The 56569-nt window shown below is 70.7% G+C and carries 53 protein-coding genes and 3 tRNA genes (1 of these 56 running past the window's edge); 33 read left to right on the top strand and 23 right to left on the bottom strand.

Translation table 11 applies throughout. From position 1 onward, the window contains the following. Positions 1–104: 104 nt before the first annotated feature. Positions 105–434, top strand: a complete 330-nt coding sequence (locus tag AB0D18_RS00815; RefSeq protein WP_362410558.1) for an I78 family peptidase inhibitor — start codon at positions 105–107, stop codon at positions 432–434. A gap of 53 nt (positions 435–487) precedes the next feature. Here the strand turns inward: AB0D18_RS00815 and AB0D18_RS00810 are convergent, their stop codons facing one another. After that, positions 488–1201 (bottom strand): ElyC/SanA/YdcF family protein, encoded by a 714-nt coding sequence (locus AB0D18_RS00810; protein ID WP_362410555.1) that lies wholly within the window; start codon positions 1199–1201, stop codon positions 488–490. Between the two features lie 175 nt (positions 1202–1376). Here AB0D18_RS00810 and AB0D18_RS00805 point away from each other — a divergent pair, with 175 nt between their 5' ends. From AB0D18_RS00805 to AB0D18_RS00770, 8 genes are all read left to right on the top strand, one after another. Next, positions 1377–1547: a hydrophobic protein gene (locus AB0D18_RS00805; protein WP_362410552.1), complete on the top strand. Its 171-nt coding sequence runs from the start codon at positions 1377–1379 to the stop codon at positions 1545–1547. Positions 1548–1797: 250 nt separating this feature from the next. Next, complete coding sequence (locus AB0D18_RS00800) at positions 1798–2151, top strand: PRC-barrel domain-containing protein (protein WP_362410549.1); 354 nt, start codon at positions 1798–1800, stop codon at positions 2149–2151. Positions 2152–2293: 142 nt separating this feature from the next. Continuing rightward, a complete protein-coding gene (locus tag AB0D18_RS00795) occupies positions 2294–2755 on the top strand; it encodes a GNAT family N-acetyltransferase (protein WP_362410546.1) in 462 nt (153 codons plus the stop codon). A 145-nt stretch (positions 2756–2900) separates the two neighbouring features. Continuing rightward, a complete protein-coding gene (locus AB0D18_RS00790; protein WP_362410543.1) occupies positions 2901–3092 on the top strand; it encodes a hypothetical protein in 192 nt (63 codons plus the stop codon). Positions 3093–3146: 54 nt separating this feature from the next. Continuing rightward, a complete protein-coding gene (locus AB0D18_RS00785; protein ID WP_362410540.1) occupies positions 3147–4430 on the top strand; it encodes a deoxyguanosinetriphosphate triphosphohydrolase in 1284 nt (427 codons plus the stop codon). A 97-nt stretch (positions 4431–4527) separates the two neighbouring features. Further along, entirely contained in the window at positions 4528–5808 is a 1281-nt protein-coding gene (locus tag AB0D18_RS00780; protein ID WP_362410537.1) for an FAD-dependent oxidoreductase, read from the top strand. Between the two features lie 51 nt (positions 5809–5859). Then, the gene (gene dnaG / locus AB0D18_RS00775) at positions 5860–7755 is read left to right on the top strand and encodes a DNA primase (RefSeq protein ID WP_362410534.1); all 1896 of its coding nucleotides are present in this window, start codon (positions 5860–5862) and stop codon (positions 7753–7755) included. Positions 7756–7903: 148 nt separating this feature from the next. Continuing rightward, on the top strand, positions 7904–9028 hold the full coding sequence (locus tag AB0D18_RS00770) for an RNA polymerase sigma factor (protein WP_362412070.1): 1125 nt from the start codon (positions 7904–7906) through the stop codon (positions 9026–9028). A 187-nt stretch (positions 9029–9215) separates the two neighbouring features. Here AB0D18_RS00770 and AB0D18_RS00765 read toward each other — a convergent pair whose 3' ends face one another. The 4 genes from AB0D18_RS00765 to AB0D18_RS00750 all read right to left on the bottom strand — a co-directional run bounded on the left by AB0D18_RS00765 (position 9216) and on the right by AB0D18_RS00750 (position 14892). After that, entirely contained in the window at positions 9216–11153 is a 1938-nt protein-coding gene (locus AB0D18_RS00765) for an ABC transporter ATP-binding protein (protein ID WP_362410531.1), read from the bottom strand. After that, positions 11150–12883 carry an ABC transporter ATP-binding protein gene (locus AB0D18_RS00760; protein WP_362410528.1) on the bottom strand — a complete coding sequence of 578 codons (1734 nt, stop codon included), beginning with the start codon at positions 12881–12883 and terminating at the stop codon, positions 11150–11152. The genes AB0D18_RS00765 and AB0D18_RS00760 overlap by 4 nt, the downstream gene beginning before the upstream one ends. A 175-nt stretch (positions 12884–13058) precedes the next feature. Beyond that, positions 13059–14507, bottom strand: a complete 1449-nt coding sequence (locus AB0D18_RS00755) for an FGGY family carbohydrate kinase (RefSeq protein ID WP_362410525.1) — start codon at positions 14505–14507, stop codon at positions 13059–13061. Positions 14508–14580: 73 nt separating this feature from the next. Then, on the bottom strand, positions 14581–14892 hold the full coding sequence (locus tag AB0D18_RS00750; RefSeq protein ID WP_362412067.1) for a YtxH domain-containing protein: 312 nt from the start codon (positions 14890–14892) through the stop codon (positions 14581–14583). A gap of 181 nt (positions 14893–15073) precedes the next feature. On the opposite strand from AB0D18_RS00750, the gene AB0D18_RS00745 reads away from it, so the two are divergent. From AB0D18_RS00745 to AB0D18_RS00735, 3 genes are all read left to right on the top strand, one after another. Further along, positions 15074–15146, top strand: a tRNA-Asn gene (locus AB0D18_RS00745). Between the two features lie 5 nt (positions 15147–15151). Continuing rightward, positions 15152–15224 (top strand) — tRNA-Asn (locus tag AB0D18_RS00740). A 203-nt stretch (positions 15225–15427) separates the two neighbouring features. Then, positions 15428–15501: transfer RNA gene (locus tag AB0D18_RS00735), tRNA-Ile, on the top strand. 40 nt (positions 15502–15541) lie between these two features. Here the strand turns inward: AB0D18_RS00735 and AB0D18_RS00730 are convergent. Next, a complete protein-coding gene (locus AB0D18_RS00730; RefSeq protein WP_362410522.1) occupies positions 15542–15982 on the bottom strand; it encodes a VOC family protein in 441 nt (146 codons plus the stop codon). Between the two features lie 266 nt (positions 15983–16248). Between AB0D18_RS00730 and AB0D18_RS00725 the strand changes: the two genes are divergently transcribed. From AB0D18_RS00725 to AB0D18_RS00715, 3 genes are all read left to right on the top strand, one after another. Next, complete coding sequence (locus AB0D18_RS00725; RefSeq protein ID WP_362410519.1) at positions 16249–16632, top strand: STAS domain-containing protein; 384 nt, start codon at positions 16249–16251, stop codon at positions 16630–16632. Between the two features lie 10 nt (positions 16633–16642). Further along, positions 16643–16897, top strand: a complete 255-nt coding sequence (locus AB0D18_RS00720; protein WP_362410517.1) for a hypothetical protein — start codon at positions 16643–16645, stop codon at positions 16895–16897. Positions 16898–17103: 206 nt separating this feature from the next. Next, positions 17104–18036, top strand: a complete 933-nt coding sequence (locus AB0D18_RS00715; protein WP_362410514.1) for a YceI family protein — start codon at positions 17104–17106, stop codon at positions 18034–18036. Positions 18037–18166: 130 nt separating this feature from the next. Here the strand turns inward: AB0D18_RS00715 and AB0D18_RS00710 are convergent, their stop codons facing one another. Next, positions 18167–18919: a FadR/GntR family transcriptional regulator gene (locus AB0D18_RS00710; protein ID WP_362410511.1), complete on the bottom strand. Its 753-nt coding sequence runs from the start codon at positions 18917–18919 to the stop codon at positions 18167–18169. Between the two features lie 262 nt (positions 18920–19181). Here AB0D18_RS00710 and AB0D18_RS00705 point away from each other — a divergent pair, with 262 nt between their 5' ends. The 8 genes from AB0D18_RS00705 (at position 19182) to AB0D18_RS00670 (ending at position 27771) form a co-directional block, all read left to right on the top strand. Further along, on the top strand, positions 19182–20261 hold the full coding sequence (locus AB0D18_RS00705; protein WP_362410508.1) for a sugar ABC transporter substrate-binding protein: 1080 nt from the start codon (positions 19182–19184) through the stop codon (positions 20259–20261). Between the two features lie 86 nt (positions 20262–20347). Next, positions 20348–21781 carry a sugar ABC transporter ATP-binding protein gene (locus AB0D18_RS00700; RefSeq protein WP_362412064.1) on the top strand — a complete coding sequence of 478 codons (1434 nt, stop codon included), beginning with the start codon at positions 20348–20350 and terminating at the stop codon, positions 21779–21781. Positions 21782–21812: 31 nt separating this feature from the next. Next, positions 21813–22814: an ABC transporter permease gene (locus AB0D18_RS00695; protein WP_362412061.1), complete on the top strand. Its 1002-nt coding sequence runs from the start codon at positions 21813–21815 to the stop codon at positions 22812–22814. Between the two features lie 120 nt (positions 22815–22934). Beyond that, positions 22935–23789, top strand: coding sequence for a fumarylacetoacetate hydrolase family protein (locus AB0D18_RS00690; protein WP_362410505.1), 855 nt, complete (start codon positions 22935–22937; stop codon positions 23787–23789). Positions 23790–23802: 13 nt separating this feature from the next. Further along, the gene (locus AB0D18_RS00685) at positions 23803–25158 is read left to right on the top strand and encodes an enolase C-terminal domain-like protein (RefSeq protein WP_362410502.1); all 1356 of its coding nucleotides are present in this window, start codon (positions 23803–23805) and stop codon (positions 25156–25158) included. Next, positions 25155–25913 carry an SDR family oxidoreductase gene (locus tag AB0D18_RS00680; RefSeq protein WP_362410499.1) on the top strand — a complete coding sequence of 253 codons (759 nt, stop codon included), beginning with the start codon at positions 25155–25157 and terminating at the stop codon, positions 25911–25913. The genes AB0D18_RS00685 and AB0D18_RS00680 overlap by 4 nt, the downstream gene beginning before the upstream one ends. Continuing rightward, complete coding sequence (locus tag AB0D18_RS00675) at positions 25910–26896, top strand: aldo/keto reductase (protein ID WP_362410496.1); 987 nt, start codon at positions 25910–25912, stop codon at positions 26894–26896. The genes AB0D18_RS00680 and AB0D18_RS00675 overlap by 4 nt, the downstream gene beginning before the upstream one ends. Then, entirely contained in the window at positions 26893–27771 is an 879-nt protein-coding gene (locus AB0D18_RS00670; RefSeq protein WP_362410493.1) for an amidohydrolase family protein, read from the top strand. The genes AB0D18_RS00675 and AB0D18_RS00670 overlap by 4 nt, the downstream gene beginning before the upstream one ends. A 154-nt stretch (positions 27772–27925) precedes the next feature. Here the strand turns inward: AB0D18_RS00670 and AB0D18_RS00665 are convergent, their stop codons facing one another. The 3 genes from AB0D18_RS00665 to AB0D18_RS00655 form a co-directional block, all read right to left on the bottom strand. Continuing rightward, positions 27926–29536 (bottom strand): GAF domain-containing protein, encoded by a 1611-nt coding sequence (locus AB0D18_RS00665; RefSeq protein WP_362410490.1) that lies wholly within the window; start codon positions 29534–29536, stop codon positions 27926–27928. 83 nt (positions 29537–29619) lie between these two features. Further along, complete coding sequence (locus AB0D18_RS00660) at positions 29620–30657, bottom strand: rod shape-determining protein (RefSeq protein ID WP_362410487.1); 1038 nt, start codon at positions 30655–30657, stop codon at positions 29620–29622. 179 nt (positions 30658–30836) lie between these two features. Continuing rightward, a complete protein-coding gene (locus AB0D18_RS00655; RefSeq protein WP_362410484.1) occupies positions 30837–31418 on the bottom strand; it encodes a hypothetical protein in 582 nt (193 codons plus the stop codon). Between the two features lie 93 nt (positions 31419–31511). Between AB0D18_RS00655 and AB0D18_RS00650 the strand changes: the two genes are divergently transcribed. Together AB0D18_RS00650 and AB0D18_RS00645 are read left to right on the top strand one after the other, a co-directional pair. Continuing rightward, positions 31512–32534 carry an NADP-dependent oxidoreductase gene (locus AB0D18_RS00650; protein ID WP_362410482.1) on the top strand — a complete coding sequence of 341 codons (1023 nt, stop codon included), beginning with the start codon at positions 31512–31514 and terminating at the stop codon, positions 32532–32534. A 149-nt stretch (positions 32535–32683) separates the two neighbouring features. After that, on the top strand, positions 32684–33112 hold the full coding sequence (locus AB0D18_RS00645) for an organic hydroperoxide resistance protein (RefSeq protein ID WP_362410479.1): 429 nt from the start codon (positions 32684–32686) through the stop codon (positions 33110–33112). Between the two features lie 71 nt (positions 33113–33183). Here the strand turns inward: AB0D18_RS00645 and AB0D18_RS00640 are convergent, their stop codons facing one another. Together AB0D18_RS00640 and AB0D18_RS00635 are read right to left on the bottom strand one after the other, a co-directional pair. Then, positions 33184–34341, bottom strand: a complete 1158-nt coding sequence (locus tag AB0D18_RS00640; protein ID WP_362410476.1) for a serine hydrolase domain-containing protein — start codon at positions 34339–34341, stop codon at positions 33184–33186. Positions 34342–34480: 139 nt separating this feature from the next. Then, positions 34481–37081 (bottom strand): M14 family zinc carboxypeptidase, encoded by a 2601-nt coding sequence (locus AB0D18_RS00635; RefSeq protein ID WP_362410473.1) that lies wholly within the window; start codon positions 37079–37081, stop codon positions 34481–34483. A gap of 484 nt (positions 37082–37565) precedes the next feature. Here AB0D18_RS00635 and AB0D18_RS00630 point away from each other — a divergent pair, with 484 nt between their 5' ends. Both AB0D18_RS00630 and AB0D18_RS00625 read left to right on the top strand, forming a co-directional pair. Beyond that, positions 37566–37946, top strand: coding sequence for a DUF6301 family protein (locus AB0D18_RS00630; protein WP_362410470.1), 381 nt, complete (start codon positions 37566–37568; stop codon positions 37944–37946). Continuing rightward, the gene (locus tag AB0D18_RS00625; protein ID WP_362410467.1) at positions 37943–38377 is read left to right on the top strand and encodes a hypothetical protein; all 435 of its coding nucleotides are present in this window, start codon (positions 37943–37945) and stop codon (positions 38375–38377) included. Before AB0D18_RS00630 ends, AB0D18_RS00625 begins: the two co-directional genes overlap by 4 nt. 70 nt (positions 38378–38447) lie before the next feature. Here AB0D18_RS00625 and AB0D18_RS00620 read toward each other — a convergent pair whose 3' ends face one another. Next, positions 38448–38873 carry an SsgA family sporulation/cell division regulator gene (locus tag AB0D18_RS00620; protein ID WP_362410465.1) on the bottom strand — a complete coding sequence of 142 codons (426 nt, stop codon included), beginning with the start codon at positions 38871–38873 and terminating at the stop codon, positions 38448–38450. A 179-nt stretch (positions 38874–39052) separates the two neighbouring features. Here AB0D18_RS00620 and AB0D18_RS00615 point away from each other — a divergent pair, with 179 nt between their 5' ends. Continuing rightward, a complete protein-coding gene (locus tag AB0D18_RS00615; protein WP_362410462.1) occupies positions 39053–40888 on the top strand; it encodes a sigma factor in 1836 nt (611 codons plus the stop codon). 204 nt (positions 40889–41092) lie between these two features. Then, positions 41093–41887 carry an EI24 domain-containing protein gene (locus AB0D18_RS00610; protein WP_362410459.1) on the top strand — a complete coding sequence of 265 codons (795 nt, stop codon included), beginning with the start codon at positions 41093–41095 and terminating at the stop codon, positions 41885–41887. On the opposite strand, the gene AB0D18_RS00605 is transcribed toward AB0D18_RS00610, so the two are convergent. Next, entirely contained in the window at positions 41871–42662 is a 792-nt protein-coding gene (locus tag AB0D18_RS00605; protein ID WP_362410456.1) for a carbon-nitrogen hydrolase family protein, read from the bottom strand. The two genes, AB0D18_RS00610 and AB0D18_RS00605, sit on opposite strands and share 17 nt — an antisense overlap. A gap of 68 nt (positions 42663–42730) precedes the next feature. On the opposite strand from AB0D18_RS00605, the gene AB0D18_RS00600 reads away from it, so the two are divergent. Further along, complete coding sequence (locus AB0D18_RS00600) at positions 42731–43339, top strand: LysE family transporter (RefSeq protein WP_362410453.1); 609 nt, start codon at positions 42731–42733, stop codon at positions 43337–43339. A gap of 93 nt (positions 43340–43432) precedes the next feature. On the opposite strand, the gene AB0D18_RS00595 is transcribed toward AB0D18_RS00600, so the two are convergent. Both AB0D18_RS00595 and AB0D18_RS00590 read right to left on the bottom strand, forming a co-directional pair. Next, on the bottom strand, positions 43433–44878 hold the full coding sequence (locus AB0D18_RS00595; protein ID WP_362410450.1) for a pyroglutamyl peptidase: 1446 nt from the start codon (positions 44876–44878) through the stop codon (positions 43433–43435). 28 nt (positions 44879–44906) lie between these two features. Then, positions 44907–45482 (bottom strand): TetR/AcrR family transcriptional regulator, encoded by a 576-nt coding sequence (locus tag AB0D18_RS00590; protein ID WP_362410447.1) that lies wholly within the window; start codon positions 45480–45482, stop codon positions 44907–44909. Between the two features lie 234 nt (positions 45483–45716). Here AB0D18_RS00590 and AB0D18_RS00585 point away from each other — a divergent pair, with 234 nt between their 5' ends. Continuing rightward, a complete protein-coding gene (locus tag AB0D18_RS00585; RefSeq protein ID WP_362412058.1) occupies positions 45717–48143 on the top strand; it encodes a glycoside hydrolase family 3 C-terminal domain-containing protein in 2427 nt (808 codons plus the stop codon). Positions 48144–48366: 223 nt separating this feature from the next. On the opposite strand, the gene AB0D18_RS00580 is transcribed toward AB0D18_RS00585, so the two are convergent. Next, on the bottom strand, positions 48367–49290 hold the full coding sequence (locus tag AB0D18_RS00580; RefSeq protein WP_362410444.1) for an SGNH/GDSL hydrolase family protein: 924 nt from the start codon (positions 49288–49290) through the stop codon (positions 48367–48369). Between the two features lie 366 nt (positions 49291–49656). Here AB0D18_RS00580 and AB0D18_RS00575 point away from each other — a divergent pair, with 366 nt between their 5' ends. Then, positions 49657–50151, top strand: coding sequence for a DUF3145 domain-containing protein (locus AB0D18_RS00575; RefSeq protein WP_362410441.1), 495 nt, complete (start codon positions 49657–49659; stop codon positions 50149–50151). Between the two features lie 132 nt (positions 50152–50283). On the opposite strand, the gene fabF is transcribed toward AB0D18_RS00575, so the two are convergent. The 5 genes from fabF to AB0D18_RS00550 form a co-directional block, all read right to left on the bottom strand. Beyond that, positions 50284–51552 carry a beta-ketoacyl-ACP synthase II gene (gene fabF / locus AB0D18_RS00570; protein ID WP_362410438.1) on the bottom strand — a complete coding sequence of 423 codons (1269 nt, stop codon included), beginning with the start codon at positions 51550–51552 and terminating at the stop codon, positions 50284–50286. A 79-nt stretch (positions 51553–51631) separates the two neighbouring features. Continuing rightward, entirely contained in the window at positions 51632–51880 is a 249-nt protein-coding gene (locus AB0D18_RS00565) for an acyl carrier protein (protein ID WP_362410435.1), read from the bottom strand. Between the two features lie 76 nt (positions 51881–51956). Further along, on the bottom strand, positions 51957–52988 hold the full coding sequence (locus tag AB0D18_RS00560) for a ketoacyl-ACP synthase III (protein ID WP_362410432.1): 1032 nt from the start codon (positions 52986–52988) through the stop codon (positions 51957–51959). Positions 52989–53000: 12 nt separating this feature from the next. After that, a complete protein-coding gene (locus AB0D18_RS00555) occupies positions 53001–53921 on the bottom strand; it encodes an ACP S-malonyltransferase (RefSeq protein ID WP_362410429.1) in 921 nt (306 codons plus the stop codon). Between the two features lie 89 nt (positions 53922–54010). After that, positions 54011–55195, bottom strand: coding sequence for a helix-turn-helix domain-containing protein (locus tag AB0D18_RS00550; protein ID WP_362412055.1), 1185 nt, complete (start codon positions 55193–55195; stop codon positions 54011–54013). A gap of 110 nt (positions 55196–55305) precedes the next feature. On the opposite strand from AB0D18_RS00550, the gene AB0D18_RS00545 reads away from it, so the two are divergent. Next, positions 55306–55962 carry a pirin family protein gene (locus AB0D18_RS00545; RefSeq protein ID WP_362410426.1) on the top strand — a complete coding sequence of 219 codons (657 nt, stop codon included), beginning with the start codon at positions 55306–55308 and terminating at the stop codon, positions 55960–55962. Positions 55963–56015: 53 nt separating this feature from the next. Here the strand turns inward: AB0D18_RS00545 and AB0D18_RS00540 are convergent, their stop codons facing one another. After that, on the bottom strand, positions 56016–56569 hold the 3' end of the coding sequence (locus AB0D18_RS00540; RefSeq protein ID WP_362412052.1) for a protein kinase. Its footprint extends 1324 nt past the window's final position; the window shows 554 of its 1878 coding nt (coding positions 1325–1878); the start codon falls outside the window, past its right edge; its stop codon occupies positions 56016–56018.

Raw genomic sequence — 56569 nt, 5'->3', positions numbered from 1 at the left:
CCGACTCGGTCCGGCTTTTTTCGCCGGTGGGGCAGACACGCGATACACCCGAACGGGTGGTGCGGGTTTGGAAGTTGGGCGTGGCCAGGAGCAATGTGCCGTGCATGCACAGCTCTCACCTCAAGACCCTGTTCACGGCAGCGGCCCTGGCGGCGACGTTCTTCGCTCCCACCGGTGAGTCCCACGCGGCCGAGTCCCAGCCGGCGGTGGCCGTCGCACCCGACTACGACCAGTGGATCGGCAAGACCCTCGTACGGAACGGTGCGGCCGACCCCTCCGACGTGCCCGCCGACCGTCTCGTCCACGAGCGGGACATCCCGAAGCCGTACCGGATCGTCAGGCCCGGTTCCTTCCTCACGCAGGAGTACATGCCGGACCGGCTCAACGTCCACGTGGACGACGAGAACCGGATCACGCGCATCAACTTCGGCTGATCCCGAGTCTGATCCCGAGTCTGATCTACGTCATCCGGTCGGCGGCCAGTGCGTCAGCGGGCAGGTCCCCCTGCCAACGCCTCGGTCACCCCGGTTTCCCGCTCACCGAGAAAGTGCGGATCGGGCTGGAACGCGGCGTCCAGTGCGGCCTTCCCGGCGGCGAACACCTCGCGGACCCCGCCGTAGTACCAGGTCGTGTCGTGCACGTCGTCGACCCCGACGCCGAAGCCCTCGACTCCCGCCGCGTCGCACAGCGCGACGGCCCGCCGTATGTGGAAGGCCTGGCTGATCAGTACGGCCCGGTCGACGCCGAAGATCTTCTTGGCCCGCACGCAGGAGTCCCAGGTGTCGAACCCGGCGTAGTCGCTCACGACGTGCTGGTCCGGCACGCCGTGCCGCACCAGATAGCTCCGCATGGCGTCCGGTTCGTCGTACTCCTCGCGTCCGTTGTCCCCCGTGACGAGCACGACCCGGACCTTCCCCGCCCGGTACAGCTCGGCGGCCGCGTCCAGCCTGCGTGCCAGATACGGCGTGGGCTCGCCCTTCCACAGCCCGGCCCCGAAAACCATCGCCACGTCCCGGTCCGGCGCCTGACCGGTCTCCCCTACCCGCCCGCCGGTGGCCGCGTACGTCCACGTCGACGGCAGCAGTGCGAGCACGCACCCGGCCATGACGGCCTGCACCAGCCGCCGCTTCGCCCGCCGACTCCTCGGCAGTCGCATCTTCGGCAGCCGGGGCCACTTCACACTCGGTCGCCCGAACCGCATGACATTCCCCCTGGTGGTACCCGTTGGCTCTCCGTCCGTTGGACGCTCGGGCGCAGCGGATAGTTCCCCGGTCCGTGCGGCGGACGGCCTCCGGGGCGGCCGGCGGAATTCTTTCGAATGTGGTGTGCATGGCAGGGAATTGCCGGGGCACACGTCTGCCTGGAGGTTGATAACCATGGTTCCCCTGCTACTCGTACTCCTGCTGATCCTGATCCTTTTCGGTGCGGGATTCGCAGTCAAGATTCTGTGGTGGATCGCCATCGCGGTGCTGGTCCTCTGGCTTCTGGGATTCGTTGCCCGTTCCGGAGGTACAGGTGGTCGAAGGGGCCGCTGGTACCGCTGGTAGGAAAGGTGTGACGCCGGAGCTGTAGGGCGGTGGCGAAATTCGGGTGGCCCGGAAGATTCCCTTCCGGGCCATCCGTACGCCGTCCGCGGCGAATTCCGGCCGGAGCGAGACCGTCCGGGAAACCCCGTGTAGAGAAGAGAAGTCCGGGCACCCGTCCGGCAGAGGGAAAGCCGCACGCCATTGAGCGGCTGCTTTCCCGGTAAGAAATGCATGCAGAATGCGCCAACTGCCTACGATGAAGGAGCCATTCATGAGCGAGAACATCTGGGGCTACCAGCCGACCGTCGGCCACCGGGCGGGCACCAGCCTGACCGGGTTCAAGGTCGAGGCGACCGACGGCAGCATCGGCAAGGTCGACAAGCACTCCGACGAGGTGGGCTCGGCCTACCTCGTCGTGGACACCGGCGTCTGGATCTTCGGCAAGCACGTGCTGCTGCCGGCCGGCACGGTCAAGACGGTCGACGCGGCCGAGAAGAAGATCTACGTGGACCTGACCAAGGACCAGATCAAGGACGCGCCCGAGTTCGACAAGGACAAGCACCTCGGCGACGCGGGCTACCACGAGCAGATCGGCGGCTACTACGGCAAGCACCGCCGCATCTGAGCGGTGGGCGTGCGGTCGTGAACGCCGCGTGCGGGGCCGGCCGGGAGAGCGTCCCGGCCGGCCCTCGCGCGTGGGCCGCGTCACCGCACGGAGCGGCGGTATTTCCCTGGATCCGCACGCAGGGAAACCGAATACTCGCCCCATGACGACGGACGACAAGAACAACGCCAAGAACGACAAGAGCAACGACAAGAACACCCTGCGGGTCGGCGAGGACGACAAGGAGCTCGCCGACCGGCTCGACAAGGAACTCACCGCCTTCAACAGCGACGCCACCGGTGCGTACGACGAGCAGGAGCTGTCCGTGCGCGTCACCGACGAGGACGGCGAACTCGTCGGCGGCCTCACCGGCTTCACCTGGGGCGGCCTCGGCTCCATCCACATGCTCTGGGTGCGCGAGGACGCCCGCCGCGACGGCTGGGGCAGCAGACTGATGCGGGCCGCCGAGGAGGAGATGCGCCGGCGCGGCTGCGACCGGGCGATGGTGTCGTCGTTCACCTTCCAGGCGCCGGACTTCTACCAGCGACTGGGGTACGAGGAGACCGCACGGCTGCCGGGGATTCCCGGCGGGAACCAGGACGTCTTCTTCTTCAAGAAGCTGTAGCCCGTCGGAAGCCGCGGCCCTTCAAGGAGCCGAGGGCCGGGTTCCCTCAAGAGGCCGCAGCGGCAACGGAGTTGGCGCCGAGTGACGGTCGCAGCCGTCACTCCCGCGCAACGCCGCCGCAATCTCCGAACGGGAGGATCGGGACATGACGACAGAGTCGGCATCACCGCGAGAAGCACACGGGGACCCCGCGCGCACACCCGGCGAACCCCTTTCCCTGCCCCTCGACAGCACCGCCGAACTCCTCACCCGTATCACCGCCCAGCTCTCCGCCCAGCTCGGCCGGGTGTCCCTCGACGGGACCCGGACACCACCGGGGTCGCCCGCACCTGCCTGACCTGCACGCGGCGGGTGGGGGCGACTGTCGGTGCCTGCGGTTACGGTCGTCGTTATGGAAAGCACCGGATACGACTCGGCCGCGACGCAGCGCTGGGACGCCGAGCCCGACAAACGGCCAGGCAGGACCGCGTTCCAGCGCGACCGCGCCCGTGTGCTGCACTCCGCCGCGCTGCGCCGCCTGGCGGGCAAGACCCAGGTGGTCACACCCGGTTCGCGGAGCCAGGTGTGGGACTCCAGCCCCCGCACCCGGCTCACCCACTCCCTGGAGTGCGCCCAGGTCGGCCGCGAACTGGGCGCCGCCCTCGGCTGCGACCCCGACCTGGTCGAAGCGGCCTGCCTCTCCCACGACATGGGCCACCCGCCCTTCGGACACAACGGCGAGCAGGCCCTCAACGACTTCGCCAAGGACTGCGGCGGCTTCGAGGGGAACGCCCAGTCGCTGCGCCTCCTCACCCGCCTCGAACCCAAACGCTTCGTGCCCAGCGAGGAGACCGGCGAGCTCGTCAGCGTCGGCCTCAACCTCACCCGGGCCGCCCTGGACGCCGCCACCAAGTACCCGTGGCCGCGCGGCGGCCACCCCGCCGACCCCGGCTCGGTGAAGTTCGGGGTGTACGAGGACGACCTCCCCGTCTTCCGGTGGGTGCGCGAAGGCGCCCCCGAGTTCGGCAAGTGCTTCGAGGCCCAGGTCATGGACTGGTCCGACGACGTCGCGTACTCGGTGCACGACTTCGAGGACGGCCTGCACGCCGGCCACCTCGACCCCAACCTCCTGTACGCCGAGCCGGAGCGGCGCGAGATCTACGAGGTGGCACGCGGCCGTTACGTCCCCGAGGACACCGACCCCGCCGAGCTGGCCGCAGCCCTGGACCGGCTCATGGAACAGGAGTGGTGGCCGCACGGCTACGACGGATCGGCGCTCGCCCAGGCCCGCCTCAAGGACGCGACGAGCCAGCTCATCGGCCGTTTCTGCACGGCGGCGGAGTCCGCGACGAGGGCCGCCTTCGGAGGCGGCCGGCTCACTCGATACGCGGCGGAACTGGTCGTCCCGCGCGAGACGCGCAACGAGTGCGCGGTGCTGAAGGCGGTCGCCGACCGGTATGTGATGCAGCGTGAGGAGCAGGAACGGCTCCGCGCCGACCAGCGCATCGTCATCGCGGAATTGGCCGAGGCGCTGACGATGCGGGCGCCGGGGGAGGGCCTGGACCCGCAGTTCCGCGCGCTGTTCGACACGGCACCGGACGACCGGGCCCGCAAACGCGTCCTGGTCGACCAGATCGCCGCACTCACGGACTCCTCGGCGAGATCGCTGCACGGGCGGCTGACGGCGCGGCGCTGATTCAGCGGCCCGCACTCCGCCCCCACCCCACCCCCTCTTCCCCCGTAACCGTCCGTGCGGGACGCTCGAAACCCCACGCGCACAATGGAGGCATCAAGTGGTCGACGCAGATCAGACCTACCTCATCGTCGGCGGCGGACTCGCCGGCGCGAAAGCGGCCGAAACCCTGCGCACCGAGGGCTTCACCGGCCGGGTGATCCTGATCGGTGACGAACGCGACCACCCCTACGAACGCCCGCCCCTCTCCAAGGGCTTCCTCGCGGGCAAGTCCGACCGCGACTCCGTCTTCGTCCACGAGACCGGCTGGTACGCGGCCAACGACGTCGAACTGCACCTCGGCCAGCCCGTCGTGCACCTCGACCGCGAAGCGAAGACCGTCCGCCTCGGCGACAGCACCCTCATCCACTACGACAAGCTCCTCCTCGCCACCGGCTCCGAGCCCCGCCGCCTCGACATCCCCGGCACCGGCCTCGCCGGCGTGCACCACCTGCGCCGCCTCTCCCACGCGGAGCGCCTGCGCGGCGTCCTCGCCACCCTCGGCCGCGACAACGGGCACCTCGTCGTCGCCGGAGCCGGCTGGATCGGCCTGGAGATCGCCGCCGCCGCCCGCGGTTACGGGGCCGAGGTCACGGTCGTCGAGCCCGAGCCGACCCCCCTGCACTCCGTCCTCGGCCCCGAGCTCGGCCAGCTCTTCACCGATCTGCACGCCGAGCACGGCGTCCGCTTCCACTTCGGGGCCCGCCTCACCGAGATCGTCGGCCAGGACGGACTGGTCCTCGCCGCCCTCACCGACGACGGCGAGGAACACCCCGCGCACGACGTGCTCGCCGCCATCGGCGCCGCCCCCCGCACCGCCCTCGCCGAGGCCTCGGGACTGGCCCTCGTCGACCGCGCCCACGGCGGCGGCATCGCCGTCGACAGCCACCTGCGCACCAGCGACCCCGACATCTACGCCACCGGCGACGTCGCCGCCGTACCCCTCCACCTCCCCGGCACCCTGCTGCACGGGCAGCGGCTGCGCGTCGAGCACTGGGCGAACGCCCTCAACGGCGGTCCCGCAGCCGCCCGCGCCATGCTCGGGCGCGGTTCGGCGTACGACCGCATCCCGTACTTCTTCTCCGACCAGTACGACCTCGGCCTGGAGTACTCGGGCTGGGCGCCGCCGGGGACGTACGACCAGGTCGTGGTGCGCGGCGACGCGGGCAAGCGGCAGTTCATCGCCTTCTGGCTCAAGGACCACAGGGTCCTCGCGGGCATGAACGTCAATGTGTGGGACGTCACCGACCGGATCCAGGGCCTCATCCGCAGCGGCGCCGAGGTCGACCAGCACGCCCTCGCAGACCCCTCCGTACCCCTGGAGTCGCTGATCACGTCGTGACCGGCCGACCACGCACGCCACAGTGTCCGACCCTCCCCGTACACTTCACGCGTGGCAGGCAGGATCAATGACGACGACGTGAAGGCGGTCCGGGAGGCGCTCCCGATCGACGCCGTCGTGTCCGAATACCTTCAGCTCCGCAATGCGGGCGGCGGCAACCTCAAGGGCCTCTGCCCCTTCCACGACGAGAAGTCCCCGTCCTTCCAGGTCAGTCCGAGCAAGGGTCTCTTCCACTGCTTCGGCTGCCAGGAAGGCGGCGACACGATCGCCTTCGTGATGAAGATCGACCACCTCACCTTCGCGGAGACGGTCGAGCGCCTCGCCGCGCAGGCGGGCATCACCCTGCGGTACGAGGAGGGCGGCTACAACCCCTCCAACCAGCGCGGCGAACGCACCCGGCTCGTCGAGGCGCACAAGGCCGCCGCGGACTTCTACAGCCAGCAGCTGGAGAGCCCCGAGGCGGAGATCGGCCGCGCCTTTCTCGCCGAGCGCGGCTTCGACCAGGCGGCCGCCGCCCACTTCGGCGTCGGCTACAGCCCGGCGGGCTGGGACCACCTCACCCGGTTCCTGCGCGGCAAGGGCTTCAGCGACAAGGAGCTCATCACCTCCGGGCTCTCCCAGGACGGCCGCCGCGGCCCCATCGACCGCTTCCGCGGCCGGCTGATGTGGCCGATCCGCGACATCGGCGGCGAGGTCGTCGGCTTCGGCGCGCGCAAGCTCCGCGACGACGACAACGGGCCGAAGTACCTCAACACCCCCGAGACCCCGATCTACAAGAAGTCCCAGGTCCTGTACGGAATCGACCTGGCCAAGAAGGACATCGCGAAGTCCAGCCGGGCCGTCGTCGTCGAGGGCTACACCGACGTCATGGCCTGCCACCTGGCCGGCGTCACCACCGCCATCGCGACCTGCGGCACCGCCTTCGGCGGCGACCACATCAAGATCCTCCGCCGCCTCCTGATGGACAACGGCAGCGCCCGCGTGATCTTCACCTTCGACGGCGACGCGGCCGGCCAGAAGGCGGCGCTGCGGGCCTTCGAGGACGACCAGAAGTTCGCCGCCGAGACGTACATCGCGATCGCCCCGGACAACATGGACCCCTGCGACCTGCGCCTCGTCAAGGGTGACGCCGCCGTGGTCGACCTGACCCAGCCCCGCACCCCGCTCTTCGAGTTCGCGCTGCGCCAGATCACCGGGCGGTACGACCTGGAAACCCCGGCGGGCCGTGCCTCCGCCCTCGACGAGGCGGGCCCGGTCGTCGCCAGGATCAAGAACAGCGCGATGCAGCACGGCGTCGCGGTGCAGCTCGCGGGGATGCTCGGCATCCTCGACACCCAGTTCGTGGTCAAGCGCATCGCCCAGCAGGCGCGCTGGGCGAAGGACCGGGGCGGGCGGGGCCCGCAGCAGCAGACCCGCCGGCAGTACGACACGGAGCCCGCCGCTCCAGTGATCACGGGCCCGGCGCTGAACCTGCGCAGCCCGGTCCACCGCACCGAGCGCGAGCTGCTCAAACTCGCCCTCCAGCGCCCCGACCTGGTGTCACCCGCCTTCGACGGATACGGCGCGGACGAGTTCACCGCACCCCCCTACGCCGTCGTGCGGCAGACCATCGAGGAGGCGGGCGGCGTCGAGCTGGGCGCCCAGGCCGCCGCCGACTACCTCGCCCGGGTCCGCGAGACGGCGATCAACGACCAGGTCAGGGCCATGGTCACCGAGCTCGCCGTCGAAGCGATCCACGTCAAGACCGTCGACGAGATCTACGCGGGCGTCCAGCTCGTCCAGGTCCGCCTGCGCGCCGTCGACCGCCGCATCCTTGAGGTCCAGGGCTCCCTGGCCCGCGTCGGCAGCCAGGGCGACCCCGCCCACCTGGCCGCCGTGCAGAACGAACTCTGGGTCCTCCAGCAGTACGCCCGCTCGCTGCGCAACCACGGCGCGGCAGCTCTCTAACGCTCCTCCGCGCGCTCGTCGACTCCCTCCGGGTAACCACCCGGTCACGGACCGGACTCAAAAAGTCACCGCACGCCCCTCGCGGCGGTCGTGTGTCGCACCCCACACTGGGTGCGGTGCCTGAGGCTCCGACCCGGCAGCGTTCAACCTGGAGGTCGCCCCCGTGCAGACCCAGACCTTGACCGATCTGGTCGCGGCCGTACCCACGCAGAGCCGCGCCGAGCGCCATCCGGAAGCGACGGCGGAGGCGACGGAGCCCGCCGAGGACGCAGTGGAGGGACGAGAACCGGAGCGGGAACGGGAGCAGGAGGAAGAACGCCCCGATCCTCCCGAACGACCGCACCGGGCCGGCGAGTCCGCCACCCCGTCCTCCGACCTCTTCCGCCAGTACTTACGGGAGATCGGCCGCATACCGCTCCTCACCGCGGCCGACGAGGTCGAACTCGCCCGCAGTGTGGAAGCGGGCCTCTTCGCCGAGGAGAAACTCGCGGGAGCGACCGATCTCGACTCCCGACTCGCCCTGGACCTCGACAAGTTGGTGGTACGGGGCCGCATGGCGAAACGCCGTCTCATCGAGGCCAACCTGCGGCTGGTCGTCTCCGTGGCGAAACGGTACGTCGGCCGGGGCCTGACCATGCTGGACCTGGTCCAGGAGGGCAACCTGGGCCTGATCCGGGCCGTCGAGAAGTTCGACTACGCCCGCGGCTTCAAGTTCTCCACGTACGCGACGTGGTGGATCCGCCAGGCCATGTCCCGGGCCCTCGCCGACCAGGCCCGTACGATCCGGGTCCCCGTCCACGTGGTCGAACTCATCAACCGTGTCGTACGGGTACAGCGCCGCATGCTCCAGGAGCGGGGCTGCGAACCCACCCCGGAAGAGGTCGCCGCCCAGCTCGACCTCACCCCGGAACGGGTCGGCGAGGTCCTGCGCCTCGCCCAGGAACCGGTCTCCCTGCACGCCCCGGTGGGCGAGGAGGACGACGTGGCGCTCGGCGACCTCATCGAGGACGGCGACGCGACGTCCCCGGTCGAATCCGCCGCCTTCATCCTCCTGCGCGAACACCTGGAAGCGGTCCTCTCCACCCTCGGCGAACGCGAACGCAAGGTGGTCCAGCTCCGCTACGGCCTGGCGGACGGCCGCCCCCGCACGCTTGAGGAGATCGGCCGCATCTTCGGCGTCACACGAGAACGCATCCGCCAGATCGAGTCCAAGACCCTCAACAAACTGAGGGACCACACTTTCGCGGACCAGCTGAGGGGCTACCTGGACTGAGGGGCGCTCGGCGCGGGCGGTCGCGAGGGGCAGGCATTTAGGGGCGCGGGGCTGTGTTGATGTGCGGCTCCGCCGCGTGGGCGCGACCAGCCACGACGCACCCGCACGATGCCCACCGCCCCACGCCACCCGCACGTACGGGTGCCGGCACAGCAAGCAGCCCCCACGCCCCCGGCCGGAGGCCCGTCTACTCCACCTCCACCACCGCCTGCGCGAACTGCGCCGCGTACAGCCGCGCATAAGCCCCCTGCGCCGCCAGCAGCTCCCCGTGCGTCCCCTGTTCCACGATCGCGCCGTTCTCCATCACCAGGATCACGTCCGCGTCCCGGATGGTCGACAGCCGGTGCGCGATCACGAACGAGGTCCGCCCGTGCGCCAACCGCGCCATCGCCTTCTGGATCAGCACCTCGGTCCGCGTGTCGACCGAGCTCGTCGCCTCGTCCAGCACCAGGATCACCGGGTCCGACAGGAACGCCCGAGCGATCGTGATCAGCTGCTTCTCGCCCGCGCTGACCCCCGCCCCCTCGTCGTCGATGACGGTGTCGTACCCGTCCGGCAGCGTCCGCACGAACCGGTCGGCGTGCGCGGCCCGAGCCGCCTCCTCGATCTGTTCCGGCGTGACCGAACCCGCCGCCCCGTACGCGATGTTGTCCGCGATCGTCCCCCCGAACAGCCAGGTGTCCTGGAGCACCATCCCCACCCCGGAGCGCAGTTCCTCCCGCGACATCTTCGCGATGTCGACGCCGTCCAGGGTGATCCGACCCCCGGTCACCTCGTAGAACCGCATCAGCAGGTTCACCAGGGTCGTCTTGCCCGCACCCGTCGGTCCGACGATCGCGACCGTCTGCCCGGGGGAGACCCGCAGCGACAGGTCCTCGATCAGCGGCTTGTCCGCCTCGTACCGGAAGGAGACGTTCTCCAGCTCCACGGCGCCCCGCAGCTCGTCGGCGCCCGTCACCGGCAGCCCCGGCGCGTCCACCGCGTCCGGTGTCTGCTCCTCGGCGTCGAGCAGCTCGAAGACCCGCTCCGCCGAAGCCACCGCGGACTGCACCAGGTTGGCCATGGAAGCAACCTGCGTCAGGGGCATCGAAAACTGCCGCGAGTACTGGATGAAAGCCTGTACGTCGCCGATGGACAGGGTCCCCGAAGCGACCCGCAGACCACCCACCACGGCCACCAGCACATAGTTCAGGTTCGACACGAACATCATCAGCGGCTGCATGATCCCGCTGTTGAACTGCGCCTTGAAGCCCGCCTCGTACAGCTTGTCGTTCTGTTCCCTGAACGCCTCCGCCGACTCGTCCTGGCGCCCGAAGACCTTGACCAGCGAGTGCCCGGTGTACATCTCCTCGATGTGCGCGTTCAGGGCGCCGGTCGTCTTCCACTGCGCCACGAACTGCGGCTGCGAGCGCTTGCCGACCTTCGCCGCCACGACCACCGACAGCGGCACCGTCACCAGCGCCACCACCGCCAGCAGCGGCGAGATCCAGAACATGATGATCAGCACGCCGACCACGGTCAGCACCGAGTTGATGAGCTGACCCATGGTCTGCTGCATGGTCTGGCCGATGTTGTCGATGTCGTTCGTCGTCCGTGACAGGACCTCGCCGCGCTTGGCCCGGTCGAAGTACGCCAGCGGCAGCCGCGACAGCTTCGCCTGTACGTCCTCGCGCATCCGGTACACGGTCCGGTTGACCGCCAGGTTCACCATCCGCGTCGACACCAGCATCAGCAGGCCGGCCCCTACGTACACCGCGAGGACCACCAGCAGCACGCCGCCCACCGCGCCGAAGTCGATCCCCTGCCCGGGGACGAAGTCCACGCCGGACAGCATGTCCGCGAGGGTGCCGTCACCGCTCTTGCGCAGCCCCTCGATCGCCTGTTCCTTGGTGCCGCCGGGCTCCATGGTCCGGCCCACGATCCCCGCGAAGAGCAGGTCGGTCGCCGCGCCGAGGATCTTCGGCCCGATCACCGACAGCGCGACGCTGAAGACCAGCGCCACGAACAGCACCCACAGCACTGCCTTCTCCGGCGCGAGGCGGCGCACCAGCCGCTTCGCCGACCCGCGGAAGTCCATCGACTTCTCGGCCGGAGGTCCCATCATGCGTCCACCAGGCCCGCTCATGCCGCCTCAGCCTCCGTCAGCTGGGAGAGCACGATCTCCCGGTAGGTCTCATTGCTCTCCATCAGTTCGTGGTGGCGCCCCGTCCCCACCACCCGGCCCTCGTCCAGCACGACGATCCGGTCCGCGTCACGGATGGTCGACACCCGCTGCGCCACGATGACGACGGTCGCCTCCGCGGTCTCCCGCCCGAGCGCGGCCCGCAGGGCCGCGTCCGTCGCGTAGTCCAGCGCGGAGAACGAGTCGTCGAACAGATAGATCTCGGGCCGCTGCACCAGCGTCCGCGCGATCGAGAGCCGCTGCCGCTGGCCACCCGAAACGTTCGTACCGCCCTGCGAGATCGGAGCGTCGAGCCCGCCGTCCAGCAGCTCCACGAAATCCCGCGCCTGCGCCGTCTCCAGCGCCCGCCACAGCTCCTCGTCCGTCGCGTCCGGCTTTCCGTACCGCAAATTGCTCGCGACCGTCCCCGAGAACAGATACGGCTTCTGCGGAACCAGCGACACCGTCTTCGCGAGCAGCACCGGATCCAGCGTCGTGACGTCCACCCCGTCGACCAGCACCTCTCCGCCGGTCGCGTCGAACAGCCGCGGGACGAGCCCGAGCAGCGTCGACTTCCCACTGCCGGTCGACCCGATGATCGCGGTCGTCTCGCCCGGATACGCGTCGATCCGGATGTCCTTCAGTACGGACTCCTCGGCGCCCGGGTAGCTGAACTCGACTCCCCGCAGCTCCAGTTGACCGTGGCGCCGCAGTTCGAAGACCGGCGCCACCGGCGGCACCACACTGCTTTCGGTGCCCAGGACCTCCTCGATCCGCTCGGCACACACCTCCGCGCGCGGCACCATCATGAACATGAAGGTGGCCATCATCACGGACATCACGATCTGCATCAGATAGGCGAGGAACGCGGTCAGCGCACCGATCTGCATGCCCCCGCTGTCGATCCGCTGCGCACCGAACCAGACCACCGCGACGCTCGACACGTTCACCACGGTCATCACGATCGGGAACATCAGGGCCATCAGCCGGCCGGTCGCCATCGACACGTCCGTCAGGTCCTGGTTCGCCTTGCGGAACCGGTCCTGCTCGTACTCGTCCTTCACGAACGCCCGGATGACCCGGTTGCCGGTGATCTGCTCGCGCAGCACCCGGTTCACGGTGTCGAGCCGGGTCTGCATGGACCGGAAGAGGGGCCGCATCTTCCGGATGATCAGCGAGACACAGATGCCGAGCACCGGCACCACCGCGAGCAGCACGCCCGACAGCGGCACGTCCTGGCCGAGCGCCATGATGATGCCGCCCACGCACATGATCGGCGCGGACGCCACCAGCGTGAAGCTCATCAGGACCAGCATCTGCACCTGCTGGACGTCATTGGTCGTACGGGTGATCAGCGACGGTGCGCCGAACTGGCCGACCTCCCGCGCCGAGAAGCTCTGCACCCGGGCGAAGACCGCGGCCCGGACGTCGCGCCCGAGCGCCGAAGCGGTCCGCGCCCCGTAGAAGACGGCTCCGACGTTGCAGACGACCTGGAAGACGCTCACCGCGATCATGAGCGCGCCGAACTCCAGGATGTAACCCGTGTCCCCCTTCACGACACCGTTGTCGATGATGTCCGCGTTGAGGGTGGGCAGATAGAGGGAGGCGCTGGTCTGCAACAGCTGCAGCACCACCAGCAGGGCTATGGGTTTCTTGTACGGGCCGAGATGGGCCCGCAGAAGCTTGAGAAGCACGCGCAGTCTTTCGTCGGGCGGCGGGGGCAGGGGGTGCGACCCCCCATCCTCCGGCAACCACGCCCGCTGTGCCCAAGGGTTTACACCAAACCCGGGTCAAGTCCTTCCCCCGCGGGGCGGGGCGGCGGGGCCCCGCGGGGGTGCGTCGTGGCCGGCCGCGCAGTTCCCCGCGCCCCTAAAGGGCCGCCTCGAATGCCCCAGGATGGATCTGCTCCCGCGTCGCCGCGTACTGCTGCCGCACCGCCCCGCCCGCCGCCAGCTCCTCGCCCGGCTCCAGCACCTGCGCCACCGCCCCCTGCCAGGCCGGCGGAGCCTGCGGCGACAGCGTCCCCTGCGCCACCCCGAGCGCCCACGCCGCCTGCCGGGCCGCCCCCAGGGCCGCGTACTGCGCGGGCTGCGGCACGACCACCTGCGTACCGAGGATCATCGGCGCCATCGCCTGCACGGCCGGCAGCTCGGCGGCGGCCCCCAGCAGGAACACCCGCCGCACCTGCACCCCGCGCGAGCGCAGCACGTCCATCGCGTCGGCCAGCGAGCACAGCATCCCCTCGAAGGCCGCCCGCGCCAGGTGCTCCGGCTTCATCGACTCCCGCCGCAGCCCGAACAGCGTGCCCGCCGCCTGCGGCAGCCACGGCGTCCGCTCCCCCTCCAGATACGGCAGCAGTACGAGCCCGGAGGCCCCCGGCGTCGACTTCAGCGCCAACGCCGACAGCTCCTCCAACCCGCCCTCCATGCTCAGCAGTTCGGCCGTCCCCCGCAGCGCGCGTACCGCGTTCGACGTATGCACCACCGGCAGGTGCATCCCCGTGGCATCGGCGAACGACGTGATCATCCCGCTCGAATCGGCCAGCGCCTCGTGGTGCACCGCCATCACCGAGCCCGAAGCCCCCAGCGACACGACGGCGTCCCCGATCCCGACCCCGAGCCCGAAAGCGGCGGCCATCGTCTCGCCCGTACCCGCCGAGATCAGCAGCCCCTCCGGCGTGGTCCCCGCGGCGTCCGAAGGGCCGAGCACCTCCGGCAGCGCGGCCTGGTGCCCGAGCGCCAGCTCCACCAGGTCCGGCCGGTAGGCACCCGTGGCCGCCGACCAGTAACCGGTGCCGGAAGCCGCGCCCCGGTCGGTGGTCCGGCGGGCGGGCCTGCCCAGCAGCTGCCACACCAGCCAGTCGTGCGGCTGCATCACGGTCGCGACCCGCGCCGCGTTCTGCGGCTCGTGCCGCGCCATCCAGGCCAGCTTGGCCAGCGGCTGCGGCGACGTCGGAACCGTACCCACGGCCTCCGCCCACGCCTGCCTGCTGCCCAGCGCCTCCACCAGATCGGCCGCGGCGACCTGAGCCCGCTTGTCGTTGCCCAGCAGCGCGGCCCGCACCGGCGTCCCGTGCGCGTCAAGAGGTACGAGCCCGTGCTGCTGCGCGGACACCCCGATCGCCTGTACGTCGTCGAGCAGCCCGTCCGCGGCGGCCTCGCCCAGTGACAGCAGCCACGCCTGCGGATCGGCCTCGGTGGCCTTCTCCTCGACCGGATGGGGGGCGTACCCCTCACGCAGTACGGCACCGGTGTCGGTGTCGCAGACGACGACGTGTGTGAATCCGGCCGAACTGTCCAACCCCGCGACTATGCCCATGCGCACGATTCTGCCGCACCCCACCGGGGCGGGATGCGGCAGCCGTGCCTCAGATGGTGCTGGCGCCCGTGCCTCAGGTGTTGCTGGTGCCCCAGTCGTCCTCGCCGCTCTGCCTGCGCCCCTTCAGCGACCGCACCCGCTGGGCGACGGACTCGGGGACCCGGTTGCCCATCTTGTCGCCGACCTTGTCGGTGACGGTGTGCATGGCCTTGCCCGCGAACTCCCGGCCGCTCTGGGCGGCCGACTCGGCGGTGTTCCGCACGGCCGGGTTCTGGGAGATCCGCAGGGCGGACTTCCTGATCTGCTCGTACCGCTCGCGCCCGGCCCGGGTGCCGAGCACGTATCCGAGGGCCAGACCGGCGACGAACGTGAGCCGGTAGCGCATGGCTGCCACCCTTCTCCTGCAACGGTGTCGGTGTGCTGGCCGCCTACCCGTGCTGCCCGCTGATCATCCCGGGGCATACCGATTGGCGGAGCACCCCCCTGCTTGCGCTAATGTATGTCTCGCAGCGAGCGCACGCCCCCGGGACGACTGGGAGTGGGTGCATTCGATGCAACCGCAGCAATCCCCTGTAGCTCAATTGGCAGAGCAGCCGACTGTTAATCGGCAGGTTACTGGTTCGAGTCCAGTCGGGGGAGCGCGGTCCCCTGTAGCTCAATTGGCAGAGCATTCGGCTGTTAACCGGAGGGTTACTGGTTCGAGTCCAGTCGGGGGAGCAGTAAGGGAAGAGGGCCTCCACGGAGGCCCTCTTTTCGTGTGTGCGTGCGCCCCTGGGTGTGGTGTGCGGCACGTTCGGGAACCGTCCGGGCGACGCGTAAGTCCTCATGGTCATGCGTTGCCGACCATCCGAGGCAGGAGATCGTATGACCGGCTATGCTGCGGCAGACGGCGCGTACATGTGTACGCGCCACGCCGTGTGGGGGCAGTAGCTCAGCCGGTTAGAGCAGCGGACTCATAATCCGTCGGCCGTGGGTTCGAGTCCCACCTGCCCCACCGCAGCGAGTTCACGCAGGAACGTTCTGACCTGCTGTGATCAGCTCAGTTGCTCGGCCAGTCCGACGATGATGCCCTCCGGGCCGCGGACGTAGCAGAGCTGATAGCTGTCCTCGAACCTGGCGATCTCGCCGACGAGTTCGGCGCCGTGCGGACGCAGGCGGGCGACGGTGTCCTTGAGGTCGTCGACGGCGAACATGACGCGGTGCGTGCCCAGGATGTTGTGCGGCGGGTTGCGCGGCCCGGAGCTGATCGCCGCGGGGCTGCGGTACCGCGACAGTTCGAGCCGGCTGTGACCGTCCGGGGTCCGGAGCATCGCGATGTCGCAGTGGACGCCGTCGAGGCCGGTGCACTGGTCGGCGACGAGGCCCTCGACCTCCGTCCTGCCCTCCAGCTCCATACCGAGTTCCACGAAGAACGCGAGGGCGGCATCCATGTCCTCGACGACGATGCCGACGTTGTCCATCCGCTGAATCGCCATGCTGGTTTCTCCCTGCTTCCTTGCTTCCTCGTGCGGCCGGTGGTGGCCGCTGCTGCAGGAGCGCCGGTCAGGATCAGGAACGGCGGGAACGCACCCATGGGCGCCACCCTACTGAGCCGTGTGCCCACTGCCTTACTGCAGAAGCGTTCGCGGCGTGAGGTCTTCCGCTCGCACGCGCAGGGCCCTGTTCGCCCGCCCCCGGCAGGTCTAGGCTGGGGCGCGAGGCCCCGGACCCCGGCATGTGAGATCTGTCGAGGCGGCGTGTGATGCATCTGGGTCCAGCTCCTGAGCGTGGGTCTTCTCCTGAGGTCGTTCCTCTTTACGCACCCGTACCCGTACCCGTGGCGCTGCGGGTCGTTCCCGGGTTGTTGCCGGTCGTCGTCGTGGCCGGGCGCAGGCTCGGGCGGGCGAAGCTCGCGGAGTTCGGGTGCCGGGCCGGTGTGCCGTGGGTGCTCGATGTGTCGGGCGTACGGGAGTGCGGCCTGCTGGGGGCCGGCATGCTGACCGCGGTGTGGCGGCGGGCCCGGTCGTACGGCAGCGAATTGCGCCTGGTCGCGCCCTCGCAAGCGGTCGAGGACGCGCTGACGGTCAGCGGGCTGCGACGGCTGCTGACCGTGTTCCCGGATGTGGCGAGTGCGGTCGAGGCTTAGGGAGCCTGTCATGGTCGTTCTGCTGGTGGTGGGTGTGGCGGTGCTGTTCGTCATGGGCTTCTCGTCGCCCGTGTGGTGGCTGGTCGGGGCCGTGGTGGTCTACGGGGCTGTGAAGTTCGGGAGCGGTATCGGCGGGGGCGGCGCCTCCGGAAGCGGGTACGAGGAGTACCGCGAGCGACGGGAACAGCGGGACAAGTGGGACCGGCGCTACCGGCGGCAGCACCGGGGGAAGCGGATCACGCCCGACCGGCCGGTGGAGCGGTAGCCCCTGCGAGGGAGCGGTAACCCCCGCGGTGGTGCCGTAGCCCCCCCCGCGGTGACGCCGTAGCCCCTGCGGTGGTGCCGTAGCCCCTGCGGGGGCCCTGAGGTGACGTGGTTTCGGATCTTCGTTCCCTTTGTGAGACAACTGAACGAGCCATTCCGGTCTGGCGGCCGGGCAGTGGCGGTTGTCTTCGGCGAAAGGTGAACTCCATGGTCCTCTCCCTCCTCCGGCGTGCGCGGGCGAAGACAGGTGCGGTGGGCGGCAGGGGGCGGGGCCGGGGCACCGGACTCGTGCTGCCGGTGCCGCGCGGGGCCGGGACGGTCAGCTGCGAGGTGGTGGACCCGGTCGGGCAGAGACTCGGCGGCGCCGAGATCGTGATCAGCGCCAAGTCCGACGGGCGGGTGGCCGCGCGGGGGACCACCGACCTCTTCGGGCTGTTCACCGCCGCACTGCCGGCCGGAGAGTACGGGCTGCTGATGACCGCCGAGGGGATGCGCCCGGCCAGTTGGTCCTTCCACATCGAACCCGGCGAGGCGCTCACCATGGGCCGCGTCGAGCTGGAGGTGGCCCAGCAGCTGGAGCCGCCGGTGCAGGGCATGTGGACCATCGACCCGCCGCACACCGCGATCCGCTTCATCGCCAAGCACGTGGGGATGGCGAACGTGCACGGCAGGTTCCAGAGGTTCGAGGGCGGGGTGCGGGTCGCCGCCGATCCCGAGGAGTCGGAGGTACGGGTGCGGATCGAGGCCGCGAGCCTGACGACCGGCAACAAGACCCGCGACAACCACCTGCGCTCCGGCGACTTCCTGGACGTCGAGAACTACCCGTACATCGACTTCGTCAGCGACCGGTTCGTCTACCGGGGCGGCAACACCTGGTCCGTGCAGGGCGCACTGACCCTGCACGGGGTGAGCCGGTCGGTGGCCCTCGACACCTCCTACCTGGGCGCCGTCAACGGCGGGTACGGGGAGGAACTGCGCTGCGCCGCCCGCGCGAGGGCCGAACTGCACCGCGAGGACTACACATTGAACTGGCGGAACATGCTCGCGCGCGGCATCGCGATCGTCGGGCCGACGGTGCAGCTGGAGATGGACATCCAGACGATGTTCCAGGGCCCGGACACCCCGACCCCGCCGGAGTAGCCGTAGGGACCGGGTCGAAGTGCCGTACGGGGACGGGGGATTCCGCGGGCGTGCGGCACCTCCTTCGCCGAGGGCGCCGCCCCCTGGGCCCCCGCCCCCGCCGCCCCCTCCCCGACTCGCCGCGGGACGCTCAGTCGTCCAACTGTCCCCGCAGCCACTCCTCCACCGCGCCCACGTGCGCCGCCGCCGCGACCCGTGCCGCTTCCGGGTCCCGGCCGACCAGGGCCCGGTAGATCCGGCCGTGTTCCTCGCGGGTGACCGCGAAGGCGCCCGCCTCCTGGTGGCCCCGGCGGACCCTCGCGCGGAAGGTGCGGGAGGAGAGGCCCTCGACGATCGCGGCCAGCGCCTCGTTGCCCGCGGCCTGCGTGATCGTACGGTGGAAGGCCATGTCGGCGGCGAGGAAGGTCTCCGGGTCGTCCGCCTCGTTCATCACGGACAACTGGGTGTCGAGTGCCGCGAGTTGTCCGGCGTCGATCCGGGCCGCCGCCAGTGCCGTCGCCGCCGACTCCAGGATGCGGCGGACCTCCAGGAGCTCCGCGAGCCGCGGCTTCGGGGAGATCTCGGCGACGATGCCAAAGGTGTCGAGGAGGTCGACCGCCTCCAGTTGGGTGACGTAGATCCCGGAGCCGTGGCGGGACTCCAGCACCCCCAGGACGGTGAGGGCGCGGACCGCCTCGCGCATGGAGCTGCGGGAGATGCCGAGCTCGGCAGCCAAGTCCCGCTCGGTAGGGAGCCGTTGGCCCGCCTCCAAACGGCCTTCTGTGATCATTGCCTTGATGGACTCGATCGCCCGCTGGGTAACCGAACCGCCCTTCTCGGGCGGGGCGGCCGGCGGTGAGTCCTGCGGTGCGTCCGGAGCAGTCTGAGGGGCGGTCGTTGCCATGGGGATTTTCCTCCGGGCTTCGGCGATCTAGCAGACGGCAGTCTATCCAGCACGCACCGTGCATGAACAGCAGAGTCATCGGACCAATTGGCCAACTTTTTCGGGGAATTCGCCCAAGAGGGGTGTTGGAGCCCCCGAAAGGTCTGATAAATATTCGGCGCGGCCGGATGAAGACCTGTTGGTGTTTTTGATCCGTCAACGGGTCCCCGACCGGGGATCCGTGCAGTCCGTTCGTTTCGATCAGGAACCGAGGAGCCGACAGATGGCCGGCAGCATGAACAGCGCAGCGCACAGAGCAACAGGCAGCAGAGCACGGGTAGTACAGGTGGCCGCACTCGCGGCATGCGCCTCCCTCGCGCTCAGTGCGTGCGGCAGTACCAAGGACGCCGGGGCCGCAGGGGCGGGTGGCGAGGGCAAGGTCGGCGTGATCCTGCCTCTGCTGACCTCTCCGTTCTGGCAGTCGTACAACGACTACATCCCGAAGATGGCTCAGGAGGAGGAGGTCGAGGCGCTCAAGACCGTCAACTCCAACTCCGACCCCGCGCAGCAGATCACCGACATCCAGAACCAGCTGAACCAGGGCGTCAAGGGCCTCGTCGTGGCTCCCCTCGACAGTGCCGCGATAGCCGCCGGTCTCGACCAGGCCGAGCGCAAGGGCGTTCCGGTCGTCGCCGTCGACGTGGCCCCCGAGAAGGGCAAGGTCGCGATGATCGTGCGCGCCAACAACGTCGCGTACGGACAGAAGGCCTGCGAGTTCCTGGGGTCGAAGGTCAAGACCGGCAAGGTGGTTCAGATCATGGGCGACCTCGCCTCGGTCAACGGCCGGGAGCGCTCCGAGGCCTTCCGGACCTGCGTGAAGGACAAGTTCCCCGGCCTGAAGGTCCTGGAGATCCCCGCGAAGTGGGAGTCGGACGCCGCGGCGTCCAAGCTGGACACCCTCCTCAACTCCAACCCCGACCTCAAGGGCATCTACATGCAGGCGGGCGGCGTCTACCTCGCACCCACCCTGCAGACCCTCAAGAGCAAGAACATGCTCAAGAAGGTCGGCGACCCGAAGCACATCGCGATCGTCTCCAACGACGGCATCCCGCAGGAGTTCGCGGCGATCCGCAGCGGAGAGATCGACGCGACGGTCTCCCAGCCCGCCGACACGTACGCCAAGTACGGCATGTACTACGTGAAGAAGGCGATGAACGGCGAGACCTTCAAGGAGGGTCCGACCGACCACGGCTCCACGATCATCAAGCACCCGAACGGCATGCTGGAGGACCAGCTGCCCGCCCCGTTGGTCACCAAGGCCAACGTGGACGACAAGAAGCTGTGGGGCAACAACATCAAGTGAGCACACTGACCCGCGCCGATGCCTCCCACCGACCGCTGGTCGAGGCATCCGGGATCACCAAGCGGTACGGTCCCACGACCGCCCTCATGGACGGCCGACTGACCGTGATGCCCGGGGAGTCGCACGCCCTGGTGGGGCGCAACGGCGCGGGCAAGTCCACCCTCGTGACCGTGCTGACGGGGCTCCAGGCCCCCGACGCCGGTACGGTCCGCTTCGACGGAGAGCCCGCCCCTGCGCTCTCCGACCGGGACGCCTGGCGGCGGAAGGTCGCCTGCGTCTACCAGAAGCCGACCGTGGTGCCCGAACTCACCGTCGCCGAGAACCTGTTCATCCACCGGCAGCCCACCGGCTTCGGCGGGATGATCCAGTGGAAGAAGCTGCGGACCCAGGCCGCCGAGCTGCTCGACACCTGGGACGTCCGGGTCGACCCGGACGCCCGCACCGCCGACCTCAAGGTCGAGGACCGGCAGATGGTCGAGATCGCGAGGGCACTGTCCTTCGGGGCACGGTTCATCGTTCTCGACGAGCCGACCGCGCAGCTCGACAACAAGGAGATCGAGCGCCTCTTCGCCAGGATGCGCACGCTCCAGGAGTCGGGCGTCACCTTCCTGTTCATCTCGCACCACCTCCAGGAGGTGTACGAGGTGTGCCAGGCGGTCACCGTGCTGCGCGACGCCCGCTGGATCACCACGGCGCCCGTCGCCGAACTCCCGCGCGCCGCCCTCGTGGAGGCCATGGCGGGGGAGTCCGTCACCGCGGCCGCAAGCGCCGCCCGGCCGGGCATCGCGGACCGGGCGCCGATCCGGCTGCAGGTGGACGGGCTCGGCTCGGCCGCGTACCAGGACATCAGCCTGACCGTCCGCGAGGGCGAGGTCGTCGGTCTCGCCGGGACCAGCGGCAGCGGCAAGATCGAGCTGGCGGAAACCTTCGCCGGGCTGTACGCGGCGGAGCGGGGCTCCGCCCGGCTCGACGGGCGGGCCCTTCCCTTCGGGGACGTGCCCGCCGCTCTGAAGGCCGGTGTCGCCTGTGTGCCGCGCGACCGGCACGACCAGGGGCTCGTCTCCGGGATGAGCATCGGTGACAACGCCACGATGAGCGTCCTGGGGCGGCTCGGAAAGCGCGGATTCGTCGGTACGGAGAACAAGCGGAAGGTCGGCGAAGAGCTGATCCGCCGCCTCGACATCCACGCCGAAGGCCCGCACCAGCCCGTCTCGGACCTGTCCGGCGGCAACGCCCAGAAGGTGGTGATGGCACGGGCGCTGGCCTCCGACCCGAGGCTGCTCGTGCTCATCAACCCGACGGCGGGCGTCGACGTCAAGTCCAAGGAATCCCTGCTCGCGCGCATGGACAGTGCGCGCGAGGACGGCACGGCGGTCCTCGTCGTGTCCGACGAGATCGACGATCTGCGGCGCTGCGACCGCGTCCTGGTCCTTTTCCACGGACGCGTCGTCGCCGACCATGCGGCCGGCTGGAACGACCACGAGCTGATCGCATCCATTGAAGGAGTAGACCGTGGCTGAGACGACAGCCTCGAAGGCGGCCACCGCCCCGGTGGACCGGCGCAAGAGTTCCCCCACCGACCGGAAGAAGTCCCTGCTGCTCAGCAGGGCCCGCGAACTCGCCCTCGTACCCGCCCTGTTGGCGCTGGTGGTGCTCGGTGCGTTCACCAACGACGCCTTCCTGACCGGGAACAACATCATCTCCATCCTGGGCGCGTCCGCCGCGCTCGCGATGGTGGTGCTGGCGGAGTCGCTCGTACTGATCACCGGCAAGTTCGACCTCTCGCTGGAGTCGGTCGTCGGCATCGCCCCCGCGATGGGTGCGCTGCTGGTGCTGCCGGCCCTCCAGTCGGGGTTCGGCACGGAGATGCCCGCGGTCGTCGGCATCCTGGTGATCCTGGTGGTCGGCGGACTCGTCGGCGCGTTCAACGGCGCGCTGGTCGTGAAGCTCAAGCTGAATGCGTTCATCGTGACGCTGGCGATGCTGATCGTGCTGCGCGGACTGCTGGTCGGCGCGACCGAGGGCAAGACGCTGTTCGGCATGCCGGAGGCGTTCTTCGCTCTCGCGACGTCCACGTTCATCGGTGTTCCGCTGTCCGTGTGGATCGCCGCCGTCTGCTTCGGCATCGCGGGCATCGTGCTGAAGTACCACCGGGTGGGGCGTGCGCTGTACGCCATCGGCGGCAACCCGGCGGCGGCCAAGGCCGCGGGTATCCGGGTCGACCGGGTCACGCTCGGGGTGTTCATCACCGCAGGTGTGCTCGCCTCGGTGGGCGGGCTGATGCAGACCGGCTACGTCGGGGCGATCAACGCCAACCAGGGTCAGAACATGATCTTCACGGTGATGGCGGCGGCGGTCATCGGCGGGATCAGCATGGACGGCGGCAAGGGCACGATGTTCGGTGCGCTGACCGGTGTGCTGTTGCTGGGTGTGGTGCAGAACCTGCTGACGCTGGCTCAGGTGCCGTCGTTCTGGATTCAGGCCATTTACGGGGCGATCATTCTGATCGCGCTGATGATTGCCCGGGTTACCACGGGTCGGGCGCAGGACTAGGTCCGGTCGGTTGGTTCGCCGCGTGCGGATCCGATGCGGCTGGTCGCGCCCGCGCGGCGGAGCCGCACATTCGAAACAGCCCCGCGCCCCTCACGGGGCCGTTCTAGGAGTTCAACTCTCGTGAAATTGCAGCGGCTTGGTGAGTGCGGGAGTGAGATTCCTGCTCTTCTCGCGGACGACGGGCAGGTGTACGACCTTTCCGGTCTTGCCTCCGACATCGACGGGACCTTCCTCGCGGGGGGTGGCATGGAGCGGGTTCGTGCCGCCCATGCGGCCGGTGAGCTGGATGTTCTTGAAGGGGCGGGGGCTCTTCGGGTCGGTGCTCCCGTCGCGCGGCCCGGCAAGATTGTCTGTATCGGGCTCAATTACCGTGACCACGCGGAGGAGACGGGTGCGGCCATTCCGCCCCGGCCCGTGGTTTTCATGAAGGACCCCGGCACCGTCGTCGGTCCGTACGACGAGGTCCTGATCCCGCGCAATTCGGTCCGTACCGACTGGGAGGTGGAGCTGGGTGTCGTCATCGGCAGCCGGGCCCGCTACCTGGAGGGGCGCGAGGAAGCCCTCGCCTGCGTCGCCGGGTACGCGGTCAGCCACGACGTGTCGGAGCGCGAGTTCCAGCTGGACTTCTCCCCGCAGTGGGACCTCGGCAAGTCCTGCGAGACCTTCAACCCGCTCGGCCCCTGGCTCGTCACCGCCGACGAGGTCGCCGACCCGCAGGACCTGCGGCTGCGCCTGGAGGTCAACGGCGTTCAGCGGCAGGACGGCAACAGCAAGGACATGATCTTCCAAGTCGCCGACGTCATCGCGTACTTGAGTCAGTACATGGTGCTCGAACCGGGCGACGTCATCAACACGGGAACCCCGGCCGGAGTCGCCCTGGGCCTCCCCGGAAACCCCTACCTGCGCGCCGGAGACGCCGTGGAGCTGTCCATCGACGGCCTCGGCACCCAGCGCCAGACCTTCGCACAGGCGTGAGAGGCCCCGTTACGTGACCCGAACCAGTGCACGTATCACGGCAGTTGATACGTACGACATCCGCTTCCCCACTTCGCGCGAGCTCGACGGCTCCGATGCGATGAACCCCGATCCCGACTACTCGGCCGCGTACCTCATCCTGCGCACCGACGCCGAGGACGGCATCGAGGGGCACGGCTTCACCTTCACCATCGGGCGTGGCAACGATGTCCAGGTCGCCGCGATCGAGGCCCTGAAGCCGCACCTGATAGGCCTCTCGGTGGAGGAACTCTGTGCCGATCCCGGCACGTTGGGGCGCGCGCTGACCGGGGACAGTCAGCTGCGCTGGCTCGGTCCCGAGAAGGGCGTGATGCACATGGCGATCGGGGCGGCCGTCAACGCCGCCTGGGACCTGGCCGCCAAGCGGGCCGGCAAGCCGCTGTGGAAGCTCCTCGCCGACGCGGAACCCGAGTGGCTCGTCCAGCAGATCGACTTCCGCTACATAGCCGACGTCCTCAGCCCCACCGACGCCCTCCAGCTGCTCCGTACGGGCAAGCACGGCGCCGCCGCACGGGAGGCGAAGCTGCGCGAGCGCGGCTACCCCGGCTACACCACCTCGCCCGGCTGGCTCGGCTACTCCGACGAGAAGCTCACCCACCTCGCCCAACAGGCGGTCGCCGACGGCTTCACGCAGATCAAGCTGAAGGTGGGCGCCGACCTGGCCGACGACGTACGGCGGATGCGGGCCGCCCGCGCCGCCGTCGGCCCGGACATCCGGATCGCCATCGACGCCAACCAGCGGTGGAACGTCGGCGAGGCCATCGAGTGGACCCGGGCGCTGGGCGCCTTCGACCCGTACTGGATCGAGGAGCCCACCAGCCCCGACGACATCCTCGGCCACGCGGCCATCCGCGAGGCGGTCGGCCCGGACGTGTTGGTCGCCACCGGTGAACACGTCCAGAACCGCATCATCTTCAAGCAGCTCCTCCAGTCCGGGGCGATCGACGTCCTGCAGATCGACGCCGCACGGGTCGGGGGCGTCAACGAGAACCTGGCGATCCTGCTCCTCGCGGCGAAGTTCGGGGTGCCGGTCTGCCCGCACGCGGGCGGGGTCGGGCTGTGCGAACTCGTCCAGCACCTGTCGATGTTCGACTACGTGGCGCTGACCGGGACCACCGAGAACCGCGTCATCGAGTACGTCGACCATCTGCACGGCCACTTCACCGAGCCGGTCGTCATGCGCGACGGCCACTACACGGCCCCGACCGCACCCGGCTTCTCGGCGACCATGCACGCCGATTCGATCGCGGAGTTCACCTACCCGGGCGGCCGGTTCTGGGCCGCCGACCTTGCCGCAGGACTGTCCGAGGCCGAGGAGGCTGTCGTATGAGTGAGCTCGCAGGACTGAAGGCGCTGGTCACAGGTGGTGCCTCCGGCATCGGCCTGGCCGCCGCGCAGCTCCTCGCCGCACGCGGTGCGCAGGTCGCCGTGCTCGACCTGGACCCGTCGGGGGCCCAGGCCCCGCTGCTCGGTTTCCAGGCCGACGTCGCCGACGACGCTTCGGTCCGGGCCGGGGTCGCGGCAGCCGTCGAGGCGCTCGGCGGCGGCCTGGACATCCTCGTCAACAACGCGGGCATCGGCGCGGCCGGCACGGTGGAGGACAACGACGACGCCCAGTGGCACCGGGTCCTCGACGTGAACGTCCTGGGCATGGTGCGGGTCTCGCGCGCCGCCCTGCCCGCGCTGCGGGAATCGGCGCACGCCGCGATCGTCAACACCTGCTCGATCGCGGCGACGGCCGGGCTTCCGCAGCGGGCCCTGTACAGCGCGAGCAAGGGCGCGGTGCTGTCGCTGACCCTCGCCATGGCCGCCGACCACGTCCGCGAGGGCGTACGGGTCAACTGTGTGAACCCGGGAACGGCCGACACCCCGTGGGTGGGACGCCTCCTGGACGCGGCCGACGACCCGGCGGCGGAGCGGGCCGCACTCAACGCCCGCCAGCCGATGGGCCGGCTGGTCTCCGCCGACGAAGTCGCCGCGGCCATCGTCTACTTGGCGAGCCCGGCCGCCGCCTCCGTCACCGGAGCCTCACTCGCCGTCGACGGCGGGATGCAGGGGCTGCGGCTGCGCCCGGAGGGGCAGTGAGTACGCGGCCGCTCGGCGGAAGTGCGGTTTCTCTCTCCCCGCTCGGCTTCGGGGCCGCCACCCTCGGGAACCTCTTCCGGGAGGTCACGGACGAGGACGCCCGCGCGGCCGTCGACGCCGCCTGGGACGCGGGGATCCGGTACTTCGACACCGCGCCGCACTACGGCCTCGGCCTCTCCGAGCGGCGGCTCGGGGCGGCGCTCGGCGGCCGGCCCCGGGACTCCTACACGCTCTCCACCAAGGTGGGGCGGCTGCTCGAACCCGTCGCGGGCGAGGGCGGCACAGGCCGCTCCGACGAGGGCTTCGCCGTCCCCGCCACGTACCGCAGGGTGTGGGACTTCAGTGCGGACGGCGTCCGGCGCTCCCTCGAAGCCAGCCTGGAACGCCTCGGCCTCGACCGCATCGACATCGCCTACCTGCACGATCCCGACGAGTGCGGCGACGGCGGCGAACAGGCGCTGCGCGAGGCGTACCCGGCACTGGAACGGCTGCGCGCCGAGGGCGTGATCGGCGCGATCGGCGCCGGAATGAACCAAGTGGCGCCCCTGGTCCGGTACGTGAGGGAGACCGACGCGGACGTGCTGCTGTGCGCGGGACGGTACTCGCTGCTCGACCAGCGGGCCGCCGCCGAACTGCTCCCCGAGGCGGTGAAGCGCGGCCGGAGCGTCGTCGTCGGCGGAGTCTTCAACTCCGGCCTGCTCGCCGACCCGCAGCCCGGTGCCACGTACGACTACAAGGCCGCCCCGGTGGACCTGCTGGGCCGCGCCCTGCGCATCAAGGCGGTCGCCGAACGCCACGGGGTCCCGCTCCGGGCGGCAGCCCTCGCCTACCCCGCGCTGCACCCGGCGGTGGCGAGCGTGCTCGTCGGCCTGCGGTCGGCGGCGGAGGCGGTGGACGCGGCGGCGATGGCGGCCGTGGACGTACCGGAGGAACTGTGGGACGAGCTGAGGGCCGAGGGCCTGCTGGGGGAGGAGTCTCAGTGACGGCGGCGTCCGCTGTGCCGCCTCGGGTGGTGGACGCGCACCACCACGTCTGGGACCTGTCCGTCCGCGACCAGGACTGGATCACCGGGCCCGAACTCGCCCCGATCCGCCGGGACTTCCTCGTCTGTGACCTCGCGGCGGAGGCGCAAGCCGCGGGCGTGTCCGCGACGGTACTCGTGCAGACGGTCACGGTCGCGGAGGAGACGCCGGAGTTCCTGGCGCTCGCCGGGGCGCACGAGCTGATCGCGGGGGTGGTCGGCTGGACCGACCTCACCGCCCCGGACGTCACCGACACGCTCGCCGCGCTGCGGGCCCTGCCCGGGGGCGAGTTCCTGGTGGGCATCCGCCACCAGGTCCAGGCGGAACCGGACCCGGGGTGGCTGCTGCGGCCGGACGTGCAGCGGGGACTCGCGGCGGTCGCGGACGCCGGGCTCGCCTACGACCTGCTGATCACCCCCGGCCAGCTGCCGGCCGCGATGACGGCGGCACGGGCACTTCCCGGCCTCCGCTTCGTCCTGGACCACCTGGGCAAACCGTCCATCGCACGCGGCGAGTTGGCCCCGTGGGAGGGGTTCGTACGGGAGCTGGCGACGCTCCCGAACGTGGCGTGCAAGCTGTCCGGGATGGTGGTGGAGGCGGACTGGCAGCGATGGACGGTGTCCGATCTGCGGCCGTACGCGGAGGTGGTACTGGAGGCTTTTGGGGCGTCGCGGGTGATGTACGGGTCGGACTGGCCGGTGTGCCGACTGGCGTCGTCTTATGCGGAAGTGCTTGGTGTGGCGGGGGAGTTGACGTCGGGGCTGTCTCCGGCGGAGCGGGCGGAGGTGTTCGCGGGGGCGGCGGAGAGGGTGTACGGGCTGCGGCGTCCGGAGTGAGGGAGTGAGGGAGTGAGGGAGTGCGGGCGGGTGGGCATCACGGCCGGCGCCGGTGGGGGCCGGCGTTCCGGGCTGCGCCCGGTGCACGGCTGCGCCCGGTGCACGGCTGCGCCGCGCGTCCTCAAACGCCGGACGGGCTGAGATTCTCAGCCCCCTACAACGGCGCCTGCCACACCACCGAAGTCCCCTTCCCCTTACCCCCGTTGGCCCCATCGTCCGACACCGTCAGCCGCACCCCCTCCCGTCCGTCCGGCAGGACCGCCCCCACGCCCACCTCCACCCGTACCCGCACCGCCGTGACCCCCTCCCTCCGGTGTGCCGCCGCCAGTGCCCCGCGCAGGGCGGCGATCAGTTGTTTGTCCACCGGTGCGTGGACCAGTGCGTCCACCGGGCCCTCGAAGTGCACCGACGGGGCGAAGCCCAGCAGTGCGCCCGCCCCCGCCGTCTCCCGGAGCACCTTTCCCCGTACCGTCGTCGGGGCGTCCGCAGGCGGCTGCTGGAGCGCGAAGATGGCGGTCCTTACCTCCTGGATGGTGGAGTCCAGCTCGTCGACGGCCCGCCCGAGCAGTTCGTCCATCGCGCCCGGCTGCCCACCGCCCGAGGCGCCCGCGCCCGAGCCCGCACCTGCCGCCCTCCGCCGCGTCGACTCCAGCATCATCTCCGTCGCGAACAGCCTCTGCACCACCAGATCGTGCAGGTCCCGTGCGATCCGGTCGCGGTCCTCGAAGACCGCCAGCCGCTCCCTGGCGTCCCGGCCGCCCGCCAGCACCATCGCCAGCGCCGCCTGCGACGCGAACTGCGAGGCCAGCAGCCGTTCCACCCCCGTGTACGGCACGTCGCCCCGCCGCCTGGGCAGCGCGAGCGTGCCGATGAGTTTGCCGCCGCTCTGCAGCGGCAGCAGCATGCTCGGTCCGAAGAGGGTGCGTACGGGTGTGGTCATCCGGGGATCGGACGCGGAATCGTCCACGAACACCGGTTCCCCGCCCAGGAGTTGTTCCAGTACCGGACTGCCCGCCTCGATCTCCGTACCGAGGAGGTCCGCCGCGTCCTCGCCGGGCCCGGTCGCCGCCGCGACGATCTCCATACCGCCCGCCTCGGTCGGCTGCAGGACGATCCCGGCGCGTGCCTTCGCCAGGAGGCGGGCCTCGGCGGCGACCACCATCAGCGCGTCCGACGCCGTCTCGCCGTGCAGCAGGGCCGTGGTGACGGCGGCGGCTCCCTGGATCCACTCCTCGCGCAGCCGCGCAGTCTCGTACATCCGCGCGTTGCCGATCGCGATGCCGGCCTGCGCGGCGAGCACCCGCAGCAGCGACAGGTCCTCCGGGGTGAACGGCGTGCCGTCCGCCTTGTCCGTGAGGTAGAGGTTTCCAAAGACCTTCCGGTCCACCCGTACGGGTACGCCGACGAAGGACTTCATCTCCGGGTGTCCCGGCGGGAAGCCCGCCGACCGCACATCGGCCGCGATCTCCGGCACGAGGAGCGGGCGCCGGTCCTGCACCAGGATGCCGAGCAGTCCCGTGTGCCCGTCCGGGAGCCGGCCGATGAACTCCCTGGCCGCCTCGTCGAGGCCCGCCGTGTACAGCTCGGTGACCTTGGTGCCGTCGTCGTCGACGACACCGAGCGCCCCGTACCGCGCCCCGGTCAGCCCTACCGCCGAGGCCACGAGGTGCTGGAGGGTGCCGCGCAGCTCCAGGTCCGCGCCGACGGCGAGGACCGCGTCGAGCAGCAGGGGAAGGCCGGGGGCGGTGCGTTCCTCGTCGTGCATCGGGCTCCGGTTCCTTCTGCCGATTGCGGTACGTCACAGGGGCCCGGTCTCTGCCGATTGCGGTACGTCGCACGGGCCCGGCCTCAGCCCGACATCGGCTCCAGGGCCAGCGGCTGGATCTGCCCCTCCAGCATGGCCCCGAGGCCCAGCACCGCGCACACGTCGGGCCGCTCCGCGATCTGTACCGGCATGCCGGTCGCGTCCCGCAGCATCTGGTCAAGTCCTGGCAGCAGTGCGCTGCCGCCCACCATCATGATCCCGCTCTCCGCGAGGTCGGCGACCAGGTCGGGCGGGCAGGTCCGCAGGATCTTGCCGATGCCGTCGAGGACGGCGGTCAGCGGGGTGTGGATGGCGCGCTGCACGGCGGCGGTGTCCACGTGCACCGAGCGGGCCAGTCCTGTCGCCACGTCCCGGCCGTGGATCTCGGTGGACAGCGGGCCGCCCGCCGCGATCCCGTTGTTGCTCAGCGCCAGCTGGAGCGGGCGTACCGACTGCGAGGGCAGCATCAGCTCGTGCGCGTGCCGCAGGTGCTGCACGACGGCGTGGTCGATGGCGTTGCCGCCGACCGGGATCCGCTCGGCCGCCACGATCGAGCCGAGGGAGAGGACCGCGATCTGCGTGGTGGCCGCCCCGCACACCATGATCATGGAGGCGCACGGCTGCTCCACCGGCAGCCCGCAGCCGACCGCCGCCGCGATGAGGGTGTCCACCAGCTCCACCCGGCGCGCCCCGATCCCCACCATCGTCTCGATGGCCGCGCGCTGCGCGAGCGGGTCCGCGTCGTGCGGGGTGCAGGAGGCGGCCCGCAGGCCGGGCCTGCGGCGGAGCTGGCGGCGGAGTTTGTCACCGAGCAGGTGGCGGAGCATGCGCTGGGCCATCTCGATGTCGATGACGGTGCCGCCGGAGACGGGGCGGGCGACCCGGATGTAGTCGGGTGTGCGCCCGGTCATCTGCTCGGCGAACGCGCCGACCGCGATGAGCGCCCCGGTCCTGGTGTTCACGGCGGCGCAGCTCGGCTCGTCGACCACGAGGCCGAGGCCCTTCACGAACACCCGGGTCCTGGCGGCACCCAGATCGACGGCGACATGGCAACGGCGCAACTGCTCAAGGCTGACGGTCATAGTCGCATCGTGCGGTCCGCCCGCCCCGGGCGCGCGCTGGGTGAGCCGCCCGGGGGAAGGAGCTGACACAGCGCCAGAACGTCAGTTTCCGTTACGGGAAGGGACCCTGACCGTCCGCCGGGGTGACGAGAACGCGGCCCGTCCGCCGGGGTGACGAGAACGCGGCCCGTCCGCCGGGGTTACGGCAACGGACCCTGACCGTCCGCCGGTGCGAGCCCCTGGAACAGCCCCCAGGTGAACTCCGCCACCCGCCCGGCCCCGCCCGGCAGCGTCACCGCCAGCCGCGCCCGCGTCGGCGCCGCCCCGTCCAGCATCCGTACGGGCCCGAAGGCCCGCGCCACCTCGTCCACCGTCGCCGACCACGGCACCAGGTCGTCCGCCGTCCGCAGTGCGGGCCCCGGCTCGCCCGGCGCCCGCACCAGCCACTCGTTCCAGGTGATCTTGTCGGGGCCGGTCAGCACCTCAAGCCGCAGCGTCGGCCACAGGGGCACCGGCCACAGCAGTGCCTCGCACTCCAGGTCGCCGACCTTGCGCCGTACGACCGCCTCCGGCGGGCCCAGCACCGACCGGTAGCGCTGCACGGCGTCGCGGGCCCTGGGCGAGCGCACCATGGCCTGCCAGCGCCGGTTGACCTCGCGCATTTCGGTCAGGCTCACCCCCATGGAGATCCGGGCGTCCTCCACCAGTCCCGGCTGGTGATCGGCCATCCGCCGCAGCAGCACCAGCTGGAAATCCGCAGGTCCGAGGAGATTTCCCGCCATGACACACCCCCACTTACTTGACAATCTCAAACATTGAGGAGCAAGGTTCATTCAGATCATAAAGTTGTTTTCTCGCTGTGGAGGCGTTCCCTCATGACCACTCTCCCCACCTCCGGCCGCGCCTGGCACCTCGTACGCCGCCCGAACGGCTGGCCGGTGCCGGAGGACTTCGCGCTGGTCGAGTCGCCGGTGACCGAGCCGGGCGCGGGCCGCATCCTGGTCCGCAACCTCCACCTGTCGGTCGACCCTTACATGCGCGGCCGCATGAACGACGTGAAGTCGTACATCCCGGCCTTCGAGCTGGACAAGCCGATGACCGGCGGCGCGGTCGGCGAGGTCATCGCCTCGAACGACGAGCGCTTCGCCGTCGGCGACCACGTCCTGCACGACCTGGGCTGGCGCGAGTACGCGGACCTGAAGGCCGACCACGCCACCAGGGTCTCCGCCGAGCTGGCCCCGCTCTCCACGTACCTCGGCGTCCTCGGCATGCCGGGTCTGACCGCGTACGCCGGTCTCTTCGAGGTGGCCTCCTTCAAGGAGGGCGACACCGTCTTCGTGTCCGGCGCGGCCGGTGCGGTCGGCAGCCAGGTCGGCCAGATGGCGAAGCTGCGCGGCGCCAAGCGCGTGATCGGCTCCGCGGGCAACGCCGACAAGATCAAGCTCCTCACCGAGGAGTACGGCTTCGACGCCGCGTTCAACTACAAGGACGAGGCGCCCGTCGCGCAGCAGCTGCGCGAAGCGGCCCCCGAGGGCATCGACGTCTACTTCGACAACGTCGGCGGCGAGCACCTGGAGGCGGCGATCTCGTCCCTCAACGTGCACGGCCGTGCCACCCTCTGCGGCGCCATCTCCGGCTACAACGAGACCGAGCCGGTCCCCGGCCCGCGCAACATGATGGCGATCATCGGCAAGCGGCTGCGTCTGACGGGCATCCTGGTCGGCGACCACGCCGCGCTCCAGCCGCAGTTCGTCGAAGAGGTCTCCGGCTGGATCCGCTCCGGCGAGCTCAAGTACAACGAGACCGTCGTCGAGGGCATCGAGCGCAACGTGGACGCGTTCCTGGGCATGCTGCGCGGCGAGAACACCGGAAAGATGATCGTCAGCCTCGGAAAGTAGCCGCAAGCGGCTCGAAGTGGCCGGAAGTGGCCGTAAATAGCCTGAAGTAGCCGGAAAGTAGCCCGTTCTGCTCAGCAAGTAAGCTCTCCCCACACCGTCACGGCGCGTGGGCGCGAGCCGTGGCGAACCAAGCAGGAGGATCTACTCGTATGTCCATCCAGAACATCGACGTCAAGTACACCGCCGTCGCCACCGCCGAGAACGGCCGTGACGGCCGCGTCGCCACCGACGACGGCAAGCTGGACGTAGTGGTCAACCCGCCGAAGGAGATGGGCGGCAGCGGTGCCGGCACCAACCCGGAGCAGCTCTTCGCCGCCGGTTACAGCGCCTGCTTCCAGGGTGCGCTCGGCGTCGTCGCCCGCAAGGAGAAGGCCGACATCACCGGCTCCACGGTGACCGCGAAGGTCGGCATAGGCTCCACCGAGGCCGGCGGCTTCGGCCTGGAGGTCGCCATCTCCGCGACCATTCCGAACGTGGACGAGGCCACCGCCAAGTCCCTGGTCGAGAAGGCCCACCAGGTCTGCCCGTACTCCAGCGCCACGCGCGGCAACATCAAGGTCGAGCTCTCCGTCGCCTGATGTCCTAGCGGTACGTACGAAGGGGGCCGCATCCGGCACGTTCCGGGTGCGGCCCCCTTCCGCGTGCGTCGTTACGCCGTCGCCGCCCGCACCAGCGCCCGCACCAGGTGTACGTTCTCGGGCGCGGCCCCGCCCGGGTAGGCGAACCGGCGCCGGTTGTAGCCGTACGCGATCCGCTGGCGCGGGTCGGCGAACGCCTGGGAGCCGGCCGCCCCGCTGTGCCCGATGGTCCCGTGCCCCAGCACCGGGTACTTCTCGGCGGACATGGCCCCGAAGCCCACCGCGAACACCGACCGGTTGCCGCCCACCAGGTCGATGCCGTCGGAGCGGATCTGCCCGAAGTCGGCGAGGGTCTCCGGGGTCAGCAGGGCACCCTGCTCCAGGCCGTCGCCGAGGATCGCGCGGTACATCCCGGCGAGCCCGCGCGCCGAGGCGACGCCGCCGAAGGACAACTGGCCATGGGCGCGCAGGGAGTACGAGTTCCCCGCCTCGACGATGTCGGTGGGCTTCTCGGCGTTGAGGTTGAAGGCGATGCCGCCCAGGGAGTGCGCGCTGCCCGGGTTGGCGGCGATCTCCGCCTGCTGGGCGGCGGTCGGGACCATCGGCAGGGTGTCGAGGACGCGCGGAATCTCCGAGTCCGGCAGTCCGACGAAGAAGTCCAGACCGTACGGGGCGCGGACGCGCTCCTCGTAGATCTCCTGGATCGTGCGCCCGGTGGTGCGCCGCACGACCTCACCGGCGAGCGCGCCGATGACGTACGCGTGGTAGCCGACGTTCGTCCCGGGTGTCCAGTACGGCCGCTGCCCGGCGAGGCGCTCCGCTATCGCCAGGTCGTCGGCGAGTTCCTCGGCGGTGAACCCGGCGTCCGCGCCGACCAGCCCCGCCCGGTGCGCGAGCAGCTCGCGCAGCGTCAGCCGGTCCTTGCCGTGCGCCCCGAACTCGGGCCAGTACGAAGCGACTTCACGGTCCAGGTCGAGTATCCCGTCCTGCACCAGCAGCGCCACCACCAGATAGGCGGCGCCCTTCGTCGACGAGTAGACCGGGGTCAGCGAGTCCGCCTCGATCTGCGGGCCGCCCCACAGGTCCACGACCAGCTCGCCGCGCACGTACGCGGCGAGCTGGGCGGAGTGGTCCGGCCCCTCGTCGGGGTTGTTGAGGGCGGCCGCGAACTCCTCGCGCACGTCCTCGTAGCCTGCGGCGACGGTCCCCTTGACTTCGATCCCGCTCATGCGGATCAACTCCCCGATGGTGGTGCTTGGTGCCTGTGCGCGCCTCTACGCGCCTGCACTTGCTTGCACTTGCTTGTACTTGCTTGCACGGGGATCAAGCGTCCGTCGCCGCGGGCTATTCCGAACCCGGCGGACTATTTCATCCGGCCGTTACGTACAGAGCGCGCGCGACCTGCGCGAACTCGCCCTTCGGGTGTGCCCGGAACAGCGGCTGCGTACCGAACAGCACGACGTCCGCACCCTGCGCCGAGGTCCCGCTGACGACGGAGGCCCGGCCCGCCGCGTCCTTCGGTCCGCCCTTGCCGTCCTCGCCCGCACGCCAGTGCCCGGACACGAGCGGACTGCCTTCGCCCGCCTTCGCGTACGACTGGTCGGCCCTGACTCCCTTTCCGAGGTCCGTGAACCACGTGGGGGAGAAGACGAAGGTGTGCGCGGGCGCCCCGGCGGTGACCGGGCTGCCCGACGAGTTGTCCACCTTCACGACGCCGTTCGCGTCGCCGTTGCCCTGGACGGCCTTGGCTGCGATGAGCCCCGCGTCCGCGTTGAGCTTGGCGCCGTCGCCGCCGAGCCCGACCAGCCCGTGCTCCTTGAGGAAGCCGTCGAGCCCCGCCTTCGCGGCCGGCTTGAGCTTTCCGTACTCCAAGTCGGCCGACACGTACAGCGTGTCCGCCTTCTTCCAGTCGAAGCCGGCGTTGAGCACGTCCGTCGACACGGGCGTCACGTCGAAGCCCATCTCGCGCAGCGCGAACAGCTCACCGGGGGAGACGGCGGCGGCCACCCGGGTGCGTCCGATCGGCGCGATGCCCTTCGTCCGGGTCGCATGGAACGCGACCCCGTACCGGTCCGCCAGCCGTACGGCCTTCCCGCGCGCCCCACCGGGGACGATCGCCGTCCCGTCGGCGGCCCGCCGCACCTTCACGCCGTCCGCGAGGAGGGAGTTGAGGGCGGTGATCTCCTTCGGGTCGTCGAGCCGCAGCTGCAGATCGCCCCACGGCGCGACGTACCCGGTCGCCGAAGCGGCGTGCACCGTACGGCCCGGAACGTCGACCTTTCCCGTCTTCACCTTGTCGACGGTCGCACCCCACAGCAGCCCGAGGCTCCACCCGGAGATGTCGTACATCGCGGAGACGTCCGCGCTGATGTCCCGCCCCTCCGCCAGGATCACGTTTGCGACGCCGCGCTTCGACTGCTTCATATCGACGACGTACGACCCGGCCGGATAGCTCTTCCCGCCGAGCCGGAAACCGCGCAGCGCCCGCTCCACCTTCACGTCATTGGCGACGAGATGGTCCACGAGCCGCGCGGCGGCAACGGCGGACCGCTGGCCGCTGCCACCCGCCGGAATCACATACGCACTGGGGAACTCGGTCGTGTAGACGTCCTCGGGCCCGATGCCCGGCACACCCGGCACGGTCTCCTCGGAGACCGGCACCTGCTTGGCCCCGGCGGCGCCGCGCCGGAACGTCTCGATCTGATCGGCGATGACGGAAGTGCGGTGTGTGGACGTGTAGTTGAGGGCCGCCTTGATGGCGGCACCCGCGACATCCGTGTTGATCGCCGACCGGCGGCGCAGTTCCGCCACCGGCTGTGAGTCGTATTCCTCGTTGTTGACCTGCAACGGGATCTCGATGGTGTGCGTGGCGACCGCGCCCTGGAAGGGCATGTACTGCGGGGTGAAGATGGGCGGCCAGTCGTCCCAGCCCTCCTTCTGGTCGCGGAAGGGAATGATCGCGGGCTCCACACCGTCCTTGGCCGGGGTGTACCCGAGCCCGTTGACGGCGGCCTCCATCCCCAGCGCATTCGCGTACGAATTCTTCAGAAACAGGTCGTACTCGTAATTCTCGCCGTGCGGCGGTGTGGTGGGCTCGATCAGCGTCCCGTTCACATACCCGTGCATGTCGAGCATCACGGCAGGCTGCTTGTCGATGGCGATCTGCCGGATCGCACGGGCCTCGGGCTGCGTGGCCGTGATGAAGTCCCGGTTGATGTCGAACCCGTTGGCGTTCGGCCGGGTCCCCGCTATTCGCCCATCGGGATTCGCCGTCACATTGATGTAGATCCGGTTCTGCGCCAGCAACTTGTCGGTCCGGGCGTCATTCGCCTTCGCCAGCTGCTCTATCAACTTCAGGGACGCGTCCGTCCCTTCCCACTCATTGCCGTGAATGTTGTTGTTGATGAAGACCGGCGTCTTGTACGTGTTCTTGATGCGCGGGTCCTTGGCCGCCGCGGCGGGCTCGTTCTCGATCCGCTCCCGCATCCGCTCCTGCTCACGCGACTGCTTCGCGCTCTCGGGCGCGGTCAGGGTGACCAGATACAGATCATGCCCACCGGCCGACTTCCCCGCGACCTCCACACTCACCCGATCCCCCAGCTTCTGCAGGGAGTTGAGCTTCGGGGCGATGGAGTGGTACGGGGTGAGCCCGAGCTTGATCGACTTGTCGGCGGGGTTGGGCGCGGGCACGGTGAGCGTGGTCCGGCGGGGGTATCCGGCATCCCCGTGCTGAAGCGGGGGCGCCGCGCTGTCGAGGGCACGGGCGGCGGAAGCGGCGGGGGCCTTGGCGGCTGCCCCGTCCTTCAACTCCTTGGCGGCCGAGCCGCCTTCACGGTGCTGCGGCCCGTCCCCCTTGCCCCCGGGTCCGGGCCGGGCGGCGGCCGGAGCCGGAGCGAGCAGAGCGGCACCGGCGAGTGCGGCGATGCCGACGAGAAGAGGTCTGGGTATGCGGTGTCGGGTGGGACCCATGCGAGGACGTACCTCCGGGGGGAGTGGGGCGGAAGATCGGTACGCAGGGGTCTACCGGGTCAACTCCGGTCGCACAAGGGGGTTGTTGGCGGCCCTCTCCGCGACCCTCGCTCGGCGGGCCGCTCCCCGGGGGCGTCTCCTCCCCGCGTACGACGGTGACTTCGGCCGCCAAAGGGCCGCGCGTACCTCTCTCGCCGCCGGTAAGGCCGCGCCCGCGCAGGCCCCCCAACCACCCACAGCGGTGGCGTGTCAGGATCGGTGGCGAGATCAACGGTCTGCGGGGTTGGCCCGCGTGGAGGGTGAGGGGGACGGGGGCGGGTCCGTGAGGGTGCCGCTTCCCTGGCTGCGTATGACGAATTGGCGTGCGTTGAGCGATGGTGAGGTGGTTGAACTCGCCAGCAGGTTGCGGTCGTTGGAGTGCACCTGGGAGTTGGGTGCCACTGCGAGTTCGAGGCGGTCGTCGGCCTTCACTCGGCGGGCGTTGATGATCTGGCCGCGATGGGACGTGCTCGACACCGGGTTGGAGCGGAACAGCCGTGAGGTGGCACGCCTCGCGCGTGCGCAGGAAGAGAAGATGGTCGAGCGCATCCAGCTGCGCCTGACCGACTACGACCACACGGGGCAGTGGGACCGGACCCTCGACGCGTTCGCCAGGATGGCCGCCGCGCTCTGCGAAGCCCTGGGCGAGCCGACGGATCGCAGGCCCGGCGCCCCCGCCGAGATCCACTGGGCCGGTGCCGACACCACCCTGCTCCTTGAGCACACCGGCAGCTCGGTGTACCTGGAGCTGGTGACCAACAAGCGGATGTCCCTCGACGAGGAACTCCGGCAGCTGGAAGAGAGCGAAGAGGAGGGGCGGCTGTGACGGGATGGGACGGCTTCGGCGAGGGGCTCGCCGAGCAACTGACCACGCTGGCCTCCGGATCGGTGCTTGTCATCCGAGAGAGGGGGGCGGCGGGCAGGTTCGCACAGTTCCTGCAGACCGACGCGACAGTGGAGGCCGAACTGGTCGGCGACCACCACCTCGACCCTTCCCTGCGTGCCGGAGAGTCCGGTTGCCGACTGATCACCGAGGCGGGCTGGCAGCCGCCCGAAGACACCGTCTACGGCCACAACTGGCAGGCCGAGCTGGGCTGGCCGTCACCCTCGGGCGCCTACCGCCGGCTGGCGGCGATGACGGTGACCGGGCTGCGCGACGCGCTGCGGATCACCGGCCCTGAGGCCCTGGTCTACGAAGCCTGGGGGCGCGGAAACCGCCCCCTGACCCTGCCCCTGCTGGGCCTCCCGAGCCTCTGAGCTTCCTGGGCTCCTGCGCCTCTGAGTCTCCTGCGCCTCTGAGTCTCCTGGGGCTCCTGCGCCTCCTGGCTCAGACCCCGCCGAACAGTGCGGCGAGCCCGCGCTCCAGGCCGGGGCCCAAGTCCTCCTGCCCGGCCGGCACGATCGCGTACGAGCGCAGCAGGAAGCGGCGCAGGGCGGCCGTGTCGAACTGCACCAGGGCCAGACCGTCCGGTGAATGCAGCTCCACCACGGTCTGCGCCCTGCCGCACGGCCAGATGTGCACGTCTCCGCCGCCGGACGGGGCCCGCAGCCCGGCATCCAGCAGCTCACGGGCGAACGTCCAGACCGCGGGAGTGCCGTCGAGCGAGACTTCGGCGGCGAAGACGGCGTGCACGGCCAGGGGGTCGTTCGCGTCGTAGCGCAGGACGACCGGCACGGCCGACTCGTACTGCTCCTGCTGCTCCGAGGTGATCAGGCGGGCACGGGTCGACTGGTCGAATGCGGCGACGGTCATGATCGGCTCCACTTCTGCGCGTTTCCTGTGCCCCTACGACCTCCGGCGACCGGTTCTGATTACGGCGATTCCGCGAGCACCTGATGTGACCTGCGCCACAGGGGTCCCCAAAGCGGACATTCACTACTTAAGCTTTCGAACTCATCCAATCCCTCGCAGTGGGACAGGAGTGTTCTGCCATGCCCGACGGCCCCGCCGCCGTGTCGACCACCGCTGTGTCGGCCGCCGCCTCGTACGCGCAGATCTACGAGGAGCAGCAGCCGCAGCTCGTCGCCTACGCGCGTTCGCTGACCGGCAATCCCTGGCTCGCCGAGGACCTGGTCGCCGAGGCGCACTTCCGCGTCTGGCGGCGACTGTCCGCCGGGCACTCCATCGACAACGTCCCGGCGTACCTCACGACCACGGTGCGCAACCTCGCCTCGACGGTCGGTAGCAGCACCCGGGAATCGCCGCAGGACCCGCAGGACGCCCAGGGGCCGTGGGGTGCCGAGCGCGGCGCCGCCACGGGTGCCGACCACGATCCCGGCACCCGGATCGCCTCGGTGGACCTGCTGGCGCGCGTCCTCGGACAGTTGCCCGAGCGGTGGGTGAAGGCGCTGTGGCTGGCCGAGGCGGAGGACCAGCCGCTGGAGGCGGTGGCCAGGGGAGTGGGCACCGGGCGCGGCGCCACGGCGGTGCTGCTGCACCGGGCGCGCGAGGGGATGCGGCAGGCATTCCTGCGGGCACACCCCGGAACGCCGACGGACCCGGCCTGCGAGGCGTACTGGGAGCGCATACCCGCGCATGTACGGGGTGTGGACTCCGCGCGTCAGTCGGACAAGCTCCAGCGGCATCTCGACGACTGCGCGGACTGCCGGGACCGGCTCACCGTCCTCATGCAGGCCAATACGCGGCTGCCCGCGCTGGTGGGACCGGCGCTGCTGATATTCGTGCTGGGCGGCGCGGCCAAGTTCCTGATGCCGGCGGCCGGTGGCGCTGCCGTCGCGTCGGCGTCGGCAGCGGCGGGCGGGCACGCGTCCGGTTCTGGGCCGCTGCATGCGGTACGCCACGTGCTGACCGGCGGCTCGAAGGCTTCCGCGACCTTGGCCGGTGCGGTGGCCGTATCGGTGGCCGGCGCCGCGGTCGCGGCCGGGCTGATGCTCAGCGGTACGGACGCGCCGGTGCCGCAGCAGCGTACGGCGACGGTGGAGAGCGCGGCGCCCGCACCCAGACCCGAACCCCCGGCCACCCGGCCGGAACCGGCAACGGAACCGGAACAGGGACCGGAACCGGTGACTGAGGGTGCGCCCCCGGCCGCGCCCCCGGCCCCGGCCCCGGAACAGCGCGACGAGCGGGCACCCGCATCCGTACCGGCCCAGCAGCCCCCACCGCAGACACCGGACGAACCCGATCCGGCCGCGCCCGCACCCATACCCGAGGCACCCGCACCGGCGGAGGCGAAGGAACCGGCCCCGGTACGACCGGAGGAGCCGAGCACGGAGCCGACCCCTGCCGAGCCGACCCCGGTGGAGCCGACTCCAGTCGAGCCGACCCCGGTGGAGCCGACTCCAGTCGAGCCGACCCCGGTGGAGCCCACTCCGGTCGAGCCGACCCCGGTGGAGCCGACTCCGGTCGAGCCGACCCCGGTGGAGCCGACTCCGGTCGAGCCGACCCCGGTGGAGCCGACTCCGGTCGAGCCGACCCCCGTGGAGCCGACCCCGGTGGAGCCCACTCCGGTCGAGCCGACCCCCGTGGAGCCGACCCCGGTGGAGCCCACTCCGGTCGAGCCGACCCCGGTGGAGCCCACTCCGGTCGAGCCGACCCCCGTCGAGCCGACCCCGGTGGAGCCGACCCCGGTGGAGCCGACCCCCGTGGAGCCCACTCCGGTGGAGCCCACTCCCGTCGAGCCGACCCCCGTCGAGCCGACCCCGGTCGAGCCCACTCCCGTCGAGCCGACCCCCGTTGACCCCACGCCCCCGCCCGAACCGGTCTGCCGGCCCTGGCTCGGTCCTGTCTGGGTCTGTCGTCTGCCCTGATTCCGCTGCGGAGCCGAACACGCCCTGTGCACCGGCCTGTTCCACGGATTCTTGCCGGTCCGGCCGGCCCCGGCTGCTGAGCGGCGCCAGGCCGGGCCCCGCCGAACAAGGTCGCCACCATGCCGAACGCCTGCTGGACACCGCCCTCCGCGAGTGACCGGGCCCGCAGGAAGAGCCGTGGGTGCGCCCCATAGAGTTGCGGCCATGAGCGATCTCGGGGTGGGTTTCAAGTACTTGGCCAAGGGCCAGCGGTGGATGGCGCAGCACGGCCGCAGCTACGGTCTTGGCCTGGTGCCCGGTCTCGTCACGCTCGTGCTGTACGCCGCCGCACTGTTCGGCCTCATCGCCTGGTCGGACGACTTCGTCGCGTGGGCGACCCCGTTCGCGGACGGGTGGGGCGAGACCTGGCTGACGATCTTCCGGGGCCTGCTGCGCGTCCTGCTCTTCGCGCTGGCACTGTTCCTCGCCGTGATCACCTTCACCGCGGTGACCCTGCTGGTGGGGCAGCCGTTCTACGAGGCGCTGTCGGAGCGCGTGGACAAGTCCCGCTCGCCCGACGGCACCGCCCCCGAGTCAGGCCTCCCGCTGGTGCGCGAGCTGTGGATCTCGGCCCGTGACAGCGTCCGCGTCCTGCTGCGCGTCCTGTTCTACGGGATCATCCTCTTCGCCTGCGGCTTCATTCCGGTGATCGGGCAGACCGTCGTGCCCGTCCTCGGCTTCTGCGTGTCCGGCTACTTCCTCACGGAGGAGCTGACTGCCGTCGCCCTCCAGCGCCGTGGCATCGAACTCAAGGAGCGCCTCGCCCTGTTGCGGAGCCGCCGTTCGCTGGTGCTCGGTTTCGGGGTGCCGCTGACCCTCGCCTACCTGGTGCCGTTCGTGGCGGTGTTCCTGATGCCGGGCGCGGTCGCCGGTGCGACGCTGATGGCCCGCGACCTGCTCGACGAGCCGTCCGTGGACGACGAGAGCGACGACGGCGCGCCGGTCATCGCAGGTCAGTAGGCAGGTCAGTAAGCATGTCGGTAGGCAGGCCGGTAGGCAGGCCGGTAGGCAGGTCGGTAAGCCGGTCGGTGAGGGGTACGTCGGCGAGCGCGAGGCCCGGCGTTTTCGCGTCGGCCCGCGCCAGCAACGTACCGTCGGGGCCCCACACCGCACTGCGTCCGCACGTGTCGTACGGGCCGGCCTGCCCGACGTGGTTCGCCAGGGCCACGTACAGGCCGAAGTCCTTCGCGAGGGCGGGGTAAACGGCGTCGATCTCGCGCTCGCCGTTGCCCCGCCCGTACAGCGAACTCGCCAGGTAGACCGTGCAGTTGTCGGCCGCGACGCGCTCCGCGATCTCCGGGAAGTGGTTGTCGAAGCAGGTGGCGAGGGCGAAGCGGACGCCGTCCAGCTCGAAGCGGCCGTCACCGGTGCCCGCGCGGAAGACCTCGTCCTCACCCGTGTGCAGGTGCTGCTTCGCGTACCGGGTCAGCAGCTCTCCGTCCGGCCCGTACACGTACGACATGAGCAGGCCGTCGGCCGCGCAGTTCACCACGGCTGCGGTCCCGGCCGTCCGGCAGGCGTCCCGTACCGGGTCCAGGCGCGGGTCGTCGGGGGCCGTCCACAGCGTGGGGTCGGCGGCCAGGGATGCCAGCTCGTAGCCGGGCAGGGCCAGTTCGGGGAAGGTGACGATCCGCGCTCCGGCCGCCCCCGCTTCCCCTACGAGATCCGCCAGGACGGCGGCGTTCCCCGTGACATCGGCGGGGCGGGACGTGAGCTGGGCGACGGCGATACGCATGGGATCACATTGTTCCAGCATCCGGAAAAGCCTTGATCGGCGGGGTGTTGGGGCGGACGATTCTCCTCATGACAGAAGTCCTCGCCGTCGCACTGATCACCGTCCTCGCCGTCATCAGCCCGGGTGCTGACTTCGCCATGGTCGTGCGCAACAGCTATCTGTACGGACGCACGACCGGCCTGCTCGGCGCCGCCGGAGTCGCGGCAGGAGTCCTCGTGCACGTCACGTACACCATGCTCGGCGTCGGTCTGCTGATCGCCTCGTCGACCGCCCTCTTCACGGCGATCAAGCTGCTCGGCGCGGCCTACCTCGTCTACATCGGGCTGCGCACCTTCTTCGCCCGCGCCGAACTCGCCGTCGACCTTGAGGACAAGCGGGAGCTGTCGCCGCTGGGGGCGATGCGGGCCGGCTTCCTCACCAACGTCCTCAACCCGAAGACGACCCTCTTCGTCGTGTCGACGTTCACGCAGGTCGTGGGCCCGGACACGGCGATCTGGCAGCAGGCGGGCTACGGCCTGTTCATGTCGGTGGCGCACTTCGGGTGGTTCGGCCTCGTCGCGCTCTTCTTCTCCGACAGCCGCCTGCGGAACGCGATGCTGCGCCGCCAGAAGGCGCTCAACCGGGGAATCGGGTCGGTGCTGGTGGGGCTGGGCGTGACACTGGGGTTCGCGCGCTGAGCCCACATGCAGGCTGAACCCCACCGGCCGGTGAGCCCCACCAGTCGCCTGAGCCCCACCAGTCGCCTAGCCCCACCAGCCGGTGGGTGGAGGCTACTCGGCCGTCGCCACCCTCAGGATCTCCCGGACCTGCGCGACGATGTCCGACCGGTTCTTCACGAACACCGGATCGGTGATCTCCGTGCTGTTCGTCTTGTCGAACTCCAGCACCGGCGTGTGCAGATGGCCGCCCGGGATCTTCAGGCCGAGCCGGTCGCGCAGCAGGGTCGCCCGGTAGGCGATCTCGTTGGAGAGGTAGTCGCCGCCGCCCCCGGACCGCGCCGCCGAGCCCGGCGTGGGCCCGTCCGGCCGCACCACGGGCCCGGTCCCGCCCGCCGGGATCTCCGTCACCGAGGTGTTGTCGTACACCGGGAACGGGCCCGTGCGCGCCGCGACGATGCGTGCGTACGGGAGGGACGTCCGCGTCCACTGGGGCTGCGAGGCGGGATCGGAGACGGGGACGGGCCCGGTCCGCCCGACGTTCAGGTTGTCGCCGAAGCCGCCCCGCCACGCCCCGTTGAACCGTTCGACGTCGAAGCGGCCCGCCCGGCCCTGGCTGATGGTAGTGAACAGGTCGACGTGGGGGAGGTGCGGGCGCAGTGCGCGCTCCACCTCGCCGGCGGCGAAGTCGTCCCAGCGGACCGGGAAGACGGCCGTCTCGATACGGGCGAGCCGTCCGTCGGCGGTACGGATCACGGTGCCGTCCAGTGCGAGGGCGGTGGCCCCCGACGGATTGCCTATCCGGATGTCGCGGTCCAGCGTGAACGGGTCGAAGCCCGTCACCAGCACCCGCTTCAGGCCCTTGGACCGGGCGTCGCGTTCGGCATCGCGTCCGGCGTCGCGTCCCGCGTCGTGTCCGGTGCTGTGTGCGGCGCCGGGCCCGGAGAAGCTGATGCTGTCCTGCCCCCGCGAGGACCGCTCCAGGCGTTCGACGAGGCGGTCCCTGTCCCGGTCGGAGAGCCTGAACTCCGGTGACCACGAGCGGAGTTCGCCGGTCATCGCCAGGCGCGCCCAGTACAGCGGGCGGTCGTCGCCCCGGCTCAGATCGCCGCGTGCGGGCCCCCGGCCCTGTGCCCGGTCCACCGCCCGCCGCCACAGCTTCGCCCCGTCCCCCGCGACGGCCCGCTCGGCCGCCCGGTAGGAACCGGCCCGCTGGAGCGTGCGGGCGAACTCCGGTGCCACCGCGTCGAATCCGCTGCGCCGCAGGATCTCCTGGGGCACGTCCCGGTCGAGGCGCTGCTCCTCGACGGTCGGGGCGCTCGCGGGGGCCACCGCGGCGACCGCGGGTCCGGCGTGCGCCGGGGTCTGGACGGCGAGGGTGGTCAGGGCGGTGGTGCAGGCGAGTGCGGAGAGCGTCAGGGCGGTGAACTTCCGCCGGGTACCTCGCGGGTGTGGGGATCGGCGCACGCCGGGTCCTTCCGTGGTCTCGGTTCCCGGGGTCGCCGGGCCGAAGGGCCCGCCCAGTATCGGAGCCGGGGCGGGGGTGGCGGAAGGGGTCATTGCGCCGAGTGTGCTGACAGGGGGGCCGTTACGGGTGCTGCTGCGGCTGCCGCAGCAGTGCCAGGAAGTCCCGGAACGCCCCGGGCATGTCCACCGACTCCGGGTCCAGCAGCCACTGGTACTGCAGCCCGTCCATCACCGCCACCAGCAGCACAGCCGCCTGTTCCGGGGTGAGCCCGCCCGGCAGTCGCTCCCCGAACTCGGCGCGCAGCGCCCCCGCCATGCCGCCGCGCACGGTCGCGTACCGGTGGGTGAAGAAGTCCCGGGCCGGGTGCCCGTCGGTGACACTCTCGCCGAGGAGGGCGGAGAAGGTCTGCACGAGGCCGGGGCGCATCGCGTTGTACTCGACCAGGGAGTCCATCAGGTCCAGCCGCCACGACCCGGGGCTGAGCGCCCCGCCCGTGTCCCACTGGTCGCGCTCCTCCAGCACGGCGACGAGCAGCGCCTCCTTGGTCGGGTAGTAGTGCAGCAGGCCCTGCTGGGTCAGGCCCACGCGCTCGGCGACCGAGGCCAGCGACGCCCCTCGGTAGCCGCGCTCGGCGATCACCTCGAAGGCGGCCCGCAGGATCTCCGCCCGCCGCTCCTCGCTCCTCGCCCTGGCCATGCCGCTTCCCCTTTCCCGGGTGATCTTGCGGTGATCTTGCTCTGTCAGGACGGTACGCCATGGCCAAATATAACGAAGAGATAACGAACCCTACCGAATTACAGGGAACCGGAGTAACTATGGGGCAACAGCAGATCTCAATGAGGAGGTACGGCCGTGGCAGGCGAGCCCACCACCCGGAACACCCGCGAGAACACGCGCACGAACAGCCGCGCGACCACCCCCGACGACCGGATCCGCGAGGACGTCGTCAGCGCCGCGCTCGGCAAGCTCGACCTCGACGCCAAGGCCCGCCTCCTGGCCGGCCGGGACATGTGGTCGCTTCCCGCACTCCCCGAGATCGGGCTCAAGTCGCTGGTCTTCTCCGACGGGCCGATCGGTGTCCGCGGCGTCCGCTGGACCGCCGACGACCCGTCGATCGCCCTCCCGTCCCCGACCGCGCTCGCCGCGACGTGGGACCCGGAGCTGGCCCGCCGGGCCGGCCGCCTCCTCGCCCAGGAGGCCCGCCGCAAGTCCGTGCACGTACTCCTCGCCCCGACCGTGAACCTGCACCGCTCGCCGCTCGGCGGCCGGCACTTCGAGGCGTACTCCGAGGACCCCTACCTCACCGGCCGGATCGGCTCCGGTTACGTGAACGGCGTCCAGGACGGCGGCGTCGGCACCACCGTCAAGCACTTCGTCGCCAACGACGCCGAGACCGACCGCTTCACCGTCAACAACGTCATCGCCCCGCGCCCGCTGCGCGAGCTCTATCTCGCCCCCTTCGAGGCGATCGTCGAGAACGCCCACCCGTGGGGCATCATGTGCGCCTACAACTCGGTCAACGGCACCACCATGTCGGAGCACCGCCACCTCCAGAACGAGGTGCTGCGCGCCGAGTGGGGCTTCGACGGCGCGATCGTCTCCGACTGGATGGCCGCCCGCTCCACCAAGGGCGACATCGAGGGCGGCCTCGACATCGCGATGCCGGGCCCGCAGACCGTGTACGGGGAGGCGCTCGCCGGGGCCGTCCGCGCGGGTGACGTCGAGGAGTCCGTGGTCGACGAGGCGGTACGCAACGTGCTGCGGCTCGCCGCCCGCGTCGGCATCCTGGACGGCGCCCCGGCGGTCGTCCCCGAGTCGGCTCTCCCCGCCACCGTCGACGGCCAGGCGGTCGCCCGCGAGGTGGCCCACCGCGGCTTCGTCCTCGTACGCAACGAGGGCGGGGCCCTGCCCATCGACCCGGCCCGCACCGGCACCGTGGCCCTCGTCGGAGCCGCCGCCCGCGACGCCCGCGTCCTCGGCGGCGGCTCCGCGACAGTCTTCCCGGAGCGCGTCGTCTCCCCGCTGGACGGCCTGCGCGAAGCCCTCCCCGCCGACGCCCTCACCTTCACGATCGGCGCCGACCCGAGCGACGAACTCGCCGTCGCCGACAAGGGATTCGAGCTGCGCGCGGTCTGCCGCGACGAGGCGGGCAACGTCGTCGGCGAGGGCTCCCTCCCGGGTGGCCAGGTCCAGTGGATCGGCGACGACCTCCCCGAGGGCGTCACCCACGAGAACCTGCACAGCATCGAGGTCACCGGCACCTTCACGCCGCGCGAGGACGGCGTACACGTCTTCGGCACGCGCGGCCTGGGGGCGTACACCCTCAAGGTCGCGGGCGAGACCCTCTTCGACGGCGTCCAGCGGATGAGCGAGGGCGCGGACCCCTTCGAGGCGTTCTTCGGTGCACCGCAGGAGCGTGGCCGGGCGACGCTGACCGGGGGCGAGCCGGTGCCGGTCTCCCTCACCCACACGCTCGCCAGGCACGCCGGTGCGCCGATCCAGGCCGTGATGTTCGCGCTCACCCACCTCGGCCCGCAGCGCGACGCGGACGAGCTGATCGCGGAGGCGGTGGAGGCGGCCCGTACGGCCGACACGGCGGTGGTCGTGGTCGCCACGACGGACCGCGTCGAGTCCGAGGGCTTCGACCGCAAGGACCTCGAACTCCCCGGCCGCCAGAACGACTTGGTGTACGCGGTGGCCGCCGTCAATCCCCGCACGGTCGTCGTCGTCAACTCCGGCTCGCCGGTGGAGATGCCGTGGCGCGAGGAGGTCGCGGCGGTGCTCCTCACCTGGTTCCCGGGGCAGGAGGGGGGTGCGGCGCTGGCCGATGTGCTGCTGGGGGCCGAGGAGCCGGGCGGCCGCCTCCCGACCACTTGGCCGGTGTCCTTCGCGGACGTGCCGGTGACGGACGTCGTGCCGACGGAAGGTGAACTCCCTTACGCGGAGGGCGTCTTCATCGGCTACCGGGCCTGGGAGAAGGCGGGCGTGGCTCCTGCGTACTCCTTCGGGCACGGTCTCGGCTACACCACGTGGGAGTACGAGTCGGTCACGGTGGACGGGGAGACGGCGACGGTCCGCGTGCGCAACGTGGGGACGCGGCGTGGTCGCGAGGTCGTGCAGGTGTACGTCGCCCCCGTCGCAGATACGGCCGAGCGGCCGGCGCGGTGGCTGGCGGGGTTCGCGAGTGTGACGGCTGCCGCGGGTGAGACGGCCGAGGTCGCTCTTGAACTGCCGCGCAGGGCGTTCGAGATCTGGGACGAGACGGCGGGGGAGTGGGCGCTGGTGGAGGGCTCGTACGAGGTGGAGGTGGGACGGTCGATCGCGGACCGGAGGGTGGCGGTGGCGGTGCGGAGGTAGGCCGGTCGAGGGGGGTGCGCTCCGCGTGGGGGCCGCCCCCTTGCCCACCCGTCCCGCCCCCGGGGGGCGGCCCCGCTGCCCAAGAGGGCTAGCGGGCTAAGGCGGCTCGGGGCTAAGGGGCAGGCATTTAGGGGCGCGGGGAACTGCGCGATCAGCCACGACGCACCCGCACGACGACCCACCGGCCCGCCCCTCCCCGCCCCGTCCACCCACCCGCCCCGCGCTAGCGGCCCCCCACCACCCCCCGATAAGCCATCTCCGCCAGCCGCCCCTGCCCGTCCCTGCTCGGGTGGAACCAGTCCCACTGGCTCAACTGTGTTCCGGTGAAGGCGTAGTTGAAGACCGCACCCCCGTCGAACCGGCACTTCGTGTCCTTCGCGCACACGTCCGCGAGGACGCGGTTGTACGCCACCACCCGCTCCCGCACCGTGTCCCGCCGCTTCACCGCCCGCTCGTCCATCGCGTCCGCGTCGCCGAGCATCGACTGGCAGATCCCCAGCTTCCACACCTGCTTGCCGAGCGGATTGTCCCGCCCCTGCGACCACAGCCTGAACAGGTCGGGCACGCTCGCCACGTACACCTGCGTCTTCGGCAGTTCGGCCCGCAGCGTCCGCAGCGCCGACTCGAACGAGGTGCGGAAGTCCGCGACGGGCGTCATGTCCCGCACCGAGCTGCGGCACGCGTCGTTCGCGCCGGTCATCACCGTGACGAGTTCCGGCCGGTGCGCCACGGCCTGTTCCATCTGCTGCGGCAGGCCGGCGATGCGCGACCCGGACACCGCCAGGTTCCAGCTCCGCTCCACCGCCCCCTGTGCGCCCAGGAGCCGCCGCGCCAGACTGTTCACCGCCGCGTCCGTGCCGGTCGCCCAGGACACCTCCGGGCAGTCCGCCAGTACCGAACACGCGTCGAACCCGCGTGTTATCGAATCACCGACGGCAACGAGCGAGGCCGGCGAACGGTCCCACGTGGGAGTGGGTTTCGGCGTCGGGCGTCCCGCGGCCTTGGTCGCGGACCCCGAAGGCCCCTCCGTACCGTCCGTACTTCCAAAGCAGCCGGCCGCCCCGCCGAGCAACAGCACTGCCAGCGCCGCGGCCCCCGCCCGCGAACGACGGCTGCGCCCCCACCCGTTCCGACTGCTGTCCCGCATGCTCTGCTTCCCTCCGAAAAGCCCGGAAACCCCGGTATTTCCCCGCTCTCGGACCGACAGTACGTCACACCCCGGCGCACGCCGCACGGTAGCTTTTCCCCACGGCGCCACCGCGGCAGGCAATGCGGCAGGCAAGGCAGCAGGCAATGCGGCAGCACGGCAGCGCCCCACCCCCGGTGCCCCGTTCCAGAGGTATCGGCAAATTACATGACGTCACATACTGTCCCTTTTCAGGAGATTCACTCCCGATGCTGTTTACTGTTGACAACCTCGGGAGCCGGCCAGGCGCGTCACCTCGACCGAATGGCCAGGGAGCACGAGGCCGCAGGTGTTGGCGAACCTCGACCCACACAGCAGGAGGTCCCGGTGACGACACGTGGAGTTCTCTACGTCCACTCCGCACCACGCGCGATGTGCCCCCACGTCGAATGGGCGGTGGGCTCCGTACTCGGTGTGCGCGTCGGTCTCGACTGGATCAGGCAGCCGGCCGCGCCCGGCACCTGGAGATCCGAATTCTCCTGGCAGGGCAAGGTGGGAACGGCCTCCAAGCTGGCCTCCGCCCTGCGCGGCTGGGACATGCTGCGCTTCGAAGTGACCGCGGAGCCCTGCCCCACGGCGGAGGGCGAGCGCTACAGCTCCACCCCGGCGCTCGGCATCTTCCACGCCGTGACCGGAATGCACGGCGACATCCTCGTCCCCGAGGACCGGCTGCGCGCGGCGCTCGCGCGCTCCGTACGCGGTGAGAGCGATCTGGAGGCGGAGGTCTCCAAGTTGCTCGGCAAGCCGTGGGACGACGAGCTCGAACCCTTCCGGTACGCGGGTGAAGGAGCCCCCGTGCGCTGGCTCCACCAGGTCGTCTAGGCAGGCTGCGGGGGCAGTCTTCTAGGGGCGCGGGGAACTGCGCGACCAGCCACGACGCACCCGCGCGTCAACACAAGCAGATGAGGCCCGCCTCCGGAAACCGGGGGCGGGCCTCATCTGCCGTACGAAAGATCAGACCGTCCGGAACGCCAGCACCACATTGTGGCCGCCGAAGCCGAACGAGTTGTTGATCGCCGCGATCGTCCCCTCCGCCGGAAGCGCACGCGGCTTGTCGCGAACGATGTCCGCCTCCGCCGCCTCCGGGTCGAGGTTGTCGACGTTGATGGTCGGCGGGGCCGTCCGGTGGTACAGGGCGAGGACGGTGGCGACCGTCTCGATGCCGCCCGCACCGCCCAGCAGGTGACCGGTCATGGACTTGGTGGCGGAGACCGCAACGTGGTCCAGGTCGTCGCCCAGCACCTTGCGCAGCGCCTTGATCTCGGCGACGTCGCCCTGCGGGGTGGACGTCGCGTGCGCGTTGAGGTGCATGATCTCGGACGGGGCGAGGCCCGTCGCGTCCAGCAGCTGCTGGAGGGCGGCGGCGATGCCGCGGCCCGTCGGCTCCGGCTGCGCGATGTGGTGGGCGTCCGAGGACAGGCCCTGGCCGACGGCCTCGCAGTAGACCCTGGCGCCGCGTGCGGCGGCGTGCTCCGCGGACTCCAGGACGACGATGCCGGCGCCCTCGCCGAGGACGAAGCCGTCCCGGCCGGTGTCGTACGGACGCGAGGCCTTCTCGGGCTCGTCGTTGCTCTTCGACATCGCCATCATGTTGGCGAAGGCGGCGATCGGAAGAGGGTGGATGGTGGCTTCCGTACCACCGGCGATGACGACGTCCGCGCGGCCGGAGCGGATCATCTCGATCGCGTAGCCGACGGCCTCGGCACCCGAGGCGCACGCGCTGACCACGGAGTGCACGCCCGCCTGGGCGCCCATCTCCAGGCCGACGTTGGCCGAGGGGCCGTTCGGCATGAGCATGGGAACGGTGTGCGGGGAGACGCGGCGTACGCCCTTCTCCTTCAGCACGTCGTACTGGTCGAGCAGAGTGGTGATGCCGCCGATGCCGGAGGAGACGACCGCGCCGAGGCGCTCGGGGGTGATGTTCTCGTCCTCACCGGCCTTCGCGGTGAAACCGGCGTCGGCCCACGCCTCGCGGGCCGCGATGATCGCGAACTGCGCGGAGCGGTCCAGCTTGCGGGCGAGCGGGCGCGGCAGGACCTCGGACGGGTCCACCGCCGCCTGCGCGGCGATGCGCACGGGCAGCTCGGCGAAGCGCTCGCCCTCCAGGGGGCTGACGCCGGACCGGCCGGCCAGCAGACCTTCCCAGGTCGATGCGGCGTCGCCACCCAGCGGGGTTGTTGCGCCGATACCGGTGACGACCACGGTGCGATTGGTCGGGCTCACAGGAATTCTTTCTCCACGTGTAGAGGGGGAATTTTTCACGGCGCCACCGCCGGGTGGCGAGACAGCGCTACAGGCCTGGTCAGGCCTGGTGCTTCAGGATGTAGTTGGCGGCGTCGCCGACCGTCTTGAGGTTCTTGACGTCCTCGTCGGGGATCTTCACGTCGAAGCGCTCTTCAGCGGCGACGACGACCTCGACCATGGACAGCGAGTCGACGTCCAGGTCGTCGGTGAAGGACTTGTCCAGCTGGACGTCCTCCTGCGGGATGCCCGCGATCTCGTTGACGATCTCGGCGAGACCTTCGACGATCTGCTCCAGAGTGGCGGCCATGGTGGCGCTCCTTCGGTATGTGTGAATCAGAGGGTAAAGAGGTGCGGACGGTGTCGGTTATGAAGCGACACGTGCCCTAGGGGAGGGTAACGACCGTAGCGGCGTACACGAGACCCGCCCCGAAGCCGATGACGAGGGCGGTGTCCCCGCTCTTCGCCTGACCGGTCGCCAGGAGCCGCTCCATCGCGAGCGGGATCGAGGCGGCCGAGGTGTTGCCGGTGGTTTCGATGTCACGGGCGACCGTGACGTGCTCCGGCAGCTTGAGAGTCTTCACCATCGAGTCGATGATCCGCATGTTGGCCTGGTGCGGAATGAAGACGTCCAGGTCGTCGGCGGAGATCCCGGCCGCGTCCAGCGCCTGCTGGGCGACCTTCGCCATCTCGAAGACGGCCCAGCGGAACACCGCCTGGCCCTCCTGCGTAATGGCCGGGAACTTGATCTCACCGGCGCTGTCCAGCGGCAGCTCGGAGACGTCGCCGACGTGGAACCTGTCCCAGGAGACCGTCTGCTTGATCGTCTCGGACTTGTCGCCCTCGGAACCCCACACGGTCGGGCCGATGTGCGGCTCCTGGGAGGGGCCCACGACGACCGCGCCCGCACCGTCACCGAACAGGAAGGCCGTCGCGCGGTCCTCCAGGTCGGTCAGGTCACTGAGCCGCTCCACGCCGATGACCAGCACGTACTCGGCAGAACCCTCGACGACCATGCCCTTGGCGAGGGTCAGGCCGTAGCCGAAGCCCGCGCACCCTGCGGAGATGTCGAAGGCGGCCGGCCGGCCCGCGCCGATCTTGTGCGCGATCTCCGTCGCGACGGCCGGGGTCTGCTTGAAGTGCGAGACGGTGGAGACGATGACTGCGCCGATCTGCTCGGGAGAGATCCCGGCGTCGGCGATCGCCTTCCCCGAGGCCTCGATCGACATCATCGCCACGGACTCCTCGTCGGAGGCCCAGTGGCGGGTGGCGATGCCGGAGCGCGAGCGGATCCACTCGTCGGACGAGTCGATCTTTTCGAGGATCACCTCGTTGGGCACGACCCGGGTGGGACGGTAGCCGCCGACACCGAGGATGCGTGCGTACGGAGCGCCCTTGCTGGGCTTGATCTTCGACATGCTGCTCGCTCCTTACGCGCCCGCGTGCTCGGCGAGGAGCGCGCGGGCCGCGTCGAGGTCGTCGGGGGTCTTGAGCGCGAGGGTCTTGACGCCCGGCATGGCGCGCTTGGCCAGCCCGACCAGCGTGCCGCCGGGGCAGACCTCGATCATCGCGGTCGCACCCAGCTCCTGGAAGGTCTCCATGCACAGGTCCCAGCGGACCGGGTTGGAGACCTGGCTGACCAGGCGCGAGACGACCTCGGCGCCGGCGGTGACCTGCTTGCCGTCGGCGTTCGAGACGTACGTCAGGGTGGGGTCGGAGACCTCCAGCTCCTGGGCGGCCTTGCCGAGTTCGGTGACCGCGGGGGCCATGTGCGAGGTGTGGAACGCACCCGCGACCTTCAGGGTCACGACGCGGCGCACCCCCTCCGGCTTGTCGGCCTCCAGTGCGGCGATCTGCTCGGCGGTGCCGGCGGCGACGATCTGGCCGGCGCCGTTCACGTTCGCCGGAGTCAGGCCGAGCCGCTCCAGGTGCGGGATCGTCACTTCGGGGTCGCCGCCGAGCAGGGCGGCCATGCCCGTCTCGGTGACGGCGGCGGCCTCCGCCATGCCGAGTCCACGCGTCCGTACGAAACGGAGCGCGGCCTCCTCGGCCAGTACGCCCGCGAACGCGGCGGCGGTGATCTCACCGACGCTGTGCCCGGCGACGGCGCCGGCGGAGGAGATGTCGCCGAGCGCGGACGCCGAGAGCAGACCGGCGGCGACCAGCAGCGGCTGGGCGACGGCGGTGTCACGGATGGCGTCGGCGTCGGCCTTCGTGCCGTAGTGGGCAAGGTCGAGCCCGATGGCGTCGGACCAGGCCGCGATGCGGTCGGCCGCACCGGGAAGGTCGAGCCAGGGAGTCAGGAAGCCGGGCGTCTGAGCGCCTTGGCCGGGAGCGACGAGTACGAGCACCCTCACACTCTCTCTTGTGGGCGGCGTCTTCTGCCCGTGGGGACTGGGACGAAGAACCGACGGGGGAATTGTTTGTATCCAACAAAAGTCTAGGACGGCGAGTCGCCGTCGGCCAGACGCCCCAGGATCAGGGCGATACGAAGTGTGAAGGCCGACCGGACGTCGGAGGGTGACCAGCCGGTGACGTCTGTCACACGTCGCAGCCGGTAGCGCACGGTATTGGGGTGCACGAAGAGCATCCGCGCCGCCCCTTCGAGACTGGACGCCTGCTCCAGATACACGCTCAGTGTCTCCAGGAGCGCCGACCCGGCCTCCTCCAGCGGTCTGTAGATCTCCTCCACCAACTGGTCCCTGGCAGCAGGGTCGGAGGCGATCGCCCGCTCCGGCAGCAGATCGTCCGCCAGAACGGGCCGCGGGGCGTCCTGCCAGGCGGTGCACGCCTTGAGCCCGGCGGCCGCCGCCTGCGCGGACTTCGTCGCCGCGAGGAGGTCCGGCACGATCGGTCCCGCGACCACGGGCCCGGCCGCGTAAGGGCCGATCAGCGCCTTCGCGACGTGCAGCGGATTGTCGTTGCCGCCCGCGATGACGACCAGACGCGAACCGAGCACCCCGGTCAGCACCTGCAGCTTCGCGTGCCGGGCGGCCCGCCGGATCGCCTCCACCGTCAGCTCGGAGTCGCCGTCGGGGGCGGTGCCCAGGACCACACAGACGTGCTCCGGCGAATTCCAGCCGAGGGCGGCGGCCCGGGACACGGCCCCCTCGTCGGCCTCGCCGGACAGCACGGCGTTCACGACGAGCGATTCGAGACGGGCGTCCCAGGCCCCGCGTGCCTCCGCCGCCTGCGCGTACACCTGGGCGGTCGCGAAGGCGATCTCCCGCGCGTAGACGAGCAGCGCCTCCCGCAGCACCGACTCGTCGCCGGGGGCGGCGACCTCCTCGATCGCCGACTCCATGACCTCGATCGTCGTACGCACCATCTCGACGGTCTGCCGCAGGGTGATCGCCCGCGTCAGCTCGCGCGGCGCGGTCCCGAAGACGTCCGTCGAAATCGCCTGCGGGGTCTCCGGATGCCGGAACCACTCGGTGAACGCCGCGATACCCGCCTGGGCGACCAGACCGATCCACGACCGGTTCTCGGGCGGCATCGCCCGGTACCAGGGCAGCGTCGCGTCCATCCGCGCGATGGCGCTCGCGGCGAGACTGCCGGCGGAGCGCTCCAGACGCTTGAGAGTCGCGGAGTGCGGGTGGGAGGAGTGCGGGTGGGGAGAGGGCACTACGGACTCGGGCTGCTGCTCGGGCTGCTGGTCTGGATCGGGTCGGGGCACGGGGACAAGACTGCCTTATCCGGCGGCCGGCCCCATGTGCCGGGGCTACCGTGGTCCCCGTGATCTCCATGCGACGCTCCGCGGACCGCTACCGCGGCGGTGACCAGGCCACCGGCATCGAGTCCCTGCACGCCTTCTCCTTCGGCCACTTCTACGACCCGGACAACCTCCGCTTCGGGCCCTTCCTGGCCTGCAACGAGGAGCGCCTCGCCCCCGGCGCGGGCTTCGACGAGCACCCGCACAGCCACACCGAGATCGTCACCTGGGTGGTCGAGGGCGAGTTGACGCACCTCGACTCCGCGGGTCACGCCACGGTCGTACGCCCCGGAGACGTCCAGCACCTGAGCGCGGCGGACGGGGTGCGGCACGTCGAGCGCAACGCGGGGGACGTGCCGCTCGTCTTCGTCCAGATGTGGCTGGCCCCGCTCGCCCCGGGCGGCGACCCCGCGTACGAGCTGGTACGACGGATCGACGACGCCACCCCGTACGAAGTGCCGGCGGCCGGTGCGGTGCTCCGGGTGCGACGGCTGGCGGCGGGCGAGCGGGCGGCGCTGCCGGAGACCTCGTACGTCCATGTCGTACGAGGCCAACTGGCCTGCGGCGGCGAGGAGTTGGGGCCGGGGGACTCGGTGCGGACGGGCGGGGAGGCGGGCCTGGAGCTTGCCGCCTGCGCGCCGTCGGAGGTGCTGGTGTGGGAGATCCTCGGGGGCCGGTAGCCAGGTGGCCGGCAGCCGGCTGACCAGTAGCCGGTTGGCCGGCGGCAGGGCGGCTAGTAGCCGGAGCCGGCGGGCTCCTCGGCGTTGCGCCACAGCGTGAGGTCCAGGGTGACGTAGTCGCTGGGGTCGGAGGCGGAGGACCTGCCGCGGAAGGTGACCAGGCCGATGTGGCCCGACTCCGTGTGCACGCAGATCTGCGAACCGGAGGAGACCTGGCTGATCGTGAGGCGCTCGGTGAAGCGGGTCTCGTTGCGGCAGGTCTGCAGGGAACCCTTCTGGGAGTTGTTCAGCAGGGAGATCTTCTCGCCGTGGCTGCCCAGGTAGCGCTCCGAGCTCCAGTAGTAGAAGTCCGAGTCGTCCTCGTAGGCGGCGTCGCTGGAGCTGATCGGCTTGGGCGGGGAGTCGGAGAACCGGAGGTAGTAGTTCTTCGTCAGGTTCACGCCCTTGTACGTGACGGGCTTGGGGTCGGGGCGGGACTTGCTGTTGCTGCCGGCGGAACCCGAGGCCGAGGCACTGCTGCGCCGGTCCTTCTTGGCGGCGTCGGTCGCCAGGTTGGCGAGGTACGCGGCGCAGCCGCCGACGGGGAGCAGGACCGCCGCGATGACGA

This window comes from Streptomyces sp. NPDC048442 (assembly GCF_040651475.1).
Classification (GTDB): domain Bacteria; phylum Actinomycetota; class Actinomycetes; order Streptomycetales; family Streptomycetaceae; genus Streptomyces.
The sequence above is the reverse complement of the archived record's forward strand: the minus strand, read 5'-3'. Positions and strand labels throughout refer to the sequence as shown.

Coding starts and splice junctions, on each gene's coding strand:
- AB0D18_RS00815 (WP_362410558.1), top strand. CDS start 105: ATGCACAGCTCTCACCTCAAGACCCTGTTCACGGCAGCGGCCCTGGCG.
- AB0D18_RS00810 (WP_362410555.1), bottom strand. CDS start 1,201: ATGCGGTTCGGGCGACCGAGTGTGAAGTGGCCCCGGCTGCCGAAGATG.
- AB0D18_RS00805 (WP_362410552.1), top strand. CDS start 1,377: ATGGTTCCCCTGCTACTCGTACTCCTGCTGATCCTGATCCTTTTCGGT.
- AB0D18_RS00800 (WP_362410549.1), top strand. CDS start 1,798: ATGAGCGAGAACATCTGGGGCTACCAGCCGACCGTCGGCCACCGGGCG.
- AB0D18_RS00795 (WP_362410546.1), top strand. CDS start 2,294: ATGACGACGGACGACAAGAACAACGCCAAGAACGACAAGAGCAACGAC.
- AB0D18_RS00790 (WP_362410543.1), top strand. CDS start 2,901: ATGACGACAGAGTCGGCATCACCGCGAGAAGCACACGGGGACCCCGCG.
- AB0D18_RS00785 (WP_362410540.1), top strand. CDS start 3,147: ATGGAAAGCACCGGATACGACTCGGCCGCGACGCAGCGCTGGGACGCC.
- AB0D18_RS00765 (WP_362410531.1), bottom strand. CDS start 11,153: ATGAGCGGGCCTGGTGGACGCATGATGGGACCTCCGGCCGAGAAGTCG.
- AB0D18_RS00755 (WP_362410525.1), bottom strand. CDS start 14,507: ATGGGCATAGTCGCGGGGTTGGACAGTTCGGCCGGATTCACACACGTC.
- AB0D18_RS00750 (WP_362412067.1), bottom strand. CDS start 14,892: ATGCGCTACCGGCTCACGTTCGTCGCCGGTCTGGCCCTCGGATACGTG.
- AB0D18_RS00730 (WP_362410522.1), bottom strand. CDS start 15,982: ATGGCGATTCAGCGGATGGACAACGTCGGCATCGTCGTCGAGGACATG.
- AB0D18_RS00725 (WP_362410519.1), top strand. CDS start 16,249: ATGCATCTGGGTCCAGCTCCTGAGCGTGGGTCTTCTCCTGAGGTCGTT.
- AB0D18_RS00720 (WP_362410517.1), top strand. CDS start 16,643: ATGGTCGTTCTGCTGGTGGTGGGTGTGGCGGTGCTGTTCGTCATGGGC.
- AB0D18_RS00715 (WP_362410514.1), top strand. CDS start 17,104: ATGGTCCTCTCCCTCCTCCGGCGTGCGCGGGCGAAGACAGGTGCGGTG.
- AB0D18_RS00710 (WP_362410511.1), bottom strand. CDS start 18,919: ATGGCAACGACCGCCCCTCAGACTGCTCCGGACGCACCGCAGGACTCA.
- AB0D18_RS00705 (WP_362410508.1), top strand. CDS start 19,182: ATGGCCGGCAGCATGAACAGCGCAGCGCACAGAGCAACAGGCAGCAGA.
- AB0D18_RS00700 (WP_362412064.1), top strand. CDS start 20,348: ATGGACGGCCGACTGACCGTGATGCCCGGGGAGTCGCACGCCCTGGTG.
- AB0D18_RS00680 (WP_362410499.1), top strand. CDS start 25,155: ATGAGTGAGCTCGCAGGACTGAAGGCGCTGGTCACAGGTGGTGCCTCC.
- AB0D18_RS00665 (WP_362410490.1), bottom strand. CDS start 29,536: ATGCACGACGAGGAACGCACCGCCCCCGGCCTTCCCCTGCTGCTCGAC.
- AB0D18_RS00660 (WP_362410487.1), bottom strand. CDS start 30,657: ATGACCGTCAGCCTTGAGCAGTTGCGCCGTTGCCATGTCGCCGTCGAT.
- AB0D18_RS00655 (WP_362410484.1), bottom strand. CDS start 31,418: ATGGCGGGAAATCTCCTCGGACCTGCGGATTTCCAGCTGGTGCTGCTG.
- AB0D18_RS00650 (WP_362410482.1), top strand. CDS start 31,512: ATGACCACTCTCCCCACCTCCGGCCGCGCCTGGCACCTCGTACGCCGC.
- AB0D18_RS00645 (WP_362410479.1), top strand. CDS start 32,684: ATGTCCATCCAGAACATCGACGTCAAGTACACCGCCGTCGCCACCGCC.
- AB0D18_RS00640 (WP_362410476.1), bottom strand. CDS start 34,341: ATGAGCGGGATCGAAGTCAAGGGGACCGTCGCCGCAGGCTACGAGGAC.
- AB0D18_RS00635 (WP_362410473.1), bottom strand. CDS start 37,081: ATGGGTCCCACCCGACACCGCATACCCAGACCTCTTCTCGTCGGCATC.
- AB0D18_RS00630 (WP_362410470.1), top strand. CDS start 37,566: ATGATCTGGCCGCGATGGGACGTGCTCGACACCGGGTTGGAGCGGAAC.
- AB0D18_RS00620 (WP_362410465.1), bottom strand. CDS start 38,873: ATGACCGTCGCCGCATTCGACCAGTCGACCCGTGCCCGCCTGATCACC.
- AB0D18_RS00615 (WP_362410462.1), top strand. CDS start 39,053: ATGCCCGACGGCCCCGCCGCCGTGTCGACCACCGCTGTGTCGGCCGCC.
- AB0D18_RS00610 (WP_362410459.1), top strand. CDS start 41,093: ATGAGCGATCTCGGGGTGGGTTTCAAGTACTTGGCCAAGGGCCAGCGG.
- AB0D18_RS00605 (WP_362410456.1), bottom strand. CDS start 42,662: ATGCGTATCGCCGTCGCCCAGCTCACGTCCCGCCCCGCCGATGTCACG.
- AB0D18_RS00600 (WP_362410453.1), top strand. CDS start 42,731: ATGACAGAAGTCCTCGCCGTCGCACTGATCACCGTCCTCGCCGTCATC.
- AB0D18_RS00595 (WP_362410450.1), bottom strand. CDS start 44,878: ATGACCCCTTCCGCCACCCCCGCCCCGGCTCCGATACTGGGCGGGCCC.
- AB0D18_RS00590 (WP_362410447.1), bottom strand. CDS start 45,482: ATGGCCAGGGCGAGGAGCGAGGAGCGGCGGGCGGAGATCCTGCGGGCC.
- AB0D18_RS00580 (WP_362410444.1), bottom strand. CDS start 49,290: ATGCGGGACAGCAGTCGGAACGGGTGGGGGCGCAGCCGTCGTTCGCGG.
- AB0D18_RS00565 (WP_362410435.1), bottom strand. CDS start 51,880: ATGGCCGCCACTCTGGAGCAGATCGTCGAAGGTCTCGCCGAGATCGTC.
- AB0D18_RS00560 (WP_362410432.1), bottom strand. CDS start 52,988: ATGTCGAAGATCAAGCCCAGCAAGGGCGCTCCGTACGCACGCATCCTC.